Source organism: Erwinia sp. PsM31 (assembly GCF_030433775.1).
Taxonomy (GTDB): Bacteria; Pseudomonadota; Gammaproteobacteria; order Enterobacterales; family Enterobacteriaceae; genus Erwinia; species Erwinia aeris.
The window spans coordinates 1-54,413 of sequence record NZ_JARUWZ010000014.1; the positions used below are offsets into that span (position 1 = coordinate 1).

Below are 54,413 nucleotides of genomic sequence, written 5' to 3' on the forward strand. Positions count from 1 at the left end.
CTGTCAAAAGCCAACCAGGTTCCACAGGGCGTGCTGTCTCTGCTGCAGTAAGCCTTACGCTACAAGACAAAACCCGGCTCAGGCCGGGTTTTTTTATGCATCAAAAAGGTTACGACACGCTTACATCAAAATAGCCGTACGGCTACAGCTCTTATTTGTGGGTAAAAATAAAATGCTGTGGCACTTCATCGCTCAAAATATAATCTTCCTCACCTAATCGTTCGGATTCAAAATTAAACGTTTCCTGTAATGCGCCGCTGAACAGCGCCGTGCTTTGCTCGGTTTTGGCAATAATTAGCGTTTTATCAAGGCCGCCGCCGGTCTGCGTTTCGCTGTATTCGGCCGGAAAGGTTAAATTGCCATACTTAACCGTCATTTTTTCCATTATTTTCCCCTTAAAGCGTTAACCAGAAAAAATTCAGCGTCATAACCTGTTAAAACCTTAGAGCAGCCTGGTTGAAAAGTCACCATGCCACGGGCTCGCCTTTCCGCCTTTCGGGACTCAGATCTTAAAATTGGGTTTATACTTCTGTTTCATTCGCTATTCAGGAGGTCACCTATGTTCATTTCTTATTCTAACGATCCGCGCTTTACCGGCTTGCAGAATCGGATCGAAAAAGATCCCAAAGAGCAGAAAGACAGCCCGGACGATGCGCCAGAATCGGGCGACAAACTTCCCGAATAAATCGCCGCGAGTTTTATCGGATCTGTGATGCAGCGCGGGATCGGTTTGGTGCCAGCCTCTATAGTTAACTGACCCATATGGGGTGATGGAGGTGGCTATGTCTGAACGTCCGGATTACCAGGAACCGGTTCCTGATGACGCTGAATATCCAGCCGATGATGACCATGAAGATATCCCTGAAGGCAGCGATGAACTCGTCGATCCGCTGGAAGATGACGAAGAAATTGATGCACCGCTGGAGGATGACGATCTCGTTGAGTCCGATGATGAAGAGGACGACGACGAGGACAGGTAGGAGGATATCTGATTGAACCCGTGTCGTGAGCCGCCTCCGGAAACTGAGGCGGCTCGCTTTATTGTGCCTTACGCTGAGGCGATCCTTGCAGAAAAGGCAATAAAAGAGCCGGTCTGAAACATAATTAAAAGCAGCGTGCCGGCAATCTTTAAAACTAAGAGCCGCTGGCTTTGCTTAGCCGGGCAGTTGCTCAGCGACATGCCAGTCATAAACGCGCGAACGTTTATGATTTGAATGCAGGTCGTCAGCAGGCAGGCACAAAAAAACCCGGCTGGTAGACCGGGTTTTTTGAGGACCTTCAGAAACCGTTACTGAGCGTTCCTGACCGTTCCCGAATGCAGCAAACAAGCTTTGACAATAGCGCGACTGGCGTCGGGGAAATGTAAGAGCTGTGCTGGCGCGCCTTTAACATTCTGACCCGCCCGCGAAATTTTTAGCTATTGATATGCTTCGCAAAACCCTTTCCGTCCCTGCTATTTTCCTGTTTTTAGTCTTGCTGCTGCCAGCCCGCTGTTTGCCCTTTCTCTCCCGTGGCTTCTACACTGGCATGCTTAACAGCGGACGGGAGAACACAAGGTGGAAGAAGAAAGCCTTACGCAAATCTATCATCAGCGCTCGCAGGAAACGCTGCGCATCTGGCGCGATCCGACAACGGCTAAAGCGTACAGCGGCTTCTATCCGGAAAATCTAAAAGCCATCGCCACCGGCATTAAGCCCGCCTTGACCCAGCCGATAAGCGCGTTGCTGGCAGAGCTGCGGGAACAGGTGCTGGACGATCCGCTTGCCGATATCATGCAGCCTGACCATTTTCATCTGACTTTTCTGGCCATTACCCCTTCGTGTTATGACCAACGCCACCAGCCTGAGGGCATTGAGGAGCTAACGCGAATTGCCGCGGCGCACTGCCTGGAAAAAAAGCTTACCGTCCGCGAGCTGCGGCTGGTGGCTTTGCCTAATCAATTACTTATCGCCGGTATAGCGGATGCGACAGATATCGCGAGAAGAGAAGCTTTCTGGCAGGCGTTGCAGCATTCCGGCTATGCGGGCCTGTTAAAAGAGAGGTATAGCGGCAGCGCCCGGCCACCGACTTTCTGGCACAGTACGCTGCTGCGCTATAACGCTGCGGTGTTGCCCGAACGTCTACAGCAGTTTTTTAAAGCGCGTATGAATCAGCGATATGGCGAAATTACCGGCACCATTCAGCTGCGTCTGGTGACCTACAACTGGTCGCAAACCGCCGCGTTGTCCTGAGCATGGCGCAAAGGAATGCGATCGTCATCACAACTTCGTGCGCCACAGCCATTTAATCCATGCCTGTGGACTTTTTAACATAACCTCCGGCCTGCGCGAGTCTGTATGTTACCGGCAGACAGGATAAAACCGGGGTTAAAAAAATGTCTTCAATCAATAACAGTATGGTGCTGCCGCAGGCGCGGAAAAACAAAGTCCGGCGGATGAATCTCTTTATTTCGTTTTCGGCAGGCCTGGCCGGGCTGCTGTTCGGGCTGGATATCGGCGTGATTTCGGGCGCGCTGCCGTTTATTACCCAGCACTTTACGCTCGACAGCCATGAGCAGGAGTGGGTAGTCAGCAGCATGATGCTGGGCGCGGCAATTGGCGCTATCTGCAACGGCTGGGTGTCGCACCGGCTGGGGAGGAAATATAGCCTGATGGCGGGCGCGTTGCTGTTTATCGTCGGCTCGCTGGGATCGGCGCTGGCGGTCAATCTGGAGGTCCTGCTCGCTTTTCGCGTGCTGTTGGGCGTCGCCGTCGGCATCGCTTCCTATACTGCGCCGCTTTATCTTTCTGAAATGGCGACGGAAAATATTCGCGGCAAGATGATAAGCACCTATCAGCTGATGATCACCTTCGGCATTCTGCTGGCGTTTTTATCGGATACGGCCTTCAGCTACAGCGGCAACTGGCGCGCCATGCTGGGCATTCTGGCGCTGCCCGCCGTTTTGCTGTTCGTGATGGTGATCTTCCTGCCCAACAGCCCGCGCTGGCTGGCGGCGAAAGGCCTGCATGTGGAGGCGGAAGAGGTGCTGCGGATGCTGCGCGATACGTCCGATAAGGCCAGGCAGGAGCTGAACGAGATCCGCGAAAGCCTGAAAATGAAGCAGGGTGGGCTGTCGCTGTTTCGCAAAAACAGCAACGTCCGCCGCGCCGTGTTTCTCGGCATGCTGTTACAGGGAATGCAGCAGTTTACCGGTATGAATATCATCATGTATTACGCGCCGCAGATTTTTAAAATGGCGGGATTCCAGAGTACCCAGCAGCAGATGATGGCGACGGTAGTGGTTGGCGTCACCTTTATGCTGGCGACTTTTATCGCGGTCTTTACTGTCGATAAGGCGGGCCGCAAACCTATTTTGAAAATCGGTTTCTCTGTGATGGCTTTTGCCACGCTGATCCTCGGCTATTGCCTGATGAAAGTGGGGCAGGGCGAAGCCACCATGAACCTTTCCTGGGTGGCGGTCGGCATGACGATGCTTTGTATTGCAGGCTACGCGATGAGCGCCGCGCCGGTGGTGTGGATCCTCTGTTCGGAAATCCAGCCGTTAAAGTGCCGCGACTTTGGCATCACCTGTTCCACCACTACCAACTGGGTAGCGAACATGATTATCGGCGCGACCTTCCTGACCCTGCTGGGCAACATCGGCGCGGCGGGCACCTTCTGGCTTTATACCGGCTTTAATCTGGTATTTATTGTAATTACCTTCCTGCTGGTGCCGGAAACCAAAAACATTACGCTGGAACATATTGAAAAGAATCTGATGGCGGGGAAAAAGCTGCGGGATTTGGGGCAGTAATGCTGCTGCCACGTTGAAAATATTGGCCCTGAGCCGACCAGCTTCAGGGCCGACAAATAGTGTTTATGCTTTATTTATTGCGCTGCAAAGTATTATTAATCTGATTAAATAATCAACCGAAAAAATTACATTGAGAAAGATATTAATATATTTCCATTTGCTTTGTATTTGCTCACGTAACGGTGCAATGCTATGTTTCTGCTGAAGAAAATAATTGTCACTCGGCTCCTGTCTTAATTATTGCAATGACCTCGTCAATATCAACGCATAATTTTTTTGTCTGTTTTTCTGCCCGTTAAGCTTGCTGTCACGGCAAAAGCACGACTACCTTTTACAGTGCAGGTTTGCTTTTGTGGAATAAAAAAGACAGGAAGCGCAATGAAGAAAGTTCTCGGCACCTTTTTACCTTTATACAGCACCACGCTGCTGATGCTGTTGGGTTCCGGCCTGCTGACCACCTATGTTTCCCTGCGTCTGGCGCAGGAACAGGTTAGCGGCAGCCTGATCGGCGGTATTATCGCAGCCAACTACATCGGCCTGGTGATAGGCGGCAAGGTAGGGCATAACCTCATCGCGCGCGTGGGGCATATTCGCGCCTATGTCTCCTGCGCTGGCATCATTACGGCTTCCGTGCTGGGACACGGGCTGACGGAATGGCTGCCTGCCTGGATAGGTCTGCGGCTGATTATTGGCCTGTGCATGATGTGCCAGTATATGGTGCTGGAAAGCTGGCTGAACGATCAGGCGGAGCCGGGCCAGCGCGGTCTGATTTTTGGTTTCTATATGGTCGCCACCTATCTGGGACTGTCGTCCGGTCAGATCATCCTGATGACCCAGGCGGCATCCGGTAGCGCAAGCCTGCTGATTGTGGCGCTTTGCTTCGCGCTTTGCCTGGTGCCTATTGCGCTGACCACCCGTACCAACGCGCAGCCAATGTCGCCCGCGCCGATGGAACTGGGCTATTTTTTTCGCGCTATCCCTCGCATCCTGCTGATTACGCTGGCGACCGGCATGGCCGTTGGCGCGTTTTACGGCATGGCGCCCGTTTACGCCAGCCAGCTAGGGTTTACCACGCGGCAAACCGGTTTGTTTATGGCCATTACGATTTTCGCCGGGCTGGTGTCGCAATTCCCTTTGAGCTGGCTCTCCGATCGTTTTAACCGCCATCGTCTGCTTTGCGGCACCGCGCTGCTTTATTCGATAACGGCGCTGTTGCTGACGCTGCCGCTGCATTTCACTTTCATCTGGGTGACCGGCGCGGCATTTATCACCAGCATGATGCAGTTCTCGCTTTACCCGCTGGTGGTGGCGATGGCTAACGACAGCGTGGCTCCGGAAAGGCGCGTTTCGCTGACCGCCTGTCTGCTGATGGCATTTGGTGTTGGCGCCTGCGTCGGGCCGATGATCACCGGCGCGCTGATGCAGCCGCTGGGCGGGCATATGCTTTATCTGTTTTTCGCGCTTTGTGGCGTAATAATTGCGGTAATGAGCTGGCACCGTAGCGAAATCCAGCAGGAAAATGCCGAAAATCCTACGCCGCATGTCGCCGTACCGGACAGCCTGGCCAGTTCACCGCTGGCCGTCGCGCTGAATCCCTCGCTGGATGAAGAGGAAATTCAGGCGGCAATGGTTAACAGTGAAGAAGATCAGGCCGAAGCGACTTCTTAAAAGCGCTAATCCACCGGCGATGCCCCGGCATCGCCTTATTGGAATTAATTTTATTTATATGGAGTTTTTAAGTTAATAAAATGCTTTAATTCTGGAATGTAAAAATGTTTATCTTTCCTGATATAGCACTAATAATAAATATTACCAGGTATTAATTTCTTGAGGCGTGTTGTTAAGCGTTTTTTGTAATTTAAATGGCATTTTGAAAGTTAGTTATTGAAATATAAAGCGCTATTTTATTGTTTATAAATTTAGTGTGGTAGATCCCATATTGCGAAAATAATAAATGGATAGTTAATTTAGTCGCTATATTTTATAGTGGCTCTGTTTCTGACAGAGATAAGGAGCGTCAATGGGAAAATATTTATCATTTCGCGGAAAAGTCTGGCTGAAGATTGTGCTGGGCTGTCTGATATTCTGGATACTGTTGCTGCTGTGGGGGATAGCTTAATGGCTACGCTTCCTGAAAAATCATGCCTGAAGGGCTGGAAAATGAATCAGCAACAGCGACGTTTTCTGGAGTCTTTCTTTCCTGAGGAAGAGGAAAAACCAAAACCGACCGCAGAGGAACCCACCCTGAACATGGCTGAAAAACGTCCTGCAGCAAAGCGGTGAGCTTCAGCCGGAAAGGGCGCGGTGTTCAGGCCGATTTACGCCGCCGCAGCAGGATCTGTTTGCGGGTAAAGAGGCGGGTCATCACCAGGGCAAACAGCGCGAACAGGCCGCCTATAGCGGTGGTTTCCAGACGATGGGTGGCAACAACAATTTGCGACGTTCCCAGGCTGGCGATCATAAACACCACCATCATGGTGACGATAAAGGCAAAGACGAAATAGGATTTAGCGATCAGCGAATAGGACCAGGTAAAGGCGGCGTAACCAAACAGCATAAATCCGCCTATCAGGTAAAGCGGAGCGTCACACAGATCGATAAGCGCCGCCGCCGCAATACTGCCCATCAGCGTGCCCAATACGCGCGCGCGCACCCGCGACAGCGAGTCCCGATAGTTGTTACGCAGACAGATTAACAGCGTCATGCCCGCCCAATAGCCGTTTTTCAGATGGAAAAATTCCACGCCGGAGAGCGCCAGCCCCATCGCCATTAGCGCAAAGAAAACCGACCATTGCAGATGGATTTTGTGTTTATATTTGCCTGTTGTGACGCGTAAAAAACGCAGCCAGGCGCGCGGATAAACGTCTTTCAGATAAAAAGGGTAGCGGCGGAACACCAGATAGAGGAAAAACATCTGGATCAGACCGCCAGCGCCAACCAGCATAGCCCGATCGGCGGCGTGCTCCGGCGAACCGGCAAAATAACCGGAGACCAGCCAGGCGATCGACCATTGCAACAGCATCCACCATGCGCTGTCATCCACGTTCGCCATCGTCACGTAAACGGCCGCATAAAGCATGGCTCCGGCAATATAGAGCGGTGTGATGTTGCCCGCCAGACAGCCCAGCGCTGAAGAGAGCGCCACCCCCAGCGTGGTGGTAAACAGCAGCGAAAAAGAAGATCCGCCCCAGGTTTTATTCGCACCGAACGCCAGCGTCAGCGCGCCGCTGGCAACCAGGCCTGCGGCCTGCACCTGTCCGAAGGTAAAGCCGGTCAGATAGATAACGAGCAGCGCGGGCAGGCAGCAGAGGCCCAGCAGTAAATCATGTCGCGGCAGGGGAATTAAACGCATGCGGTAGCCAAATGTCCTTGTAGCTAATAACGAAAGCAAGCATAGCGCAGCACGGCTGATCTGCTATAAATTCCAGTAAATTCATGGCAATGCTTCTGATGCCGTCGCTGATGCCGGGCCGCAGGCTTGCAAAAGTTCACGCGACTGATTACGCTCAACGGCCTGAGGCGATGGCGTGCCGCCTTTCCCAACCGCCCCGCTCATAAGGGGCTGATGACGCCTGACAACGCTCTCTTTTAACCAGCAGGAGTGCGCGTCGGGCTTCTTACGCAATCCTCGTCACTCTATTGAGGAAGATGATGTTTAAACCTCTGCTTGCTGTGATTATCGGCGGTTCGGCCGGTTGCGTTATTCGCTGGCTGCTGGCCGTCCGTCTTAACTCGTTGTTTCCAAATCTGCCGCCGGGTACGCTGCTGGTGAATCTGCTGGGCGGATTTATTATCGGCGCGGCGATGGCGTGGTTTTTACGTAATCCGCAGCTTGATCCTGCCTGGAAGCTGCTGATCACCACCGGCCTGTGCGGCGGCATGACCACGTTTTCCACCTTTTCGCTGGAAATTGTTACGCTGATGCAGGCGGGAAACTATCTGTGGGCGATGGTTTCCGTATTAACGCACGTGGTTGGTTCGCTGCTGATGACGTTCGCCGGCTTCTGGCTTATCACTTTAGTGATGGGCTGATGGGCTGATGAGCTGATGAGCTGATAGGGCGCACCAGCCCGAAAACCGTATTACTGCGGCGGCTGTTCCTCATCCTCATCGCTATCGAAAGCTAACGCGCTGGCGCTGGCGGCATCAAACAGCGACAGGCTCTCAATCTGACTGAGCAGAATAACTTTACGGAACGCCATCGCGGATTTCGGTTCCGAATCCAGCGTAATATTATGCTCCGCATACCACTTGCTGTAGTTGTGTTCTACGCATAGATTCAGCGTCTTGCCGTCACGATAGCCGCTCAGCATCGGGATCAGCACAATATTAGCGGTATTCTCGATCTCATAGGAAGCCGTATGGATCATACCGATATAGATGCGGCGCGATTTCAGCGTTACCCAGGCCAGCTCGCCTTCTTCCATGCACTGAAACAGAATGCCTTCAACGCCGTTAGAGCGCGAAAGTTCTTTATAAAGCTTTTTGCGGCCCTTGCTGTTCAGCCTGGCGCTGCCGGACCAGTTAGAACGGTAAAGACAAAAGGCGACGGCAAAAGAGAGCATCACCACAACTGGCGCCTGGATACCGAGAAAGCTCCAGTTCATAAATTCCATTTGCCAGTTGTGGTGATGACCGCCCGTAAGCTCAGGCATGATGTTCAGCAGGCTGGAGCAGGCGAGCAGAAAGAGCCAGATTAGCCCGGTGGCGATCACGCCCTGCAAGACAAAAATACAGCCGTAAAGGGCGACCAGAAAGTAGACGTCCCAGCCAAAAGAACGCTTGATTTTAAAGCGGGTGGAAAGGTCGCGACTGGTGTACCAGTAGCCGCAAACCATCAAAACCATAAATATCGCCGTTCCCATTTCAGGCCTCTTTATTTGTTTACCTGCCGTGCAGGCTCAGAAAGTTTCCTTTGTCAGAAAGTTGTGCGCCATCCCTGGCGCCTCGATTAGTTGTCCGTTTGCGGCGCAGGATCGTCCTGGAGATGCTTTTTAAAGTGCTTCTCGATCTGTTCCAGCGTTTTTCCCTGCGTTTCCGGCGCGAACAGCACCGCAAAGATGCCGCCGGCGATACCGATAGCGGCAAAGGCAAAGAAGGTGTTGGTCAGGCCGAATTTTTCCAGCAGCGTCGGGAAAAGAAACGCGATGGAAAAGTTCGTCATCTGCATGGCGAAAACGGAGATGCCGTTAGCCATCCCACGGATACGCATCGGAAACATTTCCGACAGCAGCAGCCAGGTGACCGGCGACAGCGCGCCCTGCTGGAAGCAGAGGAAGATCAGCATGCCGGCCAGCACCAGGTAGCTGCGCAGCACGTCCGGATGACCATCAACCGTTTCCGGCATCAGCCAGGTCAGCAGCCCAATCGCCAGCAGCGTGCAGGTACAGCCAATCTGGCCGGTCAGCAGCAGCGGACGACGGCCAAAGCGGCTCAGCAGCATAATTCCCACGAAGGTCATAATCACGGAAATGACGCCGTTAGCGATGGTCGCCAGCAGCGAGGCGTTAGTGCCCAGGCCGGTCGCCTGCAGCATGGTCGGCGCATAGAACATAATAGTATTTACGCCGGAAAGCTGTTGCAGCATCGCCACGCCGATACCCAGCGCGACCAGGCGCTTCATCCAGGTCGAAATCGTCTTTTTACGACGGGCGTTTTTCTCGCTTTTCGAGGACATCGATTTACGGATCTCGCCCATTTCTTTCTCTACCACGCGCGAATGGCGGGTGCGTTCCAGCACGTCGCGCGCCTCACGGTAGCGGCCGTGCATTGCATACCAGCGAGGCGTATCCGGCAGGAACAGCATCCCGACCCATAGCACAACTGCCGGAACGCAGGCTACGCCCAGCATCCAGCGCCAGGTGGTTTCGCCGCCCCAGACTTCGTTAATCGCGGCGTTGCTGGTATAGGCGATCAGCTGGCCAGAAACGATCATCAGCTCCTGAAGCGTCACGAACTGCCAGCGGCGATTGGCCGGCACGATTTCTGCGATATAGACGGGAACGATAGCCGCCGCGCCGCCTACGGCCAGGCCGAGGATAAAGCGGAAGGTGATCATCATCTCCACGTTTGGCGCGGTGGCGCAGCCCAGCGAACCGGCCATAAAGATCACCGCCATCACCAGGATGACTTTTTTACGACCAAAGCGGTCTGCCACGCGCCCGGCGAAGATGGCGCCGATGGCGGAACCCAGAATTAAGAAGCTGGTGACCATCCCGGTGGTCAATGACGTTAAATGCAGGTCGTGCTTCATAAAAAGCAAGGCGCCCGCAATTACCCCGGTATCATAGCCGAACAGTAAACCGCCAAGCGTCGCGATAAACGCGATCACTTTTACCAGGGGTTCGGTCGGGGTACTCGTTTGAGTGCCGGCTGTCCCGCCGTTTGATGTCTGATTCACAAGTTACTCCCTTGCCAACGTTATTATTGTGATAATGATGTGATAAGCATCACAAGATTAAATCTACTCCACGCCGGGCATTTAGCCAGGCGAAACGGGAAATATAATTGCTTTTGCCCAAGGAAAATGGCCATCTTGCTTATAAAATGCGCTAAAAAGGAAGAAAGTGGATCAGAATGCAACAGAAGGTGCAGCCAGCGGCGTTTCAGTTTGCTCGTTTCTGAACGTAATGGTAATTTCTGGGATAATTTATTGCGGGGAGTAATGATGAAGCAGCTGGTTATCGATATCTTAATGAAGATGGCTAAAATTGAAGTTGATGCAAAGGAGCTGACGGCGCAGGTAGAAGCGCAGTCGCTGCTGGTGGCGGCGCTGCTGCTGACGGCGGGAAAAGGCGACGGCGCATCAACGATTTCAGACAACATCCAGAACGCCATCGTGGCGGCCACGACATCCGGTGAAAGCTTTTTGCAGTCGGATATCGATCTGTTGTTGACCCATATTAATCGACTGCTGGCGGTGACGCGCTACGTCGATGAAAAAGCCGAGGCGCAATAGCCTCTCCGCGAGGAAAAGTGATGGCTGAACAGGAACGTCGTTTGCCGCTTCCGCCCTTTACGCGTGAAACGGCAGCAGAGAAGGTACGCCTGGCGGAAGACGGCTGGAACAGTCGCACTCCGCAAAAAGTGGCGCTGGCCTATACCCTGGATACGCAATGGCGTAATCGGGCGGAGTTTATTCATGGCCGTCAGGAAGCGGAGGCTTTTCTGAGCCGTAAATGGGCGCGCGAGCTGGAGTATCGCCTGATTAAAGAGCTGTGGGCTTTCACGGACAACCGCATTGCGGTGCGCTATGCCTACGAGTGGCATGACGATTCCGGCAACTGGTTCCGCTCTTACGGCAATGAAAACTGGGCGTTCGATGACAATGGCCTGATGACCACGCGCTATGCCTGTCTTAATGACCTGCCCATACAGGAAAGCGAGCGTAAATTTCACTGGCCGCTGGGCCGTCGCCCGGATGACCATCCCGGCCTGAGCGAGCTGGGGCTCTAGCGCCGAGGCAAACCAGAAGCGGGCAGCCTGGCTCAGGCCGTCTGCTTCTGGGCTGTTCTGAGTCGCCTGACGGGCGCCGCATGCAAGCTCAACCAATACCTGCCTTCTGCGTTAACATTCATGGCTTTTGAAGAGCCATCCTCACCTTTGCCACTAAACGTCCAAAAAAGATTGTCTTACGGATTTATATCCGTCGTTTCGCTGTCATGGTTGCGATAGACCTCGCCGCACAGTAATACGGCGGAAGGGCGGCGTTCATGAATACGCTCTGCCATGCGCTCACAGGATGCGCGCGTCGGGAAAATATGTTCGGACACCGGTAAAGCGTCACAGGCGTCGTGGCCGCAGGCGCTAACCAGTAAAACGAAGCCGATTAACATTGTTCCCTCCGTAATAAAACCACATCAGTCCCAAAGTATAGGCGAAAAGCGAGGCGGCCGACGAATGTCAGCTGGCGATGCGGTACAGCCATGGGGTTGAAAAGCGAGGTGGACGTTAACTAAAAGCCGGCCCTTTATGACTAAAAGGCCGGCTGCGGACTAATGAGCCGTGGTGGAGGTGGTCGTTGTGGTGGTTCCCGTGTTCGAACCGTCGCCGCCGCCGCCCATGGTCGCCAGAGCGATACCGAGCAGCGCGCCGACCGCGCCGACGCCAACGGCGTTGGAGTTACCGTCAGAAAGCGTGGTCGCTTCACTGCCGGCGGCGACGCCCGCGGCGGCTGGTGCTGGTGCGGCAAAAGCGGCATGGCTGCCCGTCATCATCAGGAACAAAGCCAGCGCGGTGATTTTTTTCATTATTTTTATCCTCAGGCGTTATACAGGTGTTGTTGGCGGAAAGCTTAGTTTTAATCCTTTGCGTTGCAAATAGCCGCAAAACAGCCTTTTTGCTTATTTTCTGTTTAAGAATGGCGTAAACAGATCCAGTCATTAACAGAGTATGGAAAGTAAAAAAGGCTGGCGCAGAAAGCGCTAAAGCTGGCGAGTGCCAGACAGTAAGAGGTGAAAAGGTAAAACTACAGAATAATCTTAATGCGCCGGGCGGCGATAAAACGATCGGGTCTGGTCATAAATCAGATCCGCTTTATTCCAGAGTTTTGGCGCAAATTTAAGAATAAACGACGGCATAAAATCCTGGTTGTTAATCGCTGTTGCGACTTAAGGTAAATTTCGGCCCGAAAAATTGTGTGGCGATATTATTTCTCGTTAATAAGTATGACTAAAAGATGACGAACAGGCGCCCGGTGGCTGATTTCATTGAAAAAAGCGAAAAATAGCGACAGCATAACGATAACCAGTTTAAAAGACTGAGAGATGGCAATCTCCCCAGCTTCTGCCAGACTTAAAATTTACCGGCAACAGGAGGAGACGATGAGTACAGATCACGATTTACTGGCTTCGAGCGATGAAGAAGTGTGCACCATTATTGGTAAAGCGGTGGTTGACCTGAGCATAACAGGACAGCCTGTTAATAAGGCCACGCTGGCGCTTAAGCTGTTGGCGATGGCGGATCAGGACAGCGATGAAGAGCGAATTTTACTCTACTGGATTGCGCGCAGAGCAATCAATCAGCCACACAGATTTGCCGCAGCCAGTTACTGACGGTCCGTGGCGCACCGGTAGTTTGCCGGAAGAACGGCCGCTTTCCGAGGCGGCCGTTCTTACTGCTTCAGGCGATCAGGCAGGACACCCGGGGGATGTATCGCGCAAGCAGCCAATGCGGCGTACGCAAGGGAGCCGTCGGAACATCAGGTAATACGACGTACCCAGGGGATCTGCCGTAGCAGCCAGGTAATAGCGGCGGAAATAGCGAAGCAGGCCAGCGCGACGGCCGGAATGGTCAGCGCGGATGAATAGCCTTCAAATTCGATATGCAACAGATGCAGCAGCGACTCCAGCACCATCAGGTGCACAAAGAAAATCCCCAGGCTCAGCCGCGATAGCCCGTGGATAAGCCGTATGGCGCGCTTGCTATAGTGGAAGGGCGCATTCAGCAGCATAAAGAAGCAGGCCAGTGAAACCACCACCAGCGTCGGCGCGGAGTAAAACAGAAAAATGGCGTTAGGCGCAAAAGTGCTGATTGAAAGCGAATAGGTCATTACCGACGTTAACACCGCAGACAGAATAAAGATAATGCCTGAAATCACGACCTTGGGATTGATATCAAAACGCCTCGCCACGCCGCCGATAATATAAAAACCGGACAGATACACCACCATATCAATATTGCTGGGCGCGGGAATGGCGTGGCCTTCCAGCAGGTTCGCCTTAACGTTATCAAACAGCATATAAACCGAAGCCAGCACAAACCAGACGGTAACGGTGTAATTAACGCGCTGCTGGCTACCATTTTGAATAAACGTATTCAGCAACGGTGTCACCAGATAAAGCAGGATCATCGTATAGATAAACCACATATGCGGATAGGCGGGCGTGCTCAGCAGCTCCAGCAGGCTGACCGGTGAAGTATCCGCGTTAACTTGTTTATTATAAATAATATAAATAACGGACCAGACAACCAGCGGGATTACCAGATCCAGCACGCGCGTTTTTAACGTACTGAGCAGCGACTCATTTTTATTAAGAGAAACGTAGCCGGCAATCAGTAAGAAGAGGGGAAAAGCGATGCGCCCGAGCGCTTCATACATCACGGACACTGACCAGGCCAGATGGAAATAGCTGAAAGGAACGGCCGCCGTATGTAGCAGAACAACCAGATAGGTGGCCACCAGCGTCAGCAGCTTAATATTCATTTTTTTCAACACTTAACTCCTTGTCAGGAAGCGTAATCAGACGCGAGCAGTCAGATTATAGCCATTCGGCTAAAGGTAACATACTCCGTCGTACAGACGTATCTCCGGACAGGAAAAAAGCGTTCAGGTTTGGCGCCTGGCCGCCTCGCCGTTAGCGTACCAGGACAAAGCCGATGGGGCGAAGTGCGTGACCGCCTCGCCGTTAGCGTATCAGCGCGAAGCCGATCGGGCGTAGTGCCTGGCCGCCTTGCCGTTAGCGTACCAGGGCAAAGCCGCTCAGATGTGGTGCGTCGCCGCCTCAATAGTTAGCGTGCCGGGGCAAAGCTGGTCAGGCTTGACGAGGCGATATTCGGCCTGGCCCTGGTGGATATACATGCAGGCACGTCCTGCGGATCCGCCATCCTGCTCCTGAGAGAGCGTCAGCGTAACCTGCTGCGCCGGCGCGTTCAGCGGCAGCAGCACGGTAAAAAGCGCTGGCACGGCCAGAGTAAGAAAAGTGTTCGATCCATTCATCATAAACAGCCAGAAGTTAATAGAAGAGGCCCGGCTCTGCTTTTGTGAGGCACTGCCAGTGATAAGCTATGACGGTAGCGTCCCGACACGGCGACCTGCAAGCTTTCACGCATAATATCGGACGAAGCCTGGTCAAATCAGCTGGAAAACTCTTAATATAGCTGGAATCAAAACTTTTGCCGGTTTTGCAAAGAAAGCTCATTAAATATCAACAGGTTTTGATAAGCAGGAAAGCAAATTATTTTCTTTTCAGGGCCAGCGTAATATGAAAAAGGATTAGAAGAGAGGAAATTTGGCTTAGAGGGAAAAAATTGCCTCGGGAAGTGGGAAACCCTACTGCACTTCCTGAGGCTATGCAAATGCATAATACGTTACGCACGGGAATGTAGACTTTTTTAACGCCTTGTACAAGTTTTATTTAGTTCTGTACAACTTTTCGTTAATGCATAGTTATGCAGTGGCAATAAACGTGCTATCTGACGGATCGTGCGAGACAGGATCGCGATCGATCGGGATCGAAAGCTGGCGGCAACGCGTGACAAGTAGCAACAGCCGAAAGCCGATACGGCACTGGAAACAGAGAAAATATTCTGCCGAAAAGGGCGAAAGTTGTTAAAATTACTCTTTACTCTTTTTTCATGGAAGCCGCTATGTCATCAGAAATTGCTCATCCTTCAAGCAGCCCTAAACAGGCCGCGCTCCAGCTGGTTATTGAACTGGTTCGCGCCGGTAAACTCAGCCCGTTACAGGGCGATGCGTCGAACATGATCTCTATTTACGAGCAGTTCAAAACGCATTTTGAGTCCGACAAGCACAAGCACTCTGCCGACTCCGCTATCTCCTGATATCCCGGCGGGCGGTAAACCGCCCGCTTCGCGCCTAAATCTTACTTACCGCGTCGTAGTACAGCATACTCACGCCAATGCTCTGGCGAGCCCCCTGTACGTTGCTGCGTAAGCCAACCAGCTTCTGCCCCTGCAGCGTCACTACGTAAGGCGAATCCTGCTGGATCTGCGTTTGCAGCTGCTGATAAAGCGCGCTGCGCTTCCGGGCGTCGCTCTCGGCCGCTGCGGCCCGCGTCTCCTGGCTCAGCTGCGGAATGGCCCAGCCCAGTCGCCATGCCAGGGTTTTCGGCCCGCCCGGCACGTTATAGGCAAAGGCGCTGGCGTTGGTGTTGGGATCGATATAGTCCGCGCCCCAGTAAATAAAGATCGACTGAAAATCCCGCCCGCGCATTTTCCCCCACAGCTCGGCTTCCGCCACCGGCTGAATGGCCAGCTCAATATCCGCTTTGGCAAAGCTGGCCTGTAGCGCCTGCGCCACGTCGGTGTAAGGCGGCTGGTTAACGATGGTCAATGAAAAGCGGGTACCGGGCTTGATGCCGCCCTGAGATAAAATGGCTTTAGCCTTCGCCAGATCGTAATGAAAGGGCTGGTTTTCCAGCGCGCCATCGAAACCCTGCGGCAGAAAGCTCTGATGCACCTGATATTGCCCTTTCAGCAGCTGCTGTGAAATAGCCTGATAATCCACCAGCCAGCGCGCTGCCTGCCACAGCGCCGGATTGCCTAAGGCGGGCTGCTGCTTATCCTGGGTATTGAAACCCAGATAGTAGACAAGGCTGGAAGGGAAGCTGGCAACGGTGACGCCCGGCTGATTTTTCAGCGCCGCAAACTGATCGGCCCCTAAATCATAGGCGACATCGGCATCGCCCTGTTGCAGCAGCAGACGACGCGAGCCGGCATCGGCCACGCCCTTCAGGATCACTCTTTTCAGCTTCGGCGCCGGGACAGCGTGCGTGTTCTCCTCCAGCACCAGCGCCTGCTGCGGCACGAAGTTGCGAATGCCGTAGGCGCCGCTGCCGGCGGAGTGGGTACGCAGCCAGCCGTTGCCGTAATCGTTGCCGCTGGCGTGCTGTATAGCCAGCCTGCGGTCAACGATGGAAGCCACAGGCGCGGTCAGCAGACGCAGCGCCAGATCGCGGCCGATAGCGGCTGGCCAGCGGATTTCCACCTGATTGTCGCTGCGGCGGATCAGCTGCTGGTCAATGTTTTCCGGCGTCCAGCCGAACTCGGCCAGGATAAATGAAGGCGTCTTATTCAGCTTCACTACGCGACTCAGCGACCAGATAATATCGTCGGCGGTGACCGGATTGCCGCTGGCGAAGGTCGCGCCCGGCTTCAGGGTAAAAAGCAGGCTGTGTTCGCTGCCGCCCGGCTGCCACGATGTCGCCAACTGCGGCGCCAGTTTAGTGGGATCGTCGCGATCGGCATCGACCAGCTTCTGATAAAGGTTGATCAAGCTGCTGCTGCTGACGGTTTCAAAGCTTTCCGCCGGATCGAAGCTGATAATGCCGTCCAGCGGAATGGCTACGATTAACGTGTCGGCGGGCGTAGCGGCGTAAGCCTGCGCGGCGAACAGGCTGGCAAAAAGAACGGAGGCAATCTTGCGCATCGGCATATCCTGAAGAGAGAGATATCAGGACTATAGGAGGAAAAAAGCGGCGGGGAAATGCGAATTCCGGCAAGGGTTAGCAGTTTAAGAGATTAGCCAGATCAAGCGCTTATGGCTGAACACCGCGTTCAGCCATCGCCCGTTATTTAATGTAGCCGCGCTCCATTCTCACCGCGCGGTCGCACATATGGTCGATCACGTCCGGATCGTGGCTGACCAGCACCATCGTCAGGTTATCCTGCTGCTTCAGCTTGTTCAGCAGGTTGAGGATTTCGGCCTGCACCGACATATCCAGCGCGGAGGTCGGCTCGTCCAGCAGCAGAATTTTCGGCTCCAGCAGCAGCGCGCGCACGATAGCGACGCGCTGACGCTGGCCGCCGGAAAGCTGATGCGGATAGCGATCGGCCAGCGCCGGATCCAGCCCGACATGGCGGAATCCCTGCTCGATACGGTCATCGATATCGCGCACCTTCAGCAGCTTCAGCGGCTCCGCCAGCGTGCGCTTCAGACGATGGCGCGGATGCAGCGAAGCATAGGGATCCTGAAACACCATCTGCACGTCCCGACGCAGCTGCCCGGTAAAGGGTTTGCCGGACGTCGCCTGATGGCCGGCCAGCGTCATCGTGCCCTGCCAGTTTGGGTTCAGACCGGCCATGACCCACAGCAGCGACGATTTGCCGCAGCCGGAAGGCCCGACCAGGCCGAAGCATTCGCCCGCCGCAACCTGAAGCGACACGTCATGCACCACGGTGCGCTGTTCATAGCCCTGGCGGTGCGCGACGCTGAGGTTCTGTAAATCAATCATGCTCACGGTAAGCCTCCAGCGCGGCGCGATCCAGCGTCGGCAGCGGTTTGCCCTGCGTGGCTTTACTCGGGCGACACGACCACAGGGTGCGGGTATAGGGATGCGTGGCCTGCGGCAGATTAGCGGCGGGCAGGGTATCCAGAATATTGCCCTGGTACATCACCATCACGCGCTCGCAGTGTTCGGAAACCTGCTGTAAATCGTGGCTGATCAGCAGCAGGCCCATATTCCGTTGTTCCACCAGACGGCGGATCAGCGCCAGCACCTGATCGCGCATGGCGTGATCCAGCGCGGAAGTCGGCTCGTCGGCAATCAGAAACTGCGGGTCGGCAATCAGCGCAATCGCCAGCATCACGCGCTGGCCCATGCCGCCGGAAAGCTGATGAGGATAGCGCTGCATCAGCTGCGCGGGCTGCGGCAGGCCTACCGCATCCAGCATCTCGCAGACTTTTTCTTTGATTTCGGCGCGGCTGAGGCGGGCGTGCAGCTTCAGCGGCTCCGCCACCTGCCAGCCAATGGTACGCATCGGATTCAGCGCATATTTCGGATCCTGCATCACCATCGCCAGCCTGCTGCCGCGCAGCTGGCTCCAGCGGCTTTCGCTCAGCGTCAGCGCATTTTCGCCCGCCACGCTAAGGGTGGAAGCCTGTAAATGCAGGGCGGGGGAGAGCAGGCCCATCAGGCTGCGCGCGGTCAGCGACTTGCCGGAGCCGGATTCGCCCACCAGCGCCACGCGCTCGCGGCCCAGCGTAAAGCTGATGTTTTTGACCAGCGCCACACCGGCGGCGCTGCTTATCGTCAGGTTGTCCGCCACAACCAGCGGCGTAGAGTCAGTTGGCATTTCGGGTATCCAGTCGGTCACGCAGGCCATCGCCCGTCAGGTTAAAGGCCAGGCTGGCGAACAGGATCGCGCCGCCCGGCGCGGCGGCTACCCACCACTGGTCAAAGATGACCTTGCTGCCTTCGGCGACCATCGATCCCCATTCCGCCGTCGGCGGCTGCACGCCCATGCCCAAAAAACCGAGGCCGGCGGCGGAAAGGATAATGCCGCCCAGGCTCAGCGCGGCGCGCACCACGGCGCTGGGCAGGCAGAGCGGCAGAATATGGCCGAACATCAGGCGCAGGCCGTTGATGCCCTGCATTCTGGCGGCGGCCAGATAGTCGCTGCGGCGCAGCGCCAGCGTTTCGGCGCGCGCCTGACGAGCGAAAGGCGGCCAGCTGGTTAACGCCAGCGCCAGCGCGCCGTTCAGCAGGCCAGGGCCGAGCATTGCCACCAGCGCCAGCGCGATCACCAGGTTCGGCAGTGACAGGAAAATATCGGTAATGCGCATCAGCACGCGCTCCGTCCAGCCGCCAAGATAGCCCGCGCAGATGCCGACCAGCATCCCGACCGGGATAGTCAGCAGCAGGATCAGCGATACCAGCAGCAGCGTAGGGCGAGAGCCGTAAATCACGCGGGAAAGCAGATCGCGGCCAAAGCCGTCGGTGCCCAGCCAGTGCGCGGAAGACGGCGGCAGCAGGCGCGCCGAGATAATCTGCGCGTTGGGGTCGAAAGGCGCTAATAGCGGCGCAAACAGTGCGGCCAGCAGCAGGATAGCCACCAGCGTGCCGCCGATAGCCAGCGACGTGACGCGTGGTCGACGGCGTCGGCGCGGGGCGGCGAGTTCAAGATCGGTAAGATTTTGCGTCATCGGGTTCTCGGATCGGTGAGATAAGTTAACGCATCCGCCAGCGCGTTCAGCAGAATAAAGCAGCCGCCGATCAGCAGCGTAGAGCCGAGGATGGCTGGCGTATCGGACGCAAACAGGGCGGTAGTCATATAGCGGCCCACGCCTGGCCAGGCAAAGACGGTTTCGGTCAGCACCGATCCTTCCAGCAGCGTGGCGTAAGAAAGCGCCAGTACGGTGATAAGGGTGCCGCGCACGTTAGGAAAAACGTGCAGCAACAGAATGCGGCCCCGGCTGGCGCCTTTTGCCCGCGCCAGCGTTACGTACTCTTTGCTGCTCTCTTCCAGCAGCGCCGCGCGCAGCAGACGGGTAATGCCCGCCATCGCCAGCAGGCCCAGCACCACTACCGGCAGCCACAGATGGGCAACCGCATTGCGGAACATCTCGGGATCGCCGGAAAGCCAGCTGTCGATCAGCACCAGGCCGGTTTTAGGCTCCAGCGTATAGATCCAGATATCGTCCAGGCGACCCGGCCCGGCCGACCAGTGCAGCACGGCGTAAAACAGCAGCAGGCCGAGCAGGCCCAGCCAGAACACCGGAACGGAATAGCCCAGCAGCGAAACCAGACGCGCCAGGTTATCCACCAGACTGCCCGGTTTCCATGCGGCGACCAGCGCCAGCACGATGCCGAAAAAGGCACCGAAAATCATCGAGCAGGTGGCCAACTCGATGGTGGCCGGAAAGGTGCGCAGCAGATCGCTGGCGACGGGCGAATTGGTCAGGCGTGAAATCCCTAAATCGCCGTGCGCCAGATGCGTCAGATAGTGCCAGAACTGCATCAGCAGCGGCTGATCCAGACCCAGCTCGCTTCTTACCTGCGCGTAGGTTGATTCGCTGGCGTGATCGCCGGCAATCTGCAAAACAGGATCGACCGGCGACAGATGCGAAAGCGTAAAGGTGAAGGCGAGCAGGCCGAGCAGCGTGACCGCCAGCGAGACCAGACCGGTCGCCAGGCGGCCGCCGCGCAGCCAGAACAGCCGGGCGGACCCGGCTTCAGCGGTAAAACGCGCCATTACTTACTGACCTGGCTGTAGTAGACCATATCCGGGTTGATGCCCTGCACGTAGCCTTTGAGATTGGCGCGCAGCGCAATCAGGTTACGAGCCTGTAAGCCGATTACGTAAGGTGAGTTTTTCTGCACTTCGCGCTGCATGTTTTCATACAGTTTGATGCGCTTTTCCTTATCGCTTTCCGCCGTGGCCGCCAGCGTCTGCTTGTTCAGCTCGGGAATATGCCAGTTAGAGCGCCATGCCAGGGTTTTGCTGCCGTCTTCCGGGTTGTAGGCAAAGGCGGAGGCGTTGGTGTTAGGATCGAAATAGTCCGCTCCCCAGGCGTTCAGCGTGGCTTCATACTGATGGGCTTTGACGGCTGTTGCCACTTCGGTGCTGATACCAGGGATCAGCTGAACCTTGACGCCGCCGCGCGCGAAGCTGGCCTGTAACGCCTGAGCGATATCCAGGTAAGGCGGCTGGTTGCTGACGCTCAGCTTGAAGCTGACGTCTTTCAGTCCCGCCTTCGCCAGAATCGCCTTAGCTTTTTCCGGATCGAAGGTGTAAGGATTGTCGTTCAGCGCGCCCAGAAAACCCTGCGGCAGAAACGACTGATGCACCTGGAACTGGCCTTTCAGCAGATCGTCCGCGATGCCCTTGTAATCGAACAGGTAGCGGGACGCTTCCCAGAACGCCGGGTTTTTCAGCGCCGGGCTGGCGTCGATATTAAACTGCATGTAATACAGCGAGGCCATCGGCACCGCCATTGGCTTCACGTCCGTTTTGCCCTTGAGCGACGCCATCTGATCGGCGCCCAGGTTGCGGGCGATATCCGCATCGCCCTGTTCCAGCAGCAGGCGACGGGCAGCCGGTTCCGGCACGTTTTTAATCAGCACGTTTTTCAGCTTTGGCGCGCCCGCTGGTGAAGAAGCGTTAGCGGAAAGCAGCAGCACCTCATGCGGAATATATTTGCGGATCTGATAAGGGCCGCTGCCCGCCGAGTGCGCGATCAGCCAGCTGTTGCCAAAGTCATTTTTTTGCGCGTTAGCCATCGCCACTTTTTCATCCACGATGGAGGAAACCGGCGCGGCGAGCAGGCTCAGCACGTAGGTCGGGCTGACGTCAGCCGTCCAGCTAATCTGCACGTGGCTGTCGTCGATCTTTTTCAGATGCGAGTCCACGTTCTCTTTGGTCCAGCCCAGCTGGGTCAGGATAAAAGAGGGATCGAGGTTAAGCTTGACCACGCGTCCCAGAGAGAAGATCACATCTTCCGGGCGCAGCGGGTTGCCGGAAGAGAATTTCGCGCCGTCGCGTAGGGTGAAAGTCAGGCTGCGGTTATCGCTGCCCGGCTGCCAGGCGCTGGCCAGCGTTGGCTGCAGGTCGACAGGATTTTGCGGATCCGGCTGTACCAGACGCTGATAGAGATTGGTAAACGCCTGTACCGAGGTCAGCTCAAAGCCCTGCGCGGGATCGAAGCTGTTGGCGTCATCAATAGACTGCGCGATAACCAGCGTATCCGGCGGCGTAGCGGCCTGTGCCGCAAAAGAACCTGCCAGCGCGACGGCAATGGCGGGAAGCAGAAGTTTCATGACGTTTCCTTACCCTGTTTTAATTTGTTGGCGAGTGTAGATTACCTGCATACCGGATAAATAGTAGATTATCGGCTATCGATATGCGAATTGGTTATAAGCAAAACCTATTGGTTATAAACACTAACCATTGTTACCGCAGGAAGGTGGCCCACAGCCAGGGCGCAACGCCGATAAAGTTATTCAGCATATGCAGCGCGACGGGCAGCTTCAGGCCGCCCGAATAAAAACGGGCCAGGCAGAGCAGCAGGGAAAGCGCCGTTAGCGCCAGGAGCGTTTGCAGATGAACATACTGGGTGTGGAGTCCGGCAAAGATTAGTGATGTGAGTAGCGCACAGGCCAGCCGCTGTCCCGGCACCATCGTTAACAGCGCCTGCAGCAAAAAGCCCCGGAAAACAATCTCTTCAGCCACGGGCGCCAGTATCACCACCGCCAGCGAAAAGGCCAGCGTGCGCCAGGCTTCGATCTGTTCGTCGCCGTTTAGCTGCGTGGCGGTCCAGCTTTCCGGCTGTAAATAAAAAGACTGGGAAAAAATCAGGGCAAGCAGCAGCAGGCCGAACAGGAGCAGCGGGCGGAGCCGCAGCACGCCTGACGGCACGCCCGAATAATGGCGGTTATACCAGCGCCAGAGCGGCACCAGCACCACAAATTCCAGCAGACAGAGCGCCGGCATCAAAATGCCGTTTTCCGTTAAAAAAGGATGAAGCAGCGGCGTGCCGATCAGCAGCGTAATGCCGTACCAGATCAGGCAAATCCCCGTACAGAGCAGGGCCTCAGTCGCTTTATCCGTTTCTTTATTCATTAGCATGGGCGTGGGAAGCGTATCAGCCGATGGTAGCAAGGGCGAAGGGGAGTGTCGAGGCGGCAGAATTAGTGCGCGCTGCATCTAAATTGTTCAGCCTCCAGGCCGATAGTGCATTAACGATCGCGTCTGGAAGGGAAAAAGGACCTGCGATTTTCAGATAGCATTCAGGGCGGGCAAACGGGAGTTGTTTGTCAGCCCGCAGGATAAGGTTCGGAGTAGATGAATTTTCCCCCCATGCTTAGCCACCAGGTGCCTTACGGCCAGAAATCCACCTTCTTTACCCGACGAATAGCCGTATCGCTTATTCTGTTGATGAGCGGCGTGACGCTGCTCGCCATGCTTATGGTGGTCGGTATCGCCTGGCGTCAGAACGAAGAGGCCGTTAAACAGGAAAGTTTTTTACTGCATAACGCCTGGCAGGACGCTCGTCAGGAGTTGATGACCAATATCCGCGATTACGCCTTTTGGGGTGAAGCCTGGAACCATTTACATCTGACGATGGATAAGGTCTGGGCATTTGAGCAGCAAAACCTGGGGCCGGGTTTATACAGCGAATTCCATTATGACGGCGTCTTTGTGGTCGACGGCGAAGGGCGCACCACCTATTCAGTGGTTAACGGCCAGCTGGACGATCTCCAGCTGGAAAGCTGGCTGGGTATTCAGACCGCGCCGCTTATCGCCAGGGCACGTCTGCTGGCAAAGGAGGAGGGCGCGACCTCGCTGAATACGCTTATCGGTTCGACGCCGGCTATCGTAGCCGCTGCGCCGATCACCACAGGAAAAGTGCCGGGGCTGAAAGCCCGCTCAGGGCCGCCTTCGGTCATGGTGTTCGTCAGCCGCTACACGCCGGAAAAGCTGGCGCAGTTCGGCCGTACGGTCGGCGTGATGAATGCTCGTGTGCCGGGCAACGCGCAGGATACCGCTACCGAGCCCTTTTTGCTGGAGGCGGTATTCGACGGGATGCCGGTGGTGATCCGCTGGGATTCGCAGCAGCCGGGACGGGCGCTGCTGCTGCTGCTGTTACCTGTGCTGCTGCTGGCAGCGGTGATGCTGGCGTTGGTGACGCGACGCGTTATCAGGCACGCCATGTACAACGCCAGGCTTTGCGACGAGCGTTTTTTGCAGCTGATCCACAGTCAGCACGAGCTGGCCGTTAGCGAGGCTCGCTTTCGCGACGTGGCCGAAACCGCGTCTGACTGGATTTGGGAAACCAACGCCGAAGGCGTGCTGACCTACCTTTCCCGGCGCTTTACCGTCGCCACGGGCTTTGCGGTGGAAAAGCTGCTGGATAAATCGATCGACGCGATCCTGCAGCACGATACGCAGCCGGTTTCCGAATGGCTGTTTCAGCATCGGCAGGAAGGGCATCGCCATACCCTGCGCTGCTATTCGGTATCGGCCAGCGGCGAAAAGCGCATCTGTAGCCTGGTGGCTAACGCCGTAGAAACGGGCGGACAGATTAGCGGCTATCGCGGCACGGTTTCCGACATTACTCAGGAAATCGAGTCTCAGGCGCGCATTCACTATCTGTCGCAGCACGACGCGCTGACCGGACTGCCAAACCGGCTCTATATGAGCGAGTTTTTGCTGAGCAGGCTACAGGCGCAGCCCACGGCGGAAAAACCGCTGGTGTTGATCAGTCTCGATCTCGATCATTTTAAGCCGATCAATGATACATGGGGCCACGCGGCGGGCGACAGCGTGCTGAATGAGGTCTCGCACCGGTTGCGCAGCGTGCTCAAAGCCGGCGATCTGGTGTCACGGCAGGGCGGCGACGAATTTATTATTATCGTTTCCGATCTGAACGGCGAACATGAGATTGACGCTTGCTGCCAGGCGCTGCTGGACGAGGTTTGCCGACCTTTCCAGCTGGGTCAGCAGGAAATTTTTATCGGCGCGAGCATGGGGATTGCGCTGGCGCCTGACGATGCGATGCAGGCCGACGAACTGCTGCGGCTGGCGGATATTGCGCTTTATAAGTCGAAGCGGGAAGGGCGAAATCGCTGGACGTGGTACAGCGCGGAAATGGCCGAACAGCTGGTGCTGCGTCGCGAGATGGAGCGCAATTTGCGTAAGGCTATCGCCGGAAACGAACTAAAGCTCTTTTACCAGCCGCGCTATTGTCTGAGAAACACGCGGCTGGACGGCGCGGAAGCGCTGATCCGCTGGGAGCATCCGAGCCACGGCCTGATTATGCCGGATAAATTTATTTCGCTGGCGGAAGAGACCGGGCTGATTATTGATATCAGCGACTGGGTGCTGCATCGGGCCTGCCACGACGCGCTGGGCTGGCCGGAGCCGATGTACGTTTCGGTGAATATCTCGCCGGTGGAGTTTCGTAGCGGCAATCTGGCGCAGCGCGTAGCCAGCGCGTTGGCCACCAGCGGCCTGGAAGCGCACCGGCTTGAACTGGAGATTACCGAAAACATTACGCTCGAAAATCCGCAAAGCGCGCTGGAAGTGATGCAGTCGCTCAAAGCGCTGGGCGTAAAGCTGACGGTGGATGATTTTGGCGCGGGCCATGCTTCGTTGGGCTATCTGAAAATGTTCCCGTTTGACGGCATGAAGATGGATCGATCCTATATGAGCGATTTCCCGCACTCTCCGCAGGCGCTGTCGATTGTTGAAGGCATTATCGGGCTGGGGAAAGCTTTCTCGCTGACGGTAACGGCGGAAGGGATTGAAACGCAGGAGCAGTTGCAGGAGCTTCAGGCTATCGCCTGTCAGGAAGGGCAGGGCTACTATCTGGGCCGACCGATGCCGCTGGATCGCTTCAGGCAGCTGCTGGACGCGCCTTGCGATATCGTTCGCAGTTGAATAACAACAGCCCGCTAAAAGCGGGCTGTTGATTAACGGACTTTCACCGCGACCAGCGTCATCATGGCCGCAATCAGCATGAACACTATCAGATCCATGAGTTGCTCCTTTGTTGAGATAATTCCTAAATTATAGCGGATTTTCCTGATTAAAATAAAAGCAATCCGTGCCATTTTCCGCTGGAATCGCTGCGCGAAAAGACCGCGTTTTTGCACCCTGGCGCTTATCTGCTACCCTTGCGACGACAAAAAAAGCAAGCTGAGGAGAGAAATCATGATCGGTAAGAAAACACTGGCCGCTTTTGCGGCGGCGATTCTGCTGGCGGGTTGTCAGTCGGGCGCACACAAAGGTGCGGCGTCCGGCCCGACGGATCCAGAACTGGATCGCTGCGGCGCTTCCGACTACCAGCAGTACGTTGGCAAACCGCTTTCCGCCATTGACGGGCTCCGCTTTGAGCACCCGGCTCGTGCGGTGCCGTGGAACTCAGCGGTTACCATGGATTTTAATCTTAACCGGTTGAATTTTATGGGCGACAGCCAGAATACTATCACCCGCGTCTACTGCGGCTAATACCACTTATTCACCCACCAGTGGCGCAGCCGAATGCCCGTGACGCTGGTCCAGCCGGTGGTGCTTTGCACCACCTTGCTTTTCTTCACGATTAACAGCGTTGGCATCACGTCTGTCTGCCAGCGTGCGGCTATAGCGCCGGTGGGATCGTTAATGACCGGCAGGGTAAGATGTTTACCGTTCAGCAGACGGACGATCTGAATATCGTTGCCGGCATGGTGCACAATGGCCAGCACGTTATAGCCGCTGTTGCTCAGGTTAGTGATATCGCGGGTGGTATAACGACAAACGCTACAGTTGCCACTCCAGAAGTAAATCAGCAGCGGTTTTTTTGCGCTCAGCTCGGCGATAGTAATCGTCCGGCCATCAATAGTATGGAAAATCTGTTGGGCAAAATCTTCTGGCGGTTTCGGTGCGCGCAGCCAGTCCATCAGCCATAACACCACAGCAATCGCCAGCAATAATGAAAAAATCGTCCGCAAGCCCTGTCTGATATTAGCCATGAGCCTGTCCCACCCTGCGCGTCCGGGGCAGATGAGCGCAATACGCCGTTGTAAAGCCTGTAAGCATGTCCTTTTACCTGAGTAGGAGCAACGGATCCGACCGTTGCTGATAAAGAGAAGTCCGTTCACCTTATCATTTGAAATGTCAGTCTCTTTCACGATACGAAAGGTTATCTGATTGTCATACACCTGCAACAGGCGCGCTGTACTTTACACTATTAATAAAGGTGACATTTTGATCTCGCCACAGACAGGTATGCCCGTTTGCTTCCCGCCCCGTGCGGGTTTTTTTTGGGGCGAGCATTATCAGGGCGTTATCAGTAAAAAAATAAGGCATAAGGTAAGCGCACTGCTCCCGCTTCAGAGGCGTTACCGTTCAGGGCGTTTTTCTTCCAGTAGCTGGGTCAGCAAGTTGCGATAGCCCTGCAGTTGGGTTTCATCTATCTCGCCTTCCAGCCTGGCAATAACGGTAGCGATAATCGCTTTGCTGGTGGTTGGTCTGCCGTTACGCATCAGTTCGGTCATGATGGCCGCCAGCAGCTCGCTCTCTTTCGGCGCGTTGAAAGCAGGGCTGTTAAAATACTCGGTGATTTCCCGGCCTGCGCCGGTAGCGTGATGAACCATGGTAAACCTCCTGCAAAGCGCCATCGACAGCCCGGCAATGAGATCGGGAAAGGCTTAACGGGCTAATTTACCAAACCGAATAAATTGCCATTTAGCCTGGAAAATAACCAGGTGGAGATTTTTATTAGTCTGGATGGGCGTAGCGGAATGTCCAGCCGCCGCCGCACTATTTTTTTGTCGTTATGCCGTAGCAAAAAGCGTCGCGAGTGAAGGTTTAACTGAATGCGGCAAAAAGATGAAAATTATCTTTATAAAAATCAGCGAATTGACATTAAATTACTTTTTTTTAGTCATCAGCGCTTGTGCCGCAGCGCTGGTTATGAGTAAATGCACCGTCGGTTTTGAAACAGACACGTATGCGAGCAATTTTAGTAAAGCAGTTTTCAGTTAAAGCGTTATCTCAGATATCTCTTCTTCCTGACTTCCTTCTTGAGTGCCCCATAAGTCTACCCTGTTGACAAACCTCGTGCCTTAACGGCTTTATACTTATTGAAGGAAAGACAAATGTCTAACAAAATGACTGGTTTAGTAAAATGGTTCAACGCTGAGAAAGGTTTCGGCTTTATCTCTCCAACTGACGGCAGCAAAGACGTGTTCGTACACTTCTCTGCAATCCAGAACCAGGGTTTCAAAACTCTGGAAGAAGGTCAGAAAGTTGAATTCTCTATCGAAAACGGCCAGAAAGGCCCTGCAGCTGCTAACGTAACTGCGCTGTAATTCGAGAGAAACTTCTGCTGCGACCTCGTCGGGCAGAAGAACAAAAACCCGCCTTATGGCGGGTTTTTTGCGTTTAGCGTCAGAAGAATTACCCTCTGCCGCCTGTTTTCTGTTTCTGGCTTTGCACGCCAGCCGTTATCCGCCTTCTGAAGCTATCGCTTGTCTTCAGTTGTGGCCTGGCGCCTTTATGGTCTTCTGACCTTCTGACCACCGCTCATTGATGGCTTACCGCTTTGCTATTTATCGCCGGCGAGCGTGCTTTGCGGGCAGCGTCCCACCGTGAAAACAACCGCTTGTGAACCATGCCGATGGCCTGTAACGATGTCTGACCGTTTTGGCGTTCAGGCAGGGAGTTGTTACACTCATGGCTCGCATTCTCCTGCAGAGCATAAAAAAACATGGAATCCTGGAAGGTTAACCTTATTTCGGTCTGGTTTGGCTGCCTGTTTACCGGCCTTGCTATCAGCCAGATTATTCCTTTTCTGCCGCTCTACGTGGAGCAGCTGGGCGTCACCGATCCCAGCGCGCTGACGCTGTGGTCAGGGTTAATCTTCAGCATTACCTTTATGGTTTCAGCCATCGTCTCGCCAATGTGGGGCAGCCTTGCCGATCGTAAAGGGCGCAAGCTGATGCTGCTGCGCGCTTCGCTGGGCATGGGAATAGTCATTTTTTTACAGGCTTTTGTAACCAACGTCTGGCAGCTGCTGCTGTTACGGGCGTTGATGGGGCTGACCTCCGGCTATATTCCCAACGCCATGGCGCTGGTCGCTTCGCAGGTGCCGCGCGAGCGCAGCGGCTGGGCGTTGAGCATGGTTTCCACCGCGCAAATCTGCGGCGTGATTATGGGGCCACTGCTGGGCGGCTTTCTGGCCGACTGGGTCGGGCTACGTGCCGTATTTTTTATTACCTCCTGCCTGCTGCTGACCAGCTTTATGATTACGCTGTTTCTGATCAAGGAAACCGGGCATCGCAAAATCAGCAAAGAAGAAAAGCTCAGCGGCGCCATGGTTTTTCGTTCGCTGAGTCATCCCGGATTAATTATCAGCCTGTTTATCACCACGCTGGTTATCCAGCTTTGCAACGGCTCAATCAGTCCAATTCTTACGCTGTTTGTGCGCCAGCTGGAGCCGAACGTAGAAAACATTGCCTTTATCAGCGGCGTAGTGGCAGCCATTCCCGGCGTATCGGCGCTCTTTTCCGCGCCCCGACTGGGCAAGCTGGGCGACCGCATCGGCGCGCAGCGCATTTTATTTGCCGCGTTAATGCTGACGATAGTGTTGTTTCTCGCCATGTCGTGGGCAAGCAGCGCCTTACAACTCGGTGCGCTGCGTTTTCTGCTGGGGTTTGCCGAAGGCGCCATGATGCCGGCGGTGCAAACGCTGCTGCTGCGCTACTCCAGCGACCGCATTACCGGACGGATTTTTGGCTATAACCAGTCGTTTATGTATCTGGGTAACGTGGTCGGGCCGCTGATTGGCTCAGGCGTTTCCGCCATCGGCGGTTTCCGCTGGGTCTTTACCGCCACGGCGATCGTGGTGCTGATTAATACCGTGCAGCTGATGCTGGTCTGGCGGCGCAGAAAAGCGGCTGCGGCGGCCTGATCACGCCTCGTTTGCGGCTTTAGCCTTTTAAGGTTTTTCGCGCTTTCCCGCAAGGAAAGCGTTAAGCGTGGTTACGCCGGGTAAAAACAGGGGCTAACAGGAGTTTTCTGCATTGTCGGCTCGTGTGGCGACGCTTACTATCAGCGCCATTGTTACCATGAGGAAAGAGCAATGAGTCGTTTGATTAAAGCAGTGAGTGTGGTCGCGCTGGTAACAGCATTGAGCGGATGTCTGTTCCCGCCGCCGGGCGGCGGTGGCGGTCACGGCGGTTGGGGCGGCGGCGGCCCACGCGGCGGTTTCTCCCAGGGGCCGGGCCGCTAACGGATGACGGGCCGGCGTGGTTTACGCCGGCGCTTTTTTTACCAGTACGTTTCTCACAGCCGCTTGCCAACAGCATGGCTTGTTCGCTATCCGCCATAAAATTTAATCAGTATAAATAACAATAGTTTATCCAATCCTGCGCACGGCATGCTTCGCTTTAAGATGGCCGATCTCCCTGTTAATGCCAGGCTTATCAAGTCTGATAATACAAAAGCATAACAAGAAAGGAGCCTGTCGTGAGCTATCAAAACGCTATCGTCCTGCAGGATTTACCGCAGCTGAAACCGGTCAGGGTGCCCATTGGGGAGCAGGAGATCCTGCTGATTCGGCAAGACGATGAAATCAAGGCCTACCAGGCCAAATGCCCGCATTCCGGCGCGCCGCTGGAGCAGGGCGCTATCCGTGACGGCTATCTGGTTTGTCCCTGGCATAAGGCCAATTTCGCCATCAGCGACGGCAGTCTGTGCGAGCCGCTGGCGCTAAGCGATCTGCAACGCTATCCGGTCAGGGTCGAGAACGGCATGGTGCAGGTGGATCCCGAAGCGCTTCCCCCGCTGTATCAATTTGCAGAAGAAGAAGATGAGCCGGTGTTCGCGATCCTGGGCACCGGCGCGGCAGGCGCGGCGGCGGCCTGGACGCTGCGTCGGGAAGGCTTTAAGGGAAGGCTGGTGCTGGTCGATCGCGAACAGCAGGCACCTTACGATCGCACCGTGCTGAGCAAATTCGTGCCGTCCGGCAAGATGGCGATTGATGAGGTGCCGCCTCTGCTGGATGACGATTTCTGGCACTATGCCGAACGCAAGCACGGCGACGTGGAGCAGCTGGACAGCCGCGAGCAGCTGCTGCGCTTTGCCGATGGCTCCACTCTGCATTATGACCGGCTGCTGATTGCCACCGGCGGGATCCCGCAGCGGCCCGATTTCAGCGGCAAGGCGCTGTTCGGCGTACACGTGCTGCGCAGCCTTGAACAGGCGGCGACGCTGTTGCAGGAGGTGGATGAAAGCAGTCAGCTGGTGATCGTCGGCAACAGTTTTATCAGCATGGAGCTGGCTTCTGCGCTAAGAGCCAAAAAAGTGCAGGTGCAGGTTATCGCGCCCGATGCGCTGCCGTTTAAAAAGCAGTTCGGCGAGCAAATCGCGCGCTATTTTCGGGAGCTGCATGAAGAAAACGGCGTGGAGTTTATCGAAGGCGAAGTGGCCGCGCTGCAGGGCGAGAAAGGCCACGTCAGCGGCGTCGAGCTTAAAAACGGTCGCGTGGTGCCCGCCACTGCCGTGCTGCTGGCAACGGGCGTCGCGCCCGGCACCGGGTTTATTCACGATCTGCCGCTGAACGATGACGGCAGCCTGACGGCCAGCGAGGAGCTGGAAATCGCGACCAACGTCTGGAGCGCGGGCGATATCGCCACCTGGCCCGCCGCTTCCGGCCCCATGCGCATCGAACACTGGCGCGTGGCGCAGCAGCAGGGCCGGGTGGCGGCGAAGAACATGCTTGGTCGCGGCGAGAAGTTCGATCGCGTGCCCTTTTTCTGGACGGCGCAGTTCGGCACGCGCTACGAGTATCTGGGTCATGCCAAAGAGTGGGATGATTTTCGGCTGTTCGGCTCGCTGAAGGAAAAAACCTTTGTGGCGCTCTACGGGCAAAGAGGCCAGCTGGCCGCGGTCGCCTCCTGCGGGCTGTATACCTTTACCGCCGATCTGGTGCGTCGGATGCAGCAGCCGATGACCATGGCCGAAGGCGCGGCGCTGGCGCAAAAAGCGCTGGGCTGAATACGCATTCAGCCCCTCCGTAATGAGGGGCTGAAGTGGGTCAATCTTTACTCATCCGTTCCGACTTGTTCATGCACTGCTGCATCGCTTCCATGACCGCCGCACGGAATCCTTTCTCCTCCAGCACTTTTACCGCTTCGATGGTGGTGCCGCCTGGCGAGCAGACCATATCTTTCAGCTCGCCGGGATGCTTGCCGGTTTCCAGCACCATCTGCGCGGAGCCTTTTACCGCCTGCGCCGCAAACTGATAGGCCTGCGCTCTTGGCATCCCGCCGAGCACCGCCGCGTCGGCCATCGCCTCGATAAACATAAAAACGTAGGCCGGCGCAGAGCCGCTGACGCCGACCACGGCGTGGATTTGATATTCCGGCACCAGCGCCGCCTTGCCGAAGCCGTTAAAAATCGCCACGATTTCATCCGCTTCTTCTTTGGTCACCAGCACGTTCGGCGTCACGGAGGTCATGCCTTCATTGACCAGCGCTGGCGTATTGGGCATTACGCGCACCAGTTTGCGATCGTGCCCCAGCGCCTGCGCCAGCGAATCAAGCGTGACGCCAGCCGCGATGGAAACCACCACGGTATCTTTGTTCAGGCAGCCGGAAATTTCCTTGAGTACGCTAAGAATAACGTTGGGCTTCACCGCGCCGAATAAAATATCGGCCTGTTTCGCGACTTCTTCCGCGCTGCTGCCCGGCGTAATGCCGTACTGCTCGTGCATGGCCTGATTCGTTTCGGGCTTGCGATCGTAAACCCAGATGTCTTCCGCTTTCACCTGGCCGGCGGCAACCAGGCCGCCAATAATAGCTTTCGACATATTACCGCAGCCGATAAAACCGATTTTTTTCATCATCCTTCTGCCTCTTTTTGTCTTTTCATTCCGTTCAGCTTACGTCATTACCCGGCTTAATTCAGCTTCGGCTACGCTTAAGCAACAACCAGGAGCCGCAGATGAATCTAAAGAAACAAAATGAAATGGACAGCCGCCGCTATCCGGTTCAGGAGCATATGCGCCTGCAGCGGATTGAATGGCGGATACAGCGTATTGGCTATCTTTTTCTGTTTACTATCGTGATCCTGGGCGCCTGCGGGCTTTTCTCAAAAGGGATGCTGAGCAACAAACGGGTGAAGTCGGCAGACGGCGCCCTGGAGGTGGAATACGAGCGTTTCGGGCGGCTGGCGAGCGATATGTCGATGACTATCCGCATCAGGCCGCAGCAGGACGGTGACTTCAGGCTGGTGCTCAACGGCGAGGAGATGGACAACTTTCAAATTCAGTCGCTTCAGCCGCAGCCGCAGCAGGCGTTCAGCCGTGGCAATGCTCTTGAACTGCACTGGTCTTCTCCTCGCTATCGCGAAGGCGCGACGGTGTGGATTGGCCTACAGGCGCAGAACCCTGGCCGCTATCCGGTTACCGTGACGCTGGACAATAAAACCAGCGTGCAGTTTACCCAGTGGATTTATCCTTAGGAGCCAATTATGGAAACCGTTTTGCGGGCTGCCAGTATGTATTTATTGCTGCTGGTAGTGTTGAAAATCGCCGGACGCCGCACGCTGATGGAGATGACCTCGTTTGATTTGATCCTGCTGCTGATTATCAGCGAGGCGACTCAGCAGGCGCTGCTGGGCAACGATTTTTCGGTCACCGGCGCGTCGCTGACGATTATCACTCTGGTGGTGGTCGACATCCTGTTCGGCATGTTGAAGGCGCGTTTTCCCCGGCTGGATATGCTGATTGACGGCACGGCGCTAATCCTGGTGGAAAACGGCAGTCTGCTGCCGGAAAGGGCCAGAAAAGCGGGCATTTCCGAAGAGGATATCCTGAATTCTGCCCGCAGCACCGCCGGGCTGGAGCGGCTGGATCAGATCAAATTCGCTATTCTGGAGAAGAACGGCAAGATCAGTATTATCCCGCAGCGCTAAGATGCGGTGAATAACAGGTTGCCATTCCTGAAAAGCCAGGCAAGATCGCAGGCAGTGTTGTGTTGATAAAGGAAAGGGCGATGCCAGTCTGGGTAGATGCCGATGCATGTCCAAAGGTAATTAAAGAAGTGCTGTATCGTGCGGCGGAGCGCGAGCAGGTAATGGTGACGCTGGTGGCGAATCAGTCGCTGAGCGTGCCGCCCTCGCGTTTCTTACGCACGCTGCGGGTGCCGGCGGGTTTTGACGTAGCGGATAATGAAATTGTTCGTAGGGCGCAACCCGGTGATCTGGTGATCACGGCAGATATTCCGCTGGCGGCGGAAGTGATGGAAAAAGGGGCCGTGGCGCTGAATCCGCGCGGCGAACGCTACAGCGAGGCGACGATAAAAGAGCGGCTGACCATGCGCGATTTTATGGACACGATGCGGGCGAGCGGCGTGCAGACCGGCGGCCCTGCGACGCTGAACCAGCGCGACCGTCAGCAGTTCGCCAACGAGCTGGATAAATGGCTACAGGCGCAGCGCGGCAAATAGCAAAAGGCGGGGAAATCCCCGCCTTTCATTTATGCAACCAGCCTCGACCTTATTCAGACAAAGCTGTCGTCGTCGTCAAAACCGCCGTTGTCGAAATCATTATCGTAGTCGCTGGCGTAATCCTGCGGCAGTCCGGCATCCTGATTCAGGAAGGGGGCGTCGGTGCCGTTGTTAAACGTATCCAGATTATTGTCGAAACTTTCCTGCGGCAGCGCCGGTTCGTTAATAATGTTTACGATCTCTTCCGGCTGCGAGTGGTGGAACATGCTGGTCAGCATATCCGCCATCACTACGCCGCCCGCCACGCCGACCGCCGTCTGTAGCGCGCCGCCTAAAAAGCCTCGGCCAGCCGAAGGCGCCGCGGGCGCAGAATAGGGCTGCTGCGCGTTATTCCACGGCTGCTGCTGCTGCTGTGGTGCATTGCCCCAGGCAGACTGCTGCTGTGGCGCGTTGTAGGATTGCTGCTGCTGCTGCTGCTGCTGGCGGCCGCCGCCAAACAGGCCGGAAAGAAAGCCGCCGCTGCTTTGCTGCGGCTGGGCCGCCAGCTTCGCCTCTAATTCGCTCACCCGATTGTTCAGCTGTTTCAGGGCCGCTTCCTGGATCAGGATCGCCTGCGCCATGTAATAAGGCGCGCCAGGCTGCTGCTGAAGCTGCTGCTGGATCAGTTTTTCTGCGGCGGCATCACGCGGGCCGGACTGGGTTTCAGCCTGTTTCAGTCGGCCAAACAGGCTTTCAATTAACTTTTGTTCTTCGCTCTGCATAAGAGATCCTCATTAACGGGCTGTCCCTTTATTTTGGGGCAGAACCGGGGAAAGTAAACGAGGTTCGGGTAAGGAAATGTTGCCGGGCTTACCGCCAGGCTAAAATGTATGTAACGGAAGGTTTACATGCTATTTTTGCTTTATATCAAAGGGATGTGCTGTTTCTCCCGTGCAAGGGGTGTAAAGAAAAAGTGACTGCTGGTGACAAACAAGAATTCTCGGTATGATGCCTGCCTCTCATTATTCACTGCCGGTTGCTGCTAAGCGGCCAGTAAACAAGGCTGAGGAATTTTTCGCCATGTCCTTACCCCTCTATCTTATCGGCGCGCGCGGCTGCGGAAAAACCACGGTTGGCCAGGCATTGGCGCTGGCGCTGGGCTACGCCTTCAGCGATACGGACAAACATCTGCAGCAGACCACCGGACTGACCGTCACGGAAATTGTTGCGGCTGAAGGATGGCAGGGCTTCCGGCAGCGCGAGTCGCTTTCTTTACAGGCGGTAACGGCCGATCGCACGGTTATTGCTACCGGCGGCGGTATGGTGCTGGCAGCGGAAAACCGGCAGTTTATGCGCGAGCACGGCCAGGTTATCTATCTGAAAGCCGATGCCGCCGTACTGGCCGCCAGGCTGGAAGCCTATCCGGAACAGGCGCAGCGGCCCACGTTAACGGGCCGACCTATTGCTGATGAAATGGTCGACGTGCTGGCCGCCCGCGATAAGCTTTATCATGAGGCGGCCCACTATATTATCGATGCCATGCAGCAACCTGAGGTCGTGGTTGAGGAAATTATTAGCGTGCTGGCGCTGGCTCGCGCCAGTTAAACCTACGATTTTTCCCAAGTTGCGCAGAGCGGACAGAGAATTATCAGCCTTTGTCTATACTTGAAGTACGGAAGCTGGCCGCGCGGTAAATCCCGGCCAGCTCGGTAATACTTTAAGGAGGGAAAAGATATGCCTGGCAGACCGCCCTATCCTCGTGAAGCGCATATTGTTCCGATAAAAAAAGGAACGGAAGAAAATTGTGTCACCTGGTACGAACTTCGTGCCGATCATCCTAAGCCGGATACGCTAATCAGTGAGCACCAAAGCGAGCAGGAAGCGGTCGACGCTAAAGCTCGTTATGAAGATATCGAAAAAGAGTAACGTATGACGGCATGGACGCCGTAAAACACCGGGGCACAGCAAGGCGTGGTTAAAATGTAAGCGCTACCACCTGTAATTCAGGCGAATCTTCTGCCAAAACGACCGCTGCTGTTGCGACAGCAAGCTGTTTGGCTCAAGCAAAAAATAATTTTGCGGCAGAAGACAAATTACCAACATAATTTGCTGTGTATTGATATTTGTATCATGGGATCCGGGCTTGACCGAAAGCGACTGGCGTCATATTTTCGCTGCAAGTTTATAAGCCTGACGCTTCCATCGCCTTTAACTGGACAGACCATTGACCGAGATCTTCACCACTCCGCTTTCCCATCCAAATCCGTCGTCTTTTTCCGGAACTGATATCCTGTTTTCCGGAAGTTTTATGTCCGACGTGTTTAATGAGGCAGAAAGCAATACCCACAAACTGGCTACCTTAACCTTAGGAAAGGCGCCTCGCAGAGATCTGCTGCCTCTGCTGCTGGAACACCTGCCTGAAGAGAATATCGCACACTTCGGATTGCTTGACGGCCTTTCAGCGGCCGACATCGAACAGCGTTATGGGCCGGTAGCGGGCGAAAAGGTGACGATGACGCACATGGAGGATGGCTCTTTCGTCATTCTCTCTGCCGCGAAGGTCGAGGCATCCCTGCAAAAGTTGATCAACAAGCTGGAAGCGGAAGGATTTGAAAATATTCTGGTTCTTTGCGCAGGCGAGTACAAAAACCTTAAGACCAGCAGCGCTGTTCTGCTGGATGCGTACCGTATGCTGCCGCCGTTGGTTAACGCCATTACCGACGGCCATCAGGTCGGCGTCATGGTGGCGCGAAAAGAATATCTGGGCGAGCAGGGCTATAAGTGGCAAAGTCTGTCTTCAAGACCTCGCTTTGCCGTAGCCAATCCCTGGGTAAAGCACGACGACGAGCTGATTGACGCCGCGCTACAGCTTCAGGAGCAGGGCGCCGATGTTGTGGTGCTGGACTGCCTGGGCTATCAGCAGCGTCATCGTGATTTCTTACAAAAACTGCTGGGTATCCCTGTACTGCTCTCCAACGTGCTGCTGGCCGGACTGGCCGCAGAGCTGGTAGCGTAACGATTACGGGCCGCCCGTTTTCATCTCTGATAAAGGATAGTGCCATGCTCAACGTCAGCGAGTACTTCGAAGGAAAAGTGAAATCGATCGGGTTTGACAGCGCCAGCACAGGGCGCGCCAGCGTCGGCGTGATGGCGGAAGGAGAGTATACTTTTAGCACCGGCGATCCGGAAGAGATGACCGTGGTCAGCGGCTCGTTTAAAGTGCTGCTGCCGGGCGAAACCGAATGGCGTCACTACGATCCGGGCCAGGTTTTCAACGTGCCGGGCCACAGCGAGTTTCACCTGCAGGTAGCCGAACCTTCTTCCTACCTTTGCCGTTACCTGAAAGCGTGATGCAGAGAGGCCGGGCATCCGGCCTTCGTGCTTCCTGGCTTTGCCGGTATCTGCAAGCGTGATGCAGAGAGGCCGGTTATCCGGCCTTCGTGTTTCCTGGCTTTGTCGTTACCTGAAAGCGTGATGCAGAGAGGCCGGGCATCCGGCCTCCGTGCTTTGCTTAACGCTGCGCTTCGCCGCCCAGCGCTTCGATAGTATTGGCTATCAGTGCAGACAGCTCGCCGGTCATCAGGATAAAGTCGGCATCAAAGCGTGCCGCCACGTCTTCCCTGTCGATGTCGTCATTCTGCTCGCGCAGCGTATCGGCGAACTTCAGGCGTTTCAACGATCCATCGTCCGACAGCACCAGCTGCACGCGTTCCTGCCAGTCCAGCGCCAGCTTCGTCACCAGCTTGCCCGCTTCGATATGATTAGCGATTTCATCGCACACCAGATCCTGCTTTTTACAGCGGATCACGCCGCCGTCTTCCAGCAGCGCTTTCAGCTCCGCTTCATCCATCAGCGCAAAGCCCGCCGGCGTATCACCGGAGCGAACCCATTCGGTCAGCGTCAGCTCAATCGGGCTTTCCAGCGTTAGCGGTACCACCGGCAGCGACCCCAGGCTTTTACGCAGCAGGGCCAGCGTATCTTCCGCTTTTTTGGCGCTGGCGCAGTCGACCATAATCATGTTGTTAACGGTGTCGATCCAGACAAAGGTCTGGCTGAAGCGGCTGAAGGCGCGCGGCAGCAGGCTGTGCAGCACTTCATCCTTTAACGAATCCTTTTCCGTTTTCTTCAGCTTGCGCTGCTGCTCCGCTTCCAGCTTGCTGATTTTCGCTTCCAGCGCCTGTTTGATCACCGGCGACGGCAGGATTTTCTCCTCTTTGCGGGCGCAGATCAGGATCTGTCCGTTATTGACGTGGGTCAGCGCATCGCTTTTGGATCCCATCGGCGCAACCCAGCCGGTTTTCGCCATGTCCTGACTGCCGCAGGGAGTGAAAGAGAATGCCTCAAGTTGTTTTTCCATTTCGTCTGCCGCCAGCGGGATCTCGCGATTCAGACGATATACCATCAAATTTTTAAACCACAGCATTGTACTTTCCCTCTCCGGCGCGTCATGCGCGCTCATTCAAAGTCAGCGCGCATGATAGCGAATCGGCGACGGGGTTTCATTGCCTTTTGTCGTTATTCTCCGACCAGCATCGCATCGCGCGGCGCGCTGGCGCGCTGGGCTTTGGTCAGCAGGAAATAGCCGTAGCCAGCGGCCATTAACAGCGCAAACAGCCCGCCAATAACCGGGTTAAACCACAGCATCGCCACCAGGCAGACCAGCGCCAGCAGCAGCGCGATGCCGGGCACAACAGGGTAGCCTGGCGCGCGGAAACTGCGTTCCAGATCCGGCGCGCTACGCCGCAGACGGAACAGGCTTAACATACTCATCAGGTACATTACGATGGCACCAAACACCGCCATGGTGATCATCGCCGCCGTCAGCGTCATGCCCTGAAGATTGATCCAGCCGTCGCTAAAAATGGCGGCGATACCAATCACGCCGCCGGCGATAATAGCGCGGTGCGGCGTCTGAAAACGGGAAAGCTTCGCCAGCCCGGCGGGCAGGTAGCCCGCGCGAGAAAGCGCGAAGAACTGGCGCGAATAGCCGAGAATAATGCCGTGGAAGCTGGCGACCAGGCCAAAAAGACCGATCCAGACCAGCATATGCATCCAGTTAGAGTGCTCGCCGACAATCATTTTCATGGCCTGCGGCAGCGGATCGTTGATGTCCGAAAGCCTGCGCCAGTCGCCCGCGCCGCCCGCCAGCAGCATCACGCCAATCGCCAGCACCACCAGCGTCAGGATCCCGGCGATATAGGCCTTAGGGATGGTGCGTTTGGGATCGCGGGCCTCTTCGGCCGCCATCGCCGCGCCTTCAATGGCCAGAAAAAACCAGATGGCAAAAGGGATAGCGGCAAAAATGCCGGAGACGGCGGGCAGGCCGAAGCTTTCGCTGCCCGCCCAGCCGTGCGCGGTAAAATTGCTCAGGCTGAAGCCCGGTGCGACCACGCCCATAAAGACCAGCAGCTCGATCACCGCCAGCACCGTCACCACCAGTTCAAACATGGCCGCCAGCCTGACGCCCAGGATATTCAGCGTCATAAAAATCAGGTAAGCGCCGACCGCGGCATATTTGGGATTCAATCCCGGATACTGCACGTTAAGGTAAGCGCCGATCGCCATGGCAATGGCCGGGGGAGCGAAGACAAACTCAATCAGCGTCGCCATACCGGCGATCAGCCCGCCGGTTTCGCCAAAGGCGCGGCGGCTGTAGGCGAAAGGGCCGCCCGCGTGCGGAAGCGCCGTGGTCAGTTCGGTAAAGCTGAAGATAAAGCAGGTGTACATAAGGGCAATCAGGGCGGTCGTCACCAGAAAACCCATGGTGCCCGCTACGCCCCAGCCGTAGCTCCAGCCGAAATATTCGCCGGAAATGACCAGGCCTACCGCAATGCCCCACAAATGTATCGTGCCCAGAGTAGGCTTTAGCTTGCTTGTCATATCGCTGTTCCCGCCAGTAAGTGTTGATTGATAATGCAGCCGTCGTCCCGGGGAAACTTGACGCGGGCATAAGGATTTTTGCGCTCTGCTGTCAACTCACAAGCAAAAAAAGTGCCCGCTGTACGCTAAAGTCAAAAGAGGGTTACCTGCGGTCAAGCGATTGAGGAAGCGTCACGCCATGCTGGTTCAGGCCGTATCAACTTCTTTCGGGAGCCACACTGATGACCAGCCAATATGACGACCTGACCAATGCCGCGCTGCTGGCGCTTGCCCACCGCGCTCTGAGCCGCTATCCGGCCGCTTTACAGGGCAAACTCAGCCTGCTTTGCCGCTCGGAGAACGCTACCTTTCTGCTGGAGGCCGCCGGAAAACGCTATGCGCTGCGCCTGCATCGCGGCAATTATCATCAGCGCGCCGATATCCTCAGCGAGCTGCGCTGGCTGGATGCGCTGCGCGAAACGGGTATCGTAGTGCCGCAGGCGCTTGCCGATCGGGAAGGGCAGACCGTTCAGGATTTGCGGCTGGCGGACGGTAGCCTGCGCCACGCGGTGCTGTTCGACTGGATCGAAGGCGAGATGCCGGACACCGACGTCGATCCCCGCGCGTTCCAGGATCTTGGCCAAATCACCGCGCGGCTGCATCAGCACAGCAAAAGCTGGCAAAAACCGGCGGGTTTCCAGCGCATCATCTGGGATCATCAGACCATGGTCAGCCCGCAAAGCCACTGGGGCGACTGGCGAGACGCGCCGGGCTTGCGGCGTGACGATCGCGGCGTGGTGGAGCAGGCCATTACCCGCGCTGGCGAAGAGCTGGCCCGATTCGGCAAAGATCCTTCCCGCTACGGCCTGATCCATGCCGATCTGCGCCTGACCAATTTGCTGCGGCATAAAGGCGAAACGCGGGTGATTGACTTCGACGACTGCGGCATGGGCTGGTATCTGCACGATCTTGCGGCAGCCATCAGCTTTGTGGAGCACCATCCTCGTGCAGCGCAATGGGTGGACAACTGGATCAAAGGCTATGAGCAGGTGGCGCATATCAGCGATGCGGAGCTGGCGCTGGTGCCGACGCTGCTTATCCAGCGCCGTATACAGCTGCTGGCCTGGGTCGGCTCGCACGCGCAGACCGCGATGGCGCTGAGCCTGGGGCCGCTGTGGGCCGATCATTCGGTGCGCCTCTGCCATCGCTACCTGGAAACCAGCGAGCTACCGGTGGGCGCTTAGCCGCCAGCTGGTATAGAAATTGCTGAGTAAGCAGAGTGTTTTCTGCAGCGAGGCGATAAATAATGGAAAGCGGAGCGATCAAACGGCCTGAGATGGCAGCGGTGCTGAATGCTGGCTGTAACCATGGCGTGCTGGCCGCCGCTGCCAGCGGCCTCGGTGAATTTATCACGGAAAAAGGCGGCGACGTCGACCGCATTTTCGGCGTCAGCGGCATCGATCCGGAGCAGCTCGCCAGCCCGACGCTGAGCCTGGGGCTGGTTAACTACTGCCGGGTAATGGAGGAAGCGGCGCGCTGCTCAGGGTTTGATAACTTCGGTTTGCACTACGGCAGGCAGTTTAAACCGCAGTCATTAGGCCTGATTGGCTATGTCGGGCTTTGCTCCGCCACGCTGGAGCAGGCGCTGCACAACGTCGTCAACGCTTTTCCGTGGCATCAGCACGATACCCTGACGCGGCTGACCGACAAAGGCGACTGCTGGCGACTGGACTACCAGGTACGCCACGGCGCGATTTTATGCCGCAGGCAGGACGCCGAGCTGACGATGGGCATGTTTATGAACCTGATCCGTCACGTTGCCGGCAGGCACTGGGCGCCAAGAGAAGTGCACTTTGAACATCCCCGCCCCGAGCAGTGGCATGAGCACTGCAAAGTCTTTGACGCACCGGTTTGGTTTGAACAGCCCTGTAATGCGATGATCATCCCTAAAAAAGATCTGGCGCGCGCGATGCCGGAAAGCGATCCGATGCTGCTGCTGGTGATGCAGGACGCGATCCGGCGTCTGAACAGCGCGACGCCGCGCCAGAGCGTGGTCGATCGGGCGCGTTCGCAGGTGCGTCTGATGCTGATGCAGGGCGAGCCGGCGCTGCCCGAGGTGGCAGAAAAAATGGGCATGTCGAGCTGGTCGCTCCAGCGCCGCCTGCGCGAAGAGAACCTGAGCTTTACCGCGCTGGTGGATAAGGTGCGCTGCGAGCTGGCGACCTCGTATTTACAGCAGCGGCAGCTGCCGGTATCCGAAATGGCGCTGCTGCTGGGTTATTCAGAAGTCAGCGCCTTTTCGCGCGCTTTTCGGCGCTGGTTTGGCGTCAGCCCGCGCCAGTGGCGGCAGGCCAGCTAGTCCGGCTTAAGCTCGATAGCCATTGAAGCCGGCCAGCTAGTCAGGCTTCAGCTCGATAACCATTGAGGTCGGCAGCGAAGGCGGCGGCGGCGGCAGGTTTTCCGCGCTGCCGATCACGCCCCATGCTTTCAGGCAGAGCTGTTCATCGCCCCGGGTGCTCTGTACGCCGTAGCGGCCGTTCTGGCGCCAGGTGACGGTGACGGTACAGGTGCGTCCATGATAGCGATGCGCATTGTAAAAATTGCGCTGAATGCCGTACTGCATCTCAGCAAAATAGCGACAGTTATTCTCCGTGCGGCCGCTACAGACTTTATCCGCCCATGCCTGCATCTCCTGCGGCGTGGCCGGTACAGGACGCGGCTCTTCTGGCGGAGAGTGGCAGGCCGTCAGCAGCAGCGCCAGCAGCGTCAGTCCGCTTTTAATCATTCCCGATGGCATTTTTTTCCCATGATTACTAAAGGTTTTCTGATGTAAGCCGATAGTTTAGCCTGTTAGCCTCAGGCTGACAGGTTATTCCGGCGATCCTGGGCCATTTACAGATTATTTCCCTGTTGTGGCCAGGCAGTAAAATACCGCTTGTTCGTCAAACGCTATTATTTCCTGTGTTTTTCTGCATCATTATTGTATTCTGCGCGCGGACGCTGGATGTATTTTTTTATTCATGGAAAAGAAAAGAATGAAATATCGTTATAACCTTGTTGCTTTTTCTTTATTAAGCTGCGCGCTGCTTAGCGGCTGCGCCACCGAATCCTCCCGAGCTATTGAAGCGCCGCAGGTAGCTGCCGCCAGCCAGCCGGTATATCAGGGCGCAAAAAGCCCGATAGCCATTGGCAAATTCGATAACCGCTCTTCTTATATGAACGGTATTTTCTCTGACGGCGTGGATCGCCTGGGCAATCAGTCTAAAACCATTCTTATTACTCATCTGCAACAAACCGGTCGTTTTAACGTGCTGGATCGTGCCAACCTTGATGAGCTGAAAAACGAAGCGGGCTATAAGCACAGTACTCAAACGATTAAAGGCGCGGATTACGTTATCACCGGCGATATTACCGAATTCGGTCGTAAAGAAGTCGGCGATCAGCAGCTGTGGGGCATCCTGGGCCGCGGCAAAACGCAGGTAGCCTATGCAAAGGTCAACCTGAACGTTGTCGACGTGGCGACCTCAGAAGTGGTCTACTCCGTGCAGGGCGCGGGCGAATACGCACTCTCCAACCGCGAAGTCATCGGCTTTGGCGGCACCGCCAGCTACGACTCCACGCTTAATGGCAAGGTCATGGACCTGGCGGTACGCGAAGCGGTAAATCATCTGGTCAGCGGTCTGGAATCAGGCGCGTGGCGTCCGGTTAAATAACGGAGAAAAAAATGCGAGTAATAAAATATACCGCAGCGGTTGCCACGGCACTGCTGTTAACCGCCTGCGCGCAGAAAAAAGAAAATATCTATTACTGGGGCGACTACCAGAATTCGCTTTACAGCTTTTATCAAAACGGCAGCGCGCCGGAAAAAGAAATCGCTACGCTGAATAAAGTGATTGAAGAGGCGAAAGCTAAAAATAAACCGGTGGCACCGGGCCTGCACGCGCAGCTGGGATTACTTTATGTTAACGCTGGCCAGCCCGATTTAGCTTTCCAACAGTTTACCGCCGAGAAAACGGCTTTTCCTGAGTCCGCTTCTTATATGGATTTCCTGATGCGTAATAAGCAGGGAGCAAAATAATGAAAAAGCTTTTCGCCTTTACCGCTCTGCTGGCCGTTATCACGCTGACCGGCTGTGCAAAAAAAACGCCGCATGACTACAGCGCGTTTCGCGCCAGCAAGCCCGCTTCCATTCTGGTGCTGCCTGCGGAAAACCACACAACGGATATCGCGGCGGCGCACAGCCTTACTTCGCTGGTCACCCAGCCGCTGGCGGAATCCGGCTATTACGTTTTCCCCGTGGCGGTGGTTGAGGAAACCTTTAAGCAGAACGGTCTGAACAACGCCACGGATATTCGCAGCGTTTCCACCACTAAGCTGCACGATATTTTTAACGCCGACGCGGCGCTGTATATCGATATCAACACCTACGGCACTAAATACCTGATCGTGGACAGCGAAACGCGCGTGACCGCTTCGGCAAAACTGGTGGATTTACGCAGCGGCAAGCAGATCTGGAGCGGGTCGGCGACGGCCTCCGATAATGAGAGCAGCAACAACAATCAGTCCGCGCTGGGGATGCTGATCGCCGCCGCCGTGCACCAGATCGCCAGCAACGTCTCGGATAAAGCCCATGATGTCGCGGCCATTACCAGCGCCCGCCTGCTGACGGCTGGCGACGACGGCGCGCTTCTGCCCGGCCCGCGCGCTAAGGCCGGGAAGATCTGACGGTTTACCGTCTGGCTAAGTAAAACGGTGAAGCCTGATAGTTTACCGTTTGGCTAAGCAAAACGGTGAAATTTGATGGTTCACCGTCTGGCTAAGCAAAACGGTGAAATTTGATGATTTGCCGTCTGGCTATGTAAAACGGTAAAATCTGATAATTCACCGTTTGGCGAAGGCAAAACGGCCCGGCCCGCGTGAATGCGTGCCGGGCCGTTGCTTTTTCACGTTGCAGGGCGTTAGTCAGTCGCGCCCGACGGCCGCCGCGTTTTTACTGCGGTTGCTGGCGTAGATAAAGAACAGGGCGATGCCGAGACAAACAATGGCGCCCAGACGACTGGCCGAAAACGACACGGCCGCGTTGCCCAGCCAGCCAAAATTATCAATCAGCATACTCATCGCTAGCTGGCCGAAGATCACCGCCACCGTGGCGACCGCCGTCCCGATACGCTGTACCGCCAGCACCATAATCACAATGTAGGGAACGCCGCACAGCGCGCCCAGCAGCTGCCACTTCGGCACGTCAAGCAGGCTGACCGCCTGCTTCGGTTCAAAGAAAAAGATCAGCAGAGCCGTAATCAGCGCGCCGACGGAAAACGTCAGAAAGGCGCAGCGGAACACGCCCACTTTACTGCCCAACTGGCCGTTGATCGCGGCCTGAATGCTCAGCATCGCGCCGCCAGCCACTGCCAGAATAATCATCAAAATCGTTATCATTGTTTTACCCCCTTGCCACCAATACCAGCGCGACGACAATAAATAGCAGCGCGATCAGGCGCTTGCCGTCCGTTTTTCTTTGCGGCGTGCCCAGCAGGCCGAAGTGATCGATGATCAGGCTTTTAAACACCTGCCCGGCAAGAATGCCGATCATGGTCATCGCGACGCCGATGGTCGGCGTGGCAACGGTAAGGATAACCACGTAAATCGGCCCCAGTACGCCGCCCAGCAGCTGCCAGCCGGGCTGGGCAAAAAACGATGGGCTGTTGCGCGGGCTGAAAAAAAGCATCAGCAGAAAGGTCAGCGCGGCGCCAACGCCAAAAATACTGAAGGTTGCCCACAGGTCGCCCACTTCTCCGCCCAGCGGCCCTAACAGGCCTGCCTCTACGGACAGGCCCATACCGCCGGCAATAACCAGGACAATCAATAAAAGTTGCATAGCAAAATTTCCCCGTTAATCAGGCGCGGAAGGTTACAGCGGTCGAGAGATGATAGAAATGCTATAGTGCGGTAAACACTTTTGCAGGAAATGCATTAATGCCGGGTCTGGAATCGGTCAATCTGCGCGCGATAAAACTCTTTATTGCGGTTTACGATGCGCAAAACTTCTCGGCGGTAGCCAGACGTGAGGGCATCTCCGCCTCTCAGGTGTCGCGCGTGATCCATCAGCTGGAGGATTCGCTGGGCCAGCAGCTTTTTTATCGCAATACCCGCGCGATAGCGCCCACGGAAAGCGGGCGGCTATTTATCGATTATGCGCGCGGCATAACCGGCAATATGGAGGAGGCGCGCAGAACGCTGCACGAAAGAACGCTGGCGCCTTCTGGTCTGGTACGGATTAACGCGCCAATCTACTTTGGCCAGCGGCATGTCGCGCCTGGCCTCGCGGCATTAGCCGAACGCTATCCGCAGCTGACCATCGAGATGATGCAAACCGATGACTATATCGATCCGCATAAAGAACCGGCTGATGTGATCTTTCGTATCGGCGCGCTGACCGATTCTTCTTTTCACGCCCGCGTATTCGGCACGCAATACTATTATCTGGCCGCTTCGCCTGAGTATGTGCGTAAGCATGGCGCGCTTGTCCATCCCGACGAACTGCATCGCCACCGCTGTCTGGTTTACCGCGGTTCGTCCGGCCCGAACCGCTGGTTTTTCCGCCAGCCGGGCAGGGAGTGGATCCACTATCCCGTGTCGCCGCTGCTGGCGTCAAACCATGCGGAAACGCTGCTGGTCGCCGCGCTGGGGGGCATGGGGCTGCTGCTCTACCCGGACTGGCTGATCGGCGACAGACTGCAAACGGGCGAGCTGGTCAGGCTGCTGCCGGATTTTGCTGCCGCTATCACTACCGAGCCGCAGCATATCGCTGCGATTTACCCCCATACGCGGCATCCTCCTCTTAACGTCAGGGCGGTCATCGACCATTTTGTTGAGGCTTTCGGCTCGCCGCTTTACTGGCAGATTCAGCCCGGCACTTCCAGTCGGCTGTAACCCAGTCCGTTGATTTTGCGCACCTTGATCTGCACCGGGATACGCTCTTTCATCGCTTCCACATGGCTGATTACGCCAATGGTTTTACCGCTGGCGTTCAGCGCATCCAGCGCATCCAGCGCGCCGTCCAGGGTGGCGGCATCCAGCGTGCCGAAGCCTTCGTCCAGAAACAGCGATTCGATCTGCGTTTTATGGCTGACCAGATCCGAGAGCGCCAGCGCCAGCGCCAGGCTCACCAGAAAACTTTCGCCGCCGGAAAGGGTGCGCGTATCGCGCAGCGCGTCCGCCTGCCAGGTATCCACGACCTGCAGCTCCAGCGCCTCCTGCGATTTGCGCTGGAGCAAATAGCGGCCGTGCAGGCGGTTTAGCTGGTTGTTCGCCAGCCAGACAAGATGATCCAGCGTCAGGCCCTGGGCGAATTTGCGGAACTTATCGCCTTCCTTCGAGCCGATAAGCTGATTGAGATAGCTCCAGTCTTCTACCTGGCGCGTTTCCTGCTCAATGGTCGCCAGCAGGTTTTTTTGCTGTTCGCGGCGATCCGCATCACTGCTGAGCTGCTGTCGCGTCTCGCCCTGCTGACGGGCGTTTTCTTTCAGCTGTTGCGAGAGGCTCTCCACGGCGGCGTGCAGCGCAGAAGGATCTTCTGGCAGATCCTGCGGCTTTTCCGGCAGCGCCGTCAGGGTTTTTTCTGCCTGAGCCAGCAGGATCGCTGCCTGCTGGCGTCGCTGCTCGTGCGTTTTCTGTAGCGCCTGCAGCTGCCGCAGCCGATCTTCATCCAGCAGCGCCGCCGTAAAGGTCGCCTCGCTGCTGAAGTCGCTGGCTTCCAGCGCCGCGCTAAAGGCCTGCTGCGCCTGTTCCAGCCTGTGCGTCAGCACGGTCAGCTGCTCGTCCAGCGAATTATGCTGTCCGGTCAGGGTATTTAACTGGTTCTGCCGCTGCTGCCACTGCTGCTGTAGCTGCTGGCCGCGCTCAAGATGCTGCTGCGACAGCGCGCGCAGCTGCTGCTGCACCTCGGCCGCCACCTTGTCGCCAAACAGCTGTCGCCGCTGGTCGCGCAGGACGGCCAGCGCCTGTTGACCGGCCTGGCTGCGCTGCTCACGCTGGATCAGCTGCGCCTGTTCACGCGCGATCTCTTCCTGCAACGCCTGCTGCTGCGCGGCCAGCGCGGTCAGCTGCGAAGCCGAAGCCGTCAGCGACTGCGCAACAGTGTTCCACGCATCCCACTCTTTCTGTCGTTCATGCAGCCAGTTTTCGGTTTCCTCCGCCGGCGGCAGCGTCAGATCCCGTTCGGCCAGCGCAGCGCGCAGGCTGTCATGCTGCTGCTGCGCCTGCTGTTGTTGCTGGGCGAGCGACTGCTCCAGCTCTTCCTGCGTTCTGACAGAAGTAAGCAGTTGCTGACCTGCCAGCTCCTGCTGCTGCTTCATCTCGCTGAGCGCTTTCTGCATTTCCGCCAGCCGATCTTTCTGCTGCTGAAGCTGGCGGGCGCGCTGCTGCAAATCCAGCAGCTGCGTCTGCGTTTCGCTTTCCTGGCGTTCCTGAGCGGTCAGCCAGTCGCTGGTCTGTTGCAGATCGTCCGGCGAAGCGCTCAGGCCCAGCGCCTGCGCCGTGCTCTGCCACTGTTCGCGCAGGCGCGCCGCTTCGCTGTCGCTTTCCGTCAGCTCACGCTGCAGCTTTTCCAGCTGCGCCTGCAGGCTTTTCACCTGTTCGCCTCTGGCGGTGCCGCGATCCTTCAGCTGGTCGACTTCCAGCCTTAAGGCGGCAAGGCGCTGCTGGTTTTCAGAAAGCTCAAGCGCCTGATAGTCGGCGACGGCGGGATGCTGGCAGGAGCCGCACAGCGGGCAGGGCTGTTCCGGCTCCAGCCGGGCGCGATACTGCTCCAGATCGGCGATGCGCTGCTCCAGCTCGCAGCGTTTTTCCAGGTCCTGCAAATGCTGCCGCTTCTCTTTCCAGCCGCTACGCAGGTTTTGCAGATCGGCCTGCGCCTGCTGGAGCTGCTGCTGCAACGCGGTGCGATCGTTGTGCTGGCTTTGGCTTCGCTGCATCAGCGGCGGCCACTGCGAGGCGATCAGCGCCAGGCGTTGCCGCTGCGGCCGCTGCTGCTGTAGCCTGGTCAGCGAGGCCTGTAGCTGCTCTTCGGAACGCTGCTGCCGCTGGCTGGTTAACGCCGCTTCGGCTTCCGCGACCTGTTTTTGCTGCGCTTCAAGCTGAGCCTGCTGCGGCTGCGCCTGCTGTTCCGCCTGGGCAATCTGCTGCCGTAGTCGGCTGACCGCCTGCTGCTGTTCGTGGATACGCTGGCGCAGCGCGGCCAGCGCCTGTTCGCTTTGCTGCCGCTGTTCGAAGCGCGCGCGCCACAGCGGCAGCGATTCTCCCCAGTGGGCAAAATGGGCGTGCTGCTGCTGCCAGCGCTGCTGCTCCTGCTGGCGGGCCGCGTTTTCCTTGTGCTGGTTTTGGGCCTGATGCAGCGCGGCCTGGCGCGCGTTAAGATGAAGTTGGTAATCGCTTACTTCTTTTTCCAGCGCCTGGTTCTGTTGGGCCAGCGTGTCGATACGGTTATCCAGCGGCAGCAGCTGTTCGGCGATCAGCGTCTCCTGCTGCTGCCTGTCGTTTTCGTGCTGCTGCCGGGCCGCCTCCGCCTTTTTCAGCTCGTCGGCCAGCTCGTCCAGCTGCTGTTGAGCCTGCTGGCGCTGCGTATTGATATGCTGCTGCTGCTCAGCGAGCGCGAGCCGATCCTGCCGATGCTGATTGCGCAGTAGCCACTGAGGGCGCAGCTTTTCCGCCGGTTCGGCCTGTTGCAGCCGGTTCAGCTGCGGCATCGCTTCCTGCCAGGCCGCTTCCACCTCCTGCTGCCCGGCGACGGCCGCTTCTTTTGCCTGTAGCGCCGTCTGGTACTGCTGGTGCCAGTGCAGCAGCTGCTGCCGATGCTGAAGCTGCGAAGTGAGCGCCTGCTCCTCTGCCAGCAGCCGGGCTGACTGTAACGTAAGTTGTTGAACCTGTTCATTATCCAGCAGCGCCATCCCGGCGGCCTGCGCCCGCAGATTCTCCAGCGCGCCACGGGCGTTTTTATGCCGCTCAAAAACGCTGGCGGAAAGGCGACCGTAGATTTCCGTGCCGGTCAGCTCCTCCAGCAGCTCGGCGCGGCTGTTGGCGTCGGCGTTAAGAAAGGCGGCAAACTGTCCCTGCGAGAGCATCATCGACTTGGTGAAGCGCTCAAAATCCAGCCCGGTCAGCTCGGTCAGCATCTCCAGCTTGTCTTTTACCTTGTCGGCGACGATTTTGTTATTGTCGCAGCGGGCCAGCTCGACGCGCGGTGCCTGAAGATTGCCGTCTACGGCACCGCGTGCGCGGTTCTGGCTCCAGAACGCCCGCCAGGCGACGCCTTTTACTTCAAACTCCACCTCGGCCAGGCATTCTGAGGTATCCCGCGTCATCAGGTCGTTCTGTGACTGCGACAGCTTACCCAGCCGCGACGTTTCGTGATAAAGCGCCAGGCAGATGGCATCCAGCAGCGTGGTTTTGCCCGCGCCGGTCGGGCCGGTAATGGCGAACAGCCCGTTGCTGGCGAACGGTTCGGCAGTAAAGTCAATTTTCCATTCACCTTTCAACGAGTTGAGGTTTTTAAACCTTAGCGTCAGGATCTTCATGATGGCTCCTCCATGTCCGCCAGCGTCTGGCTGAACAGCAGCGTGGCGCGCGCGATGCGCTCCGGCTCTTCTTCTTCGGCGGCCAGACGGCGCTGAAAGACTTCCTCCACACTCAGCTCGCTCAGGGTTTCGTTGTTCTGCCGGCTGATAATGCTGTCGCGCTGCTCGCGGCTGCGGCGCAGCAGCACCACCTCGACCGGCAGGCTTTCCGTCAGTTCCTGGATACGCCGCTGGAGGTCGTTGAGCCAGGTTTGCGTGGCGATTTCGATATCCAGCCAGACTTTCTGCCCCGTTTCCGGCGGCTGGATCTCGCGCAGCTGGCGCTCGATCTCTTCCAGCGAGCCTTTAATCATCTGCATGGGCTGAAAGAGCGGCACCGTCAGCGGCATGACCTGCTGTAGCTGGCCGTCGGCGAAATCGACCAGGAACACGCTTTTATCGCGTCCCAGCTCGTCAAAGCTGAGCGGAATGGGCGAGCCGCTGTAGCGAATATGATCCGTATCGGCGATGCGCTGCGCGCGGTGAATATGGCCCAGCGCGATATAATCCGCAGGGGGAAAGGCCTGGGCGGGAAAAGCGTCCAGCGTGCCGATATAGATGTCGCGTACGGCGTCGCTTTTGGTGACGCCCATTGTGGTCAGATGGCCGGTGGCAATAATGGGCAGCGGCAGCTCGCCGCGTATTTGCACCGCTGCCGCGTAGCTGCGCTGATAGTGGTGAGTAATCGCTTCCAGCAGCGTCTGCTGTTTTTCCCGTCCCGACTGACCCGCTTTGCTGACGGTAATATCGCGGGGGCGTAAAAAAGGAATAGCGCAGAGCACCGCGCCGGGCTGACCGTCCCGCTGGTTCAGCATCAGCACCTGATCGGCCGGATCCTCGCTGGCGGCGGCAATCACCCGCGTATTCAGACAGGCCAGCAGCTCGCGCGATTCGTTCAGCATGGCGACGGAGTCGTGGTTGCCCGCCAGAATAATCAGCTGGCAGCCGGTCTGATGCAGCCTGACCACAAACCGATTGTAAAGCTCGCGCGCGTAGCTGGGCGGCGAGCCGGTATCAAACACGTCGCCCGCGACGATCACGGCATCGACCTGATGTTGCTCAACCTGTCCGACCAGCCATGTCAGAAAAGCGTCATGCTCCGGCGCCCGGCTTTTGGTGTAAAAAAACTGGCCCAGATGCCAGTCGGCGGTATGAATAAGTCGCATAGCGTCCCTTCAGTGTCAGGTAAGCGAAACGCCGATTATAAACGCCTGGCCAAAAAACCTCAGCTACGCATTTCCATCCTGCTGAAAGTGTTATAAAACTGATGATTAGCCGGCGCTTTTTTCATAAAAGTGTCATAAATCTGACGCATAATGACGCCGCATATCCAGTGACATTCCGTCACAAACGCAGGAGCAATAATGGCTAAGCGCATTCTGGTGGTCGAAGATGAAGCCCCAATCCGTGAGATGTTGTGTTTTGTGCTGGAGCAAAATGACTATCAGCCGATAGAAGCGGAAGATTATGACAGCGCCATTAATCTGTTGATTGAGCCGTGGCCCGATCTGATCCTGCTGGACTGGATGCTGCCCGGCGGCACCGGTATTCAGTTTATCCGCCATCTGAAACGCGAGGCGATGACCCGCGATATTCCGGTGATGATGCTGACCGCGCGCGGCGAAGAGGAAGACCGCGTGCGCGGGCTGGAAGTGGGCGCGGACGACTATATTATCAAGCCTTTTTCGCCCAAAGAGCTGGTGGCCCGCATCAAAGCGGTGATGCGCCGTATTTCGCCCATGGCGGTGGAAGAGGTGATTGAAATTCAGGGCCTGAGCCTGGATCCCTCCTCGCACCGCGTGATGTCGGCAACGCAGCCGCTGGAGATGGGGCCGACGGAATATAAGCTGCTGCATTTCTTTATGACGCACCCCGAGCGCGTCTACAGCCGCGAGCAGTTGCTTAATAACGTCTGGGGCACTAACGTGTACGTGGAAGATCGTACTGTAGACGTGCATATTCGCCGTCTGCGTAAGGCACTTGAACTGACCGGGCACGATCGTATGGTGCAGACAGTGCGCGGAACGGGTTACCGCTTCTCTGCGCGTTACTGATTGTCCCCACTGGAGTTTTCATCGTGCTGGAACGCCTCTCCTGGAAGAGATTGCTGCTTGAGCTGTTGCTCGCCTGCCTGCCAGCGCTGATTGTCGGTCTGCTGGTCGGCGGGCTGCCGTGGTGGCTGCTGCTGGCCGTACTGGCCGTGCTGGGCTGGCATTTTGCTAACCTGCTTCGTCTTTCCCACTGGCTGTGGATCGACCGCAGCATCACGCCGCCAACCGGACGCGGCAGCTGGGAACCGCTTTTTTACGGCCTTTACCAGATGCAGGCGCGCAACCGTCGTCGTCGGCGAGAGCTGGGCCATCTGATTAAACGCTTTCGCAGCGGCGCGGAATCCTTGCCGGATGCGCTGGTGCTGACCACGGAAGAGGGCACGATTTTCTGGTGCAACGGTCTGGCGCAGCAGCTGCTGGGGCTGCGCTGGCCGGAAGACAACGGCCAAAATATCTTAAACCTGCTGCGCTATCCTGAATTTACCCTCTATCTGCGCCAGCGCGATTTCTCGCGGCCGCTGACGCTGGTGCTGAACAGCCATCGCCATCTTGAGTTCCGCGTGATGCCCTATAGCGAAGGCCAGTGGCTGCTGGTGGCGCGCGACGTGACGCAAATGCATCAGCTGGAAGGCGCGCGGCGCAACTTTTTCGCCAACGTCAGCCATGAGCTGCGCACGCCGCTTACCGTGCTTCAGGGCTACCTGGAGATGATGAGCGACGCGGTGCTGGAAGGCCCGTCGCGCAATAAGGCGCTGCATACCATGCAGGAACAAACCCGCCGCATGGATGCCCTGGTTAAACAGCTGCTGACGCTGTCGCGGATCGAAGCCGCGCCCGCGCTTGATTTGCAGGAAAAAGTCGATGTGCCGCTGATGCTGCGGCTGCTCCAGCGCGAGGCGGAAACGCTCAGCCAGGGGCGGCACGAAATCCACTTTTCCGCCGATCCGCAGCTGCGGGTATTCGGTAACGATGAGCAGCTGCGCAGCGCCATTTCCAATCTCGTCTATAACGCCGTCAACCATACGCCGGACGGCACGCGCATCACCGTCAGCTGGCAAAAGACGTCGCACGGCGCGCAGTTTAAGGTCTGCGACAACGGGCCGGGCATCGCCGCCGAGCATATTCCTCGCCTGACCGAACGTTTTTATCGCGTCGATAAGGCGCGCTCGCGGCAGACCGGCGGCAGCGGGCTGGGGCTGGCTATCGTCAAACACGCGCTCAGCCATCACCATGCCCGTCTGGAAATTACCAGCCAGCCGGGTAAAGAAACCTGTTTCTGCTTCTCGCTGCCTGCAAGGTTGATCGTCAACAACGAACTGGCTCAGAATGCGGTTCACTGAGCTGGCGGATAAAAAAATGAAAAAGTGGTTTTTGGCGCTGCTGCTGCTGTGCGGCACGGCAACAGGCGCGAACGAAGGGATGCTGGCGGGCAACCTCAGCAGCGTGGGTTCGGATACGCTCGGCACGCTGATGGCGCTGTGGGGGGAGAGCTTTAACCGCCACTATCCGGGCGTTAACGTACAGATTCAGGCTGCGGGATCGTCGACGGCGCCGACCGCGCTGGCGGCGGGCGCCGCACAGCTTGGCGCGATGAGTCGCCCCATGCAGGCGGTGGAGCGCCAGCTGTTCGAGAACCGCTACGGCTATGCGCCGCTGGCCGTGCCGG

59 protein-coding genes and 1 riboswitch (1 of these 60 running past the window's edge) are annotated in these 54,413 nt (G+C 56.6%); of the genes, 33 read left to right on the forward strand and 26 right to left on the reverse strand.

What is annotated here, in order from left to right; all coding sequences use genetic code 11:
* Positions 1–151: 151 nt before the first annotated feature.
* Entirely contained in the window at positions 152–385 is a 234-nt protein-coding gene (locus QCD69_RS12540) for a hypothetical protein (RefSeq protein WP_125288333.1), read from the reverse strand.
* A 174-nt stretch (positions 386–559) separates the two neighbouring features.
* Here QCD69_RS12540 and QCD69_RS12545 point away from each other — a divergent pair, with 174 nt between their 5' ends.
* From QCD69_RS12545 to QCD69_RS12570, 6 genes are all read left to right on the forward strand, one after another.
* Positions 560–685 (forward strand): hypothetical protein, encoded by a 126-nt coding sequence (locus QCD69_RS12545; RefSeq protein ID WP_301252258.1) that lies wholly within the window; start codon positions 560–562, stop codon positions 683–685.
* Between the two features lie 97 nt (positions 686–782).
* Entirely contained in the window at positions 783–980 is a 198-nt protein-coding gene (locus tag QCD69_RS12550; RefSeq protein WP_301252260.1) for a hypothetical protein, read from the forward strand.
* Between the two features lie 576 nt (positions 981–1,556).
* Complete coding sequence (locus tag QCD69_RS12555) at positions 1,557–2,231, forward strand: hypothetical protein (protein ID WP_301252261.1); 675 nt, start codon at positions 1,557–1,559, stop codon at positions 2,229–2,231.
* 143 nt (positions 2,232–2,374) lie between these two features.
* Positions 2,375–3,793 carry a sugar porter family MFS transporter gene (locus QCD69_RS12560; RefSeq protein WP_301252262.1) on the forward strand — a complete coding sequence of 473 codons (1,419 nt, stop codon included), beginning with the start codon at positions 2,375–2,377 and terminating at the stop codon, positions 3,791–3,793.
* 378 nt (positions 3,794–4,171) lie between these two features.
* On the forward strand, positions 4,172–5,461 hold the full coding sequence (locus QCD69_RS12565; protein WP_301252264.1) for an MFS transporter: 1,290 nt from the start codon (positions 4,172–4,174) through the stop codon (positions 5,459–5,461).
* A gap of 450 nt (positions 5,462–5,911) precedes the next feature.
* Positions 5,912–6,076: a hypothetical protein gene (locus QCD69_RS12570; RefSeq protein ID WP_301252265.1), complete on the forward strand. Its 165-nt coding sequence runs from the start codon at positions 5,912–5,914 to the stop codon at positions 6,074–6,076.
* A gap of 25 nt (positions 6,077–6,101) precedes the next feature.
* Here the strand turns inward: QCD69_RS12570 and QCD69_RS12575 are convergent, their stop codons facing one another.
* The gene (locus QCD69_RS12575; protein WP_301252266.1) at positions 6,102–7,145 is read right to left on the reverse strand and encodes an FUSC family protein; all 1,044 of its coding nucleotides are present in this window, start codon (positions 7,143–7,145) and stop codon (positions 6,102–6,104) included.
* A 157-nt stretch (positions 7,146–7,302) separates the two neighbouring features.
* Positions 7,303–7,375: riboswitch (Fluoride riboswitch) on the forward strand.
* Between the two features lie 69 nt (positions 7,376–7,444).
* On the opposite strand from QCD69_RS12575, the gene crcB reads away from it, so the two are divergent.
* The gene (gene crcB, locus QCD69_RS12580) at positions 7,445–7,825 is read left to right on the forward strand and encodes a fluoride efflux transporter CrcB (RefSeq protein ID WP_253455135.1); all 381 of its coding nucleotides are present in this window, start codon (positions 7,445–7,447) and stop codon (positions 7,823–7,825) included.
* Positions 7,826–7,875: 50 nt separating this feature from the next.
* Here the strand turns inward: crcB and QCD69_RS12585 are convergent, their stop codons facing one another.
* Both QCD69_RS12585 and QCD69_RS12590 read right to left on the reverse strand, forming a co-directional pair.
* The gene (locus tag QCD69_RS12585) at positions 7,876–8,658 is read right to left on the reverse strand and encodes a hypothetical protein (RefSeq protein WP_253455134.1); all 783 of its coding nucleotides are present in this window, start codon (positions 8,656–8,658) and stop codon (positions 7,876–7,878) included.
* An 86-nt stretch (positions 8,659–8,744) separates the two neighbouring features.
* Positions 8,745–10,193 carry a sugar porter family MFS transporter gene (locus tag QCD69_RS12590; RefSeq protein WP_253455133.1) on the reverse strand — a complete coding sequence of 483 codons (1,449 nt, stop codon included), beginning with the start codon at positions 10,191–10,193 and terminating at the stop codon, positions 8,745–8,747.
* A 267-nt stretch (positions 10,194–10,460) separates the two neighbouring features.
* On the opposite strand from QCD69_RS12590, the gene iraP reads away from it, so the two are divergent.
* Positions 10,461–10,751, forward strand: coding sequence for an anti-adapter protein IraP (iraP, locus tag QCD69_RS12595; RefSeq protein WP_253455132.1), 291 nt, complete (start codon positions 10,461–10,463; stop codon positions 10,749–10,751).
* A 20-nt stretch (positions 10,752–10,771) separates the two neighbouring features.
* The gene (locus QCD69_RS12600) at positions 10,772–11,248 is read left to right on the forward strand and encodes a nuclear transport factor 2 family protein (RefSeq protein ID WP_301252267.1); all 477 of its coding nucleotides are present in this window, start codon (positions 10,772–10,774) and stop codon (positions 11,246–11,248) included.
* A 176-nt stretch (positions 11,249–11,424) separates the two neighbouring features.
* Here the strand turns inward: QCD69_RS12600 and QCD69_RS12605 are convergent, their stop codons facing one another.
* Both QCD69_RS12605 and yjbE read right to left on the reverse strand, forming a co-directional pair.
* Positions 11,425–11,628: a hypothetical protein gene (locus QCD69_RS12605; protein ID WP_253455130.1), complete on the reverse strand. Its 204-nt coding sequence runs from the start codon at positions 11,626–11,628 to the stop codon at positions 11,425–11,427.
* Between the two features lie 159 nt (positions 11,629–11,787).
* Positions 11,788–12,042: an exopolysaccharide production protein YjbE gene (yjbE, locus tag QCD69_RS12610; RefSeq protein WP_301252269.1), complete on the reverse strand. Its 255-nt coding sequence runs from the start codon at positions 12,040–12,042 to the stop codon at positions 11,788–11,790.
* A 573-nt stretch (positions 12,043–12,615) separates the two neighbouring features.
* On the opposite strand from yjbE, the gene QCD69_RS12615 reads away from it, so the two are divergent.
* Entirely contained in the window at positions 12,616–12,846 is a 231-nt protein-coding gene (locus QCD69_RS12615; protein ID WP_125288345.1) for a hypothetical protein, read from the forward strand.
* Between the two features lie 146 nt (positions 12,847–12,992).
* Here the strand turns inward: QCD69_RS12615 and QCD69_RS12620 are convergent, their stop codons facing one another.
* Positions 12,993–14,009 (reverse strand): acyltransferase, encoded by a 1,017-nt coding sequence (locus QCD69_RS12620; protein ID WP_367317864.1) that lies wholly within the window; start codon positions 14,007–14,009, stop codon positions 12,993–12,995.
* Positions 14,010–14,273: 264 nt separating this feature from the next.
* The gene (locus tag QCD69_RS12625) at positions 14,274–14,513 is read right to left on the reverse strand and encodes a hypothetical protein (RefSeq protein WP_253455129.1); all 240 of its coding nucleotides are present in this window, start codon (positions 14,511–14,513) and stop codon (positions 14,274–14,276) included.
* Positions 14,514–15,160: 647 nt separating this feature from the next.
* Here QCD69_RS12625 and QCD69_RS12630 point away from each other — a divergent pair.
* The gene (locus tag QCD69_RS12630) at positions 15,161–15,355 is read left to right on the forward strand and encodes a hypothetical protein (protein ID WP_125288348.1); all 195 of its coding nucleotides are present in this window, start codon (positions 15,161–15,163) and stop codon (positions 15,353–15,355) included.
* Positions 15,356–15,389: 34 nt separating this feature from the next.
* Here the strand turns inward: QCD69_RS12630 and QCD69_RS12635 are convergent, their stop codons facing one another.
* From QCD69_RS12635 to QCD69_RS12665, 7 genes are all read right to left on the reverse strand, one after another.
* A complete protein-coding gene (locus QCD69_RS12635; protein WP_301252270.1) occupies positions 15,390–16,961 on the reverse strand; it encodes an ABC transporter substrate-binding protein in 1,572 nt (523 codons plus the stop codon).
* 142 nt (positions 16,962–17,103) lie between these two features.
* Entirely contained in the window at positions 17,104–17,766 is a 663-nt protein-coding gene (locus QCD69_RS12640) for an ABC transporter ATP-binding protein (RefSeq protein WP_301252330.1), read from the reverse strand.
* Positions 17,759–18,607 (reverse strand): ABC transporter ATP-binding protein, encoded by an 849-nt coding sequence (locus QCD69_RS12645; RefSeq protein ID WP_301252271.1) that lies wholly within the window; start codon positions 18,605–18,607, stop codon positions 17,759–17,761. The genes QCD69_RS12640 and QCD69_RS12645 overlap by 8 nt, the downstream gene beginning before the upstream one ends.
* Complete coding sequence (locus QCD69_RS12650) at positions 18,597–19,457, reverse strand: ABC transporter permease (RefSeq protein WP_253455126.1); 861 nt, start codon at positions 19,455–19,457, stop codon at positions 18,597–18,599. The genes QCD69_RS12645 and QCD69_RS12650 overlap by 11 nt, the downstream gene beginning before the upstream one ends.
* Positions 19,454–20,506, reverse strand: coding sequence for an ABC transporter permease (locus QCD69_RS12655; RefSeq protein ID WP_253455125.1), 1,053 nt, complete (start codon positions 20,504–20,506; stop codon positions 19,454–19,456). Before QCD69_RS12655 ends, QCD69_RS12650 begins: the two co-directional genes overlap by 4 nt.
* Complete coding sequence (locus QCD69_RS12660) at positions 20,506–22,071, reverse strand: ABC transporter substrate-binding protein (RefSeq protein ID WP_301252272.1); 1,566 nt, start codon at positions 22,069–22,071, stop codon at positions 20,506–20,508. Before QCD69_RS12660 ends, QCD69_RS12655 begins: the two co-directional genes overlap by 1 nt.
* 133 nt (positions 22,072–22,204) lie before the next feature.
* Positions 22,205–22,873, reverse strand: a complete 669-nt coding sequence (locus QCD69_RS12665) for a CPBP family intramembrane glutamic endopeptidase (RefSeq protein WP_301252273.1) — start codon at positions 22,871–22,873, stop codon at positions 22,205–22,207.
* Positions 22,874–23,095: 222 nt separating this feature from the next.
* Here QCD69_RS12665 and QCD69_RS12670 point away from each other — a divergent pair, with 222 nt between their 5' ends.
* Together QCD69_RS12670 and QCD69_RS12675 are read left to right on the forward strand one after the other, a co-directional pair.
* Positions 23,096–25,693 carry a bifunctional diguanylate cyclase/phosphodiesterase gene (locus QCD69_RS12670; RefSeq protein ID WP_301252274.1) on the forward strand — a complete coding sequence of 866 codons (2,598 nt, stop codon included), beginning with the start codon at positions 23,096–23,098 and terminating at the stop codon, positions 25,691–25,693.
* A gap of 273 nt (positions 25,694–25,966) precedes the next feature.
* Positions 25,967–26,263 (forward strand): I78 family peptidase inhibitor, encoded by a 297-nt coding sequence (locus QCD69_RS12675; RefSeq protein ID WP_253455121.1) that lies wholly within the window; start codon positions 25,967–25,969, stop codon positions 26,261–26,263.
* On the opposite strand, the gene QCD69_RS12680 is transcribed toward QCD69_RS12675, so the two are convergent.
* Together QCD69_RS12680 and QCD69_RS12685 are read right to left on the reverse strand one after the other, a co-directional pair.
* Positions 26,260–26,766 (reverse strand): redoxin domain-containing protein, encoded by a 507-nt coding sequence (locus QCD69_RS12680; protein ID WP_301252275.1) that lies wholly within the window; start codon positions 26,764–26,766, stop codon positions 26,260–26,262. The two genes, QCD69_RS12675 and QCD69_RS12680, sit on opposite strands and share 4 nt — an antisense overlap.
* Before the next feature lie 369 nt (positions 26,767–27,135).
* Positions 27,136–27,390 (reverse strand): biofilm development regulator YmgB/AriR family protein, encoded by a 255-nt coding sequence (locus QCD69_RS12685; RefSeq protein ID WP_301252276.1) that lies wholly within the window; start codon positions 27,388–27,390, stop codon positions 27,136–27,138.
* Positions 27,391–27,894: 504 nt separating this feature from the next.
* Between QCD69_RS12685 and cspE the strand changes: the two genes are divergently transcribed.
* From cspE to QCD69_RS12705, 4 genes are all read left to right on the forward strand, one after another.
* Positions 27,895–28,107: a transcription antiterminator/RNA stability regulator CspE gene (cspE, locus tag QCD69_RS12690; RefSeq protein WP_125288360.1), complete on the forward strand. Its 213-nt coding sequence runs from the start codon at positions 27,895–27,897 to the stop codon at positions 28,105–28,107.
* A 398-nt stretch (positions 28,108–28,505) separates the two neighbouring features.
* Positions 28,506–29,708, forward strand: a complete 1,203-nt coding sequence (locus tag QCD69_RS12695; RefSeq protein WP_301252277.1) for a multidrug efflux MFS transporter — start codon at positions 28,506–28,508, stop codon at positions 29,706–29,708.
* 171 nt (positions 29,709–29,879) lie between these two features.
* Positions 29,880–30,029 (forward strand): hypothetical protein, encoded by a 150-nt coding sequence (locus tag QCD69_RS12700; RefSeq protein ID WP_301252278.1) that lies wholly within the window; start codon positions 29,880–29,882, stop codon positions 30,027–30,029.
* Positions 30,030–30,265: 236 nt separating this feature from the next.
* Entirely contained in the window at positions 30,266–31,795 is a 1,530-nt protein-coding gene (locus tag QCD69_RS12705; protein WP_301252279.1) for an FAD-dependent oxidoreductase, read from the forward strand.
* Positions 31,796–31,835: 40 nt separating this feature from the next.
* Here QCD69_RS12705 and proC read toward each other — a convergent pair whose 3' ends face one another.
* Entirely contained in the window at positions 31,836–32,645 is an 810-nt protein-coding gene (gene proC / locus QCD69_RS12710) for a pyrroline-5-carboxylate reductase (RefSeq protein WP_253455115.1), read from the reverse strand.
* A 98-nt stretch (positions 32,646–32,743) separates the two neighbouring features.
* Between proC and QCD69_RS12715 the strand changes: the two genes are divergently transcribed.
* From QCD69_RS12715 to QCD69_RS12725, 3 genes are all read left to right on the forward strand, one after another.
* Positions 32,744–33,262, forward strand: a complete 519-nt coding sequence (locus QCD69_RS12715) for a hypothetical protein (RefSeq protein WP_301252281.1) — start codon at positions 32,744–32,746, stop codon at positions 33,260–33,262.
* Between the two features lie 9 nt (positions 33,263–33,271).
* A complete protein-coding gene (locus QCD69_RS12720) occupies positions 33,272–33,715 on the forward strand; it encodes a DUF421 domain-containing protein (protein WP_253455113.1) in 444 nt (147 codons plus the stop codon).
* 80 nt (positions 33,716–33,795) lie between these two features.
* Entirely contained in the window at positions 33,796–34,248 is a 453-nt protein-coding gene (locus QCD69_RS12725; protein WP_301252283.1) for a YaiI/YqxD family protein, read from the forward strand.
* 53 nt (positions 34,249–34,301) lie between these two features.
* Here QCD69_RS12725 and QCD69_RS12730 read toward each other — a convergent pair whose 3' ends face one another.
* On the reverse strand, positions 34,302–35,009 hold the full coding sequence (locus QCD69_RS12730) for a DUF2076 domain-containing protein (protein WP_301252285.1): 708 nt from the start codon (positions 35,007–35,009) through the stop codon (positions 34,302–34,304).
* A gap of 298 nt (positions 35,010–35,307) precedes the next feature.
* Here QCD69_RS12730 and aroL point away from each other — a divergent pair, with 298 nt between their 5' ends.
* The 4 genes from aroL (at position 35,308) to ppnP (ending at position 37,578) form a co-directional block, all read left to right on the forward strand.
* A complete protein-coding gene (gene aroL / locus QCD69_RS12735; protein ID WP_301252286.1) occupies positions 35,308–35,832 on the forward strand; it encodes a shikimate kinase AroL in 525 nt (174 codons plus the stop codon).
* Positions 35,833–35,961: 129 nt separating this feature from the next.
* Positions 35,962–36,153, forward strand: coding sequence for a YaiA family protein (locus QCD69_RS12740; RefSeq protein ID WP_125288368.1), 192 nt, complete (start codon positions 35,962–35,964; stop codon positions 36,151–36,153).
* Between the two features lie 382 nt (positions 36,154–36,535).
* Complete coding sequence (locus tag QCD69_RS12745) at positions 36,536–37,243, forward strand: AroM family protein (protein ID WP_253455109.1); 708 nt, start codon at positions 36,536–36,538, stop codon at positions 37,241–37,243.
* 44 nt (positions 37,244–37,287) lie between these two features.
* A complete protein-coding gene (gene ppnP, locus QCD69_RS12750) occupies positions 37,288–37,578 on the forward strand; it encodes a pyrimidine/purine nucleoside phosphorylase (protein ID WP_253455108.1) in 291 nt (96 codons plus the stop codon).
* A gap of 160 nt (positions 37,579–37,738) precedes the next feature.
* Here the strand turns inward: ppnP and rdgC are convergent, their stop codons facing one another.
* Together rdgC and eat are read right to left on the reverse strand one after the other, a co-directional pair.
* Complete coding sequence (gene rdgC / locus QCD69_RS12755; RefSeq protein ID WP_253455107.1) at positions 37,739–38,650, reverse strand: recombination-associated protein RdgC; 912 nt, start codon at positions 38,648–38,650, stop codon at positions 37,739–37,741.
* 92 nt (positions 38,651–38,742) lie between these two features.
* Positions 38,743–40,107, reverse strand: coding sequence for an ethanolamine permease (gene eat / locus QCD69_RS12760; RefSeq protein ID WP_301252287.1), 1,365 nt, complete (start codon positions 40,105–40,107; stop codon positions 38,743–38,745).
* A 218-nt stretch (positions 40,108–40,325) separates the two neighbouring features.
* Between eat and QCD69_RS12765 the strand changes: the two genes are divergently transcribed.
* Together QCD69_RS12765 and qhpR are read left to right on the forward strand one after the other, a co-directional pair.
* Positions 40,326–41,330, forward strand: coding sequence for a phosphotransferase enzyme family protein (locus tag QCD69_RS12765; RefSeq protein WP_301252332.1), 1,005 nt, complete (start codon positions 40,326–40,328; stop codon positions 41,328–41,330).
* Between the two features lie 62 nt (positions 41,331–41,392).
* A complete protein-coding gene (gene qhpR, locus QCD69_RS12770; protein ID WP_301252289.1) occupies positions 41,393–42,445 on the forward strand; it encodes an AraC-like transcriptional regulator QhpR in 1,053 nt (350 codons plus the stop codon).
* Positions 42,446–42,481: 36 nt separating this feature from the next.
* Here qhpR and QCD69_RS12775 read toward each other — a convergent pair whose 3' ends face one another.
* Positions 42,482–42,883: a cell envelope integrity TolA C-terminal domain-containing protein gene (locus QCD69_RS12775; RefSeq protein ID WP_253455104.1), complete on the reverse strand. Its 402-nt coding sequence runs from the start codon at positions 42,881–42,883 to the stop codon at positions 42,482–42,484.
* Between the two features lie 238 nt (positions 42,884–43,121).
* Here QCD69_RS12775 and QCD69_RS12780 point away from each other — a divergent pair, with 238 nt between their 5' ends.
* The 3 genes from QCD69_RS12780 to QCD69_RS12790 are packed head-to-tail and all read left to right on the forward strand — an operon-like array spanning position 43,122 to position 44,811.
* A complete protein-coding gene (locus QCD69_RS12780) occupies positions 43,122–43,799 on the forward strand; it encodes a CsgG/HfaB family protein (RefSeq protein WP_253455103.1) in 678 nt (225 codons plus the stop codon).
* An 11-nt stretch (positions 43,800–43,810) separates the two neighbouring features.
* Positions 43,811–44,164: a DUF4810 domain-containing protein gene (locus QCD69_RS12785; protein WP_253455101.1), complete on the forward strand. Its 354-nt coding sequence runs from the start codon at positions 43,811–43,813 to the stop codon at positions 44,162–44,164.
* The gene (locus QCD69_RS12790) at positions 44,164–44,811 is read left to right on the forward strand and encodes a DUF799 domain-containing protein (RefSeq protein WP_301252291.1); all 648 of its coding nucleotides are present in this window, start codon (positions 44,164–44,166) and stop codon (positions 44,809–44,811) included. The genes QCD69_RS12785 and QCD69_RS12790 overlap by 1 nt, the downstream gene beginning before the upstream one ends.
* A gap of 237 nt (positions 44,812–45,048) precedes the next feature.
* Here the strand turns inward: QCD69_RS12790 and QCD69_RS12795 are convergent, their stop codons facing one another.
* Positions 45,049–45,519 carry a DMT family transporter gene (locus QCD69_RS12795; protein ID WP_253461091.1) on the reverse strand — a complete coding sequence of 157 codons (471 nt, stop codon included), beginning with the start codon at positions 45,517–45,519 and terminating at the stop codon, positions 45,049–45,051.
* A gap of 7 nt (positions 45,520–45,526) precedes the next feature.
* Positions 45,527–45,961 (reverse strand): DMT family transporter, encoded by a 435-nt coding sequence (locus tag QCD69_RS12800; protein ID WP_253455097.1) that lies wholly within the window; start codon positions 45,959–45,961, stop codon positions 45,527–45,529.
* Between the two features lie 98 nt (positions 45,962–46,059).
* On the opposite strand from QCD69_RS12800, the gene QCD69_RS12805 reads away from it, so the two are divergent.
* Complete coding sequence (locus QCD69_RS12805) at positions 46,060–47,016, forward strand: LysR family transcriptional regulator (RefSeq protein WP_301252292.1); 957 nt, start codon at positions 46,060–46,062, stop codon at positions 47,014–47,016.
* On the opposite strand, the gene QCD69_RS12810 is transcribed toward QCD69_RS12805, so the two are convergent.
* Both QCD69_RS12810 and sbcD read right to left on the reverse strand, forming a co-directional pair.
* On the reverse strand, positions 46,989–50,657 hold the full coding sequence (locus QCD69_RS12810) for an SbcC/MukB-like Walker B domain-containing protein (RefSeq protein ID WP_301252293.1): 3,669 nt from the start codon (positions 50,655–50,657) through the stop codon (positions 46,989–46,991). The genes QCD69_RS12805 and QCD69_RS12810 overlap by 28 nt on opposite strands.
* Positions 50,654–51,862, reverse strand: coding sequence for an exonuclease subunit SbcD (gene sbcD / locus QCD69_RS12815; protein WP_253455092.1), 1,209 nt, complete (start codon positions 51,860–51,862; stop codon positions 50,654–50,656). The genes QCD69_RS12810 and sbcD overlap by 4 nt, the downstream gene beginning before the upstream one ends.
* Before the next feature lie 198 nt (positions 51,863–52,060).
* On the opposite strand from sbcD, the gene phoB reads away from it, so the two are divergent.
* The 3 genes in view from phoB to QCD69_RS12830 are tightly spaced (at most 23 nt apart) and all read left to right on the forward strand, a layout consistent with a single transcriptional unit that may run on beyond the window.
* A complete protein-coding gene (gene phoB / locus QCD69_RS12820; protein WP_125288383.1) occupies positions 52,061–52,750 on the forward strand; it encodes a phosphate response regulator transcription factor PhoB in 690 nt (229 codons plus the stop codon).
* Positions 52,751–52,773: 23 nt separating this feature from the next.
* Positions 52,774–54,087 (forward strand): phosphate regulon sensor histidine kinase PhoR, encoded by a 1,314-nt coding sequence (gene phoR / locus QCD69_RS12825; protein WP_253455091.1) that lies wholly within the window; start codon positions 52,774–52,776, stop codon positions 54,085–54,087.
* Between the two features lie 16 nt (positions 54,088–54,103).
* On the forward strand, positions 54,104–54,413 hold the start of the coding sequence (locus tag QCD69_RS12830; protein ID WP_301252294.1) for a PstS family phosphate ABC transporter substrate-binding protein. It continues 614 nt past the right edge of the window; the window shows 310 of its 924 coding nt (coding positions 1–310); it begins with the start codon at positions 54,104–54,106; the stop codon falls past the right edge of the window.

Excerpts from the sequence above, each read along its gene's own strand:
- QCD69_RS12660 (WP_301252272.1), bottom strand. The coding sequence starts at position 22,071 with ATGAAACTTCTGCTTCCCGCCATTGCCGTCGCGCTGGCAGGTTCTTTT.
- QCD69_RS12575 (WP_301252266.1), bottom strand. The coding sequence starts at position 7,145 with ATGCGTTTAATTCCCCTGCCGCGACATGATTTACTGCTGGGCCTCTGC.
- QCD69_RS12545 (WP_301252258.1), top strand. The coding sequence starts at position 560 with ATGTTCATTTCTTATTCTAACGATCCGCGCTTTACCGGCTTGCAGAAT.
- yjbE (WP_301252269.1), bottom strand. The coding sequence starts at position 12,042 with ATGAAAAAAATCACCGCGCTGGCTTTGTTCCTGATGATGACGGGCAGC.
- aroL (WP_301252286.1), top strand. The coding sequence starts at position 35,308 with ATGTCCTTACCCCTCTATCTTATCGGCGCGCGCGGCTGCGGAAAAACC.
- QCD69_RS12605 (WP_253455130.1), bottom strand. The coding sequence starts at position 11,628 with ATGTTAATCGGCTTCGTTTTACTGGTTAGCGCCTGCGGCCACGACGCC.
- QCD69_RS12720 (WP_253455113.1), top strand. The coding sequence starts at position 33,272 with ATGGAAACCGTTTTGCGGGCTGCCAGTATGTATTTATTGCTGCTGGTA.
- QCD69_RS12570 (WP_301252265.1), top strand. The coding sequence starts at position 5,912 with ATGGCTACGCTTCCTGAAAAATCATGCCTGAAGGGCTGGAAAATGAAT.
- QCD69_RS12790 (WP_301252291.1), top strand. The coding sequence starts at position 44,164 with ATGAAAAAGCTTTTCGCCTTTACCGCTCTGCTGGCCGTTATCACGCTG.
- rdgC (WP_253455107.1), bottom strand. The coding sequence starts at position 38,650 with ATGCTGTGGTTTAAAAATTTGATGGTATATCGTCTGAATCGCGAGATC.
- QCD69_RS12700 (WP_301252278.1), top strand. The coding sequence starts at position 29,880 with ATGAGTCGTTTGATTAAAGCAGTGAGTGTGGTCGCGCTGGTAACAGCA.
- QCD69_RS12780 (WP_253455103.1), top strand. The coding sequence starts at position 43,122 with ATGAAATATCGTTATAACCTTGTTGCTTTTTCTTTATTAAGCTGCGCG.
- QCD69_RS12625 (WP_253455129.1), bottom strand. The coding sequence starts at position 14,513 with ATGATGAATGGATCGAACACTTTTCTTACTCTGGCCGTGCCAGCGCTT.
- phoB (WP_125288383.1), top strand. The coding sequence starts at position 52,061 with ATGGCTAAGCGCATTCTGGTGGTCGAAGATGAAGCCCCAATCCGTGAG.
- QCD69_RS12630 (WP_125288348.1), top strand. The coding sequence starts at position 15,161 with ATGTCATCAGAAATTGCTCATCCTTCAAGCAGCCCTAAACAGGCCGCG.
- QCD69_RS12560 (WP_301252262.1), top strand. The coding sequence starts at position 2,375 with ATGTCTTCAATCAATAACAGTATGGTGCTGCCGCAGGCGCGGAAAAAC.
- QCD69_RS12540 (WP_125288333.1), bottom strand. The coding sequence starts at position 385 with ATGGAAAAAATGACGGTTAAGTATGGCAATTTAACCTTTCCGGCCGAA.
- QCD69_RS12635 (WP_301252270.1), bottom strand. The coding sequence starts at position 16,961 with ATGCGCAAGATTGCCTCCGTTCTTTTTGCCAGCCTGTTCGCCGCGCAG.
- QCD69_RS12550 (WP_301252260.1), top strand. The coding sequence starts at position 783 with ATGTCTGAACGTCCGGATTACCAGGAACCGGTTCCTGATGACGCTGAA.
- QCD69_RS12745 (WP_253455109.1), top strand. The coding sequence starts at position 36,536 with ATGTCCGACGTGTTTAATGAGGCAGAAAGCAATACCCACAAACTGGCT.
- QCD69_RS12650 (WP_253455126.1), bottom strand. The coding sequence starts at position 19,457 with ATGACGCAAAATCTTACCGATCTTGAACTCGCCGCCCCGCGCCGACGC.
- QCD69_RS12715 (WP_301252281.1), top strand. The coding sequence starts at position 32,744 with ATGAATCTAAAGAAACAAAATGAAATGGACAGCCGCCGCTATCCGGTT.
- QCD69_RS12785 (WP_253455101.1), top strand. The coding sequence starts at position 43,811 with ATGCGAGTAATAAAATATACCGCAGCGGTTGCCACGGCACTGCTGTTA.
- QCD69_RS12800 (WP_253455097.1), bottom strand. The coding sequence starts at position 45,961 with ATGCAACTTTTATTGATTGTCCTGGTTATTGCCGGCGGTATGGGCCTG.
- cspE (WP_125288360.1), top strand. The coding sequence starts at position 27,895 with ATGTCTAACAAAATGACTGGTTTAGTAAAATGGTTCAACGCTGAGAAA.
- QCD69_RS12615 (WP_125288345.1), top strand. The coding sequence starts at position 12,616 with ATGAGTACAGATCACGATTTACTGGCTTCGAGCGATGAAGAAGTGTGC.
- QCD69_RS12810 (WP_301252293.1), bottom strand. The coding sequence starts at position 50,657 with ATGAAGATCCTGACGCTAAGGTTTAAAAACCTCAACTCGTTGAAAGGT.
- QCD69_RS12740 (WP_125288368.1), top strand. The coding sequence starts at position 35,962 with ATGCCTGGCAGACCGCCCTATCCTCGTGAAGCGCATATTGTTCCGATA.
- iraP (WP_253455132.1), top strand. The coding sequence starts at position 10,461 with ATGAAGCAGCTGGTTATCGATATCTTAATGAAGATGGCTAAAATTGAA.
- QCD69_RS12680 (WP_301252275.1), bottom strand. The coding sequence starts at position 26,766 with ATGGCTAATATCAGACAGGGCTTGCGGACGATTTTTTCATTATTGCTG.
- ppnP (WP_253455108.1), top strand. The coding sequence starts at position 37,288 with ATGCTCAACGTCAGCGAGTACTTCGAAGGAAAAGTGAAATCGATCGGG.
- QCD69_RS12600 (WP_301252267.1), top strand. The coding sequence starts at position 10,772 with ATGGCTGAACAGGAACGTCGTTTGCCGCTTCCGCCCTTTACGCGTGAA.
- QCD69_RS12675 (WP_253455121.1), top strand. The coding sequence starts at position 25,967 with ATGATCGGTAAGAAAACACTGGCCGCTTTTGCGGCGGCGATTCTGCTG.
- QCD69_RS12565 (WP_301252264.1), top strand. The coding sequence starts at position 4,172 with ATGAAGAAAGTTCTCGGCACCTTTTTACCTTTATACAGCACCACGCTG.
- QCD69_RS12585 (WP_253455134.1), bottom strand. The coding sequence starts at position 8,658 with ATGGGAACGGCGATATTTATGGTTTTGATGGTTTGCGGCTACTGGTAC.
- QCD69_RS12655 (WP_253455125.1), bottom strand. The coding sequence starts at position 20,506 with ATGGCGCGTTTTACCGCTGAAGCCGGGTCCGCCCGGCTGTTCTGGCTG.
- QCD69_RS12730 (WP_301252285.1), bottom strand. The coding sequence starts at position 35,009 with ATGCAGAGCGAAGAACAAAAGTTAATTGAAAGCCTGTTTGGCCGACTG.
- QCD69_RS12805 (WP_301252292.1), top strand. The coding sequence starts at position 46,060 with ATGCCGGGTCTGGAATCGGTCAATCTGCGCGCGATAAAACTCTTTATT.
- crcB (WP_253455135.1), top strand. The coding sequence starts at position 7,445 with ATGTTTAAACCTCTGCTTGCTGTGATTATCGGCGGTTCGGCCGGTTGC.
- qhpR (WP_301252289.1), top strand. The coding sequence starts at position 41,393 with ATGGAAAGCGGAGCGATCAAACGGCCTGAGATGGCAGCGGTGCTGAAT.
- QCD69_RS12725 (WP_301252283.1), top strand. The coding sequence starts at position 33,796 with ATGCCAGTCTGGGTAGATGCCGATGCATGTCCAAAGGTAATTAAAGAA.
- proC (WP_253455115.1), bottom strand. The coding sequence starts at position 32,645 with ATGATGAAAAAAATCGGTTTTATCGGCTGCGGTAATATGTCGAAAGCT.
- sbcD (WP_253455092.1), bottom strand. The coding sequence starts at position 51,862 with ATGCGACTTATTCATACCGCCGACTGGCATCTGGGCCAGTTTTTTTAC.
- QCD69_RS12685 (WP_301252276.1), bottom strand. The coding sequence starts at position 27,390 with ATGGTTCATCACGCTACCGGCGCAGGCCGGGAAATCACCGAGTATTTT.
- QCD69_RS12645 (WP_301252271.1), bottom strand. The coding sequence starts at position 18,607 with ATGCCAACTGACTCTACGCCGCTGGTTGTGGCGGACAACCTGACGATA.
- QCD69_RS12670 (WP_301252274.1), top strand. The coding sequence starts at position 23,096 with ATGAATTTTCCCCCCATGCTTAGCCACCAGGTGCCTTACGGCCAGAAA.
- QCD69_RS12695 (WP_301252277.1), top strand. The coding sequence starts at position 28,506 with ATGGAATCCTGGAAGGTTAACCTTATTTCGGTCTGGTTTGGCTGCCTG.
- QCD69_RS12665 (WP_301252273.1), bottom strand. The coding sequence starts at position 22,873 with ATGAATAAAGAAACGGATAAAGCGACTGAGGCCCTGCTCTGTACGGGG.
- QCD69_RS12640 (WP_301252330.1), bottom strand. The coding sequence starts at position 17,766 with ATGATTGATTTACAGAACCTCAGCGTCGCGCACCGCCAGGGCTATGAA.
- QCD69_RS12775 (WP_253455104.1), bottom strand. The coding sequence starts at position 42,883 with ATGCCATCGGGAATGATTAAAAGCGGACTGACGCTGCTGGCGCTGCTG.
- eat (WP_301252287.1), bottom strand. The coding sequence starts at position 40,107 with ATGACAAGCAAGCTAAAGCCTACTCTGGGCACGATACATTTGTGGGGC.